The organism is Trinickia symbiotica (genome assembly GCF_003028655.1).
Lineage (GTDB): Bacteria > Pseudomonadota > Gammaproteobacteria > Burkholderiales > Burkholderiaceae > Trinickia > Trinickia symbiotica_A.
This window is the reverse complement of the sequence record NZ_PYUC01000004.1, coordinates 455,754-512,188: the sequence shown is the minus strand read 5'-3', so window position 1 is coordinate 512,188 and position 56,435 is coordinate 455,754. Positions and strand designations below refer to the sequence as shown.

General features: G+C 62.7%; 53 protein-coding genes and 2 pseudogenes (2 of these 55 cut by a window edge). 20 read left to right on the top strand and 35 right to left on the bottom strand.

What is annotated here, in order from left to right:
- From C9I57_RS10725 to C9I57_RS10660, 13 genes are all read right to left on the bottom strand, one after another.
- Positions 1-614, bottom strand: partial view of a glycosyltransferase gene (locus tag C9I57_RS10725; protein WP_107150581.1) — the 5' portion only. Its footprint begins 523 nt before the window's first position; the window shows 614 of its 1,137 coding nt (coding positions 1-614); its start codon is at positions 612-614; the stop codon falls past the left edge of the window.
- On the bottom strand, positions 611-1,867 hold the full coding sequence (locus C9I57_RS10720; protein WP_107150580.1) for a glycosyltransferase: 1,257 nt from the start codon (positions 1,865-1,867) through the stop codon (positions 611-613). The genes C9I57_RS10725 and C9I57_RS10720 overlap by 4 nt, the downstream gene beginning before the upstream one ends.
- 4 nt (positions 1,868-1,871) lie before the next feature.
- Positions 1,872-2,990, bottom strand: coding sequence for a non-hydrolyzing UDP-N-acetylglucosamine 2-epimerase (gene wecB, locus C9I57_RS10715; RefSeq protein WP_107150579.1), 1,119 nt, complete (start codon positions 2,988-2,990; stop codon positions 1,872-1,874).
- The gene (locus C9I57_RS10710; protein ID WP_107150578.1) at positions 2,987-4,558 is read right to left on the bottom strand and encodes a polysaccharide deacetylase family protein; all 1,572 of its coding nucleotides are present in this window, start codon (positions 4,556-4,558) and stop codon (positions 2,987-2,989) included. The genes wecB and C9I57_RS10710 overlap by 4 nt, the downstream gene beginning before the upstream one ends.
- Positions 4,555-5,937, bottom strand: coding sequence for a phenylacetate--CoA ligase family protein (locus C9I57_RS10705; protein WP_107150577.1), 1,383 nt, complete (start codon positions 5,935-5,937; stop codon positions 4,555-4,557). The genes C9I57_RS10710 and C9I57_RS10705 overlap by 4 nt, the downstream gene beginning before the upstream one ends.
- Positions 5,938-6,108: 171 nt before the next feature.
- Positions 6,109-6,894, bottom strand: coding sequence for an ABC transporter ATP-binding protein (locus C9I57_RS10695; protein WP_107150575.1), 786 nt, complete (start codon positions 6,892-6,894; stop codon positions 6,109-6,111).
- 6 nt (positions 6,895-6,900) lie between these two features.
- Positions 6,901-7,719, bottom strand: a complete 819-nt coding sequence (locus C9I57_RS10690; RefSeq protein WP_107150574.1) for an ABC transporter permease — start codon at positions 7,717-7,719, stop codon at positions 6,901-6,903.
- Positions 7,720-9,135, bottom strand: a complete 1,416-nt coding sequence (locus tag C9I57_RS10685; protein ID WP_107150573.1) for a mannose-1-phosphate guanylyltransferase/mannose-6-phosphate isomerase — start codon at positions 9,133-9,135, stop codon at positions 7,720-7,722.
- A 68-nt stretch (positions 9,136-9,203) separates the two neighbouring features.
- Complete coding sequence (gene rfbD, locus C9I57_RS10680; RefSeq protein WP_440130193.1) at positions 9,204-10,121, bottom strand: dTDP-4-dehydrorhamnose reductase; 918 nt, start codon at positions 10,119-10,121, stop codon at positions 9,204-9,206.
- A 9-nt stretch (positions 10,122-10,130) separates the two neighbouring features.
- Positions 10,131-10,682, bottom strand: a complete 552-nt coding sequence (rfbC, locus tag C9I57_RS10675) for a dTDP-4-dehydrorhamnose 3,5-epimerase (protein ID WP_107150571.1) — start codon at positions 10,680-10,682, stop codon at positions 10,131-10,133.
- Positions 10,667-11,560 (bottom strand): glucose-1-phosphate thymidylyltransferase RfbA, encoded by an 894-nt coding sequence (gene rfbA / locus C9I57_RS10670; protein WP_107150570.1) that lies wholly within the window; start codon positions 11,558-11,560, stop codon positions 10,667-10,669. Before rfbA ends, rfbC begins: the two co-directional genes overlap by 16 nt.
- Positions 11,561-11,571: 11 nt before the next feature.
- Positions 11,572-12,633, bottom strand: a complete 1,062-nt coding sequence (gene rfbB / locus C9I57_RS10665) for a dTDP-glucose 4,6-dehydratase (protein ID WP_107150569.1) — start codon at positions 12,631-12,633, stop codon at positions 11,572-11,574.
- A gap of 119 nt (positions 12,634-12,752) precedes the next feature.
- Complete coding sequence (locus C9I57_RS10660) at positions 12,753-13,727, bottom strand: GDP-mannose 4,6-dehydratase (protein WP_107150568.1); 975 nt, start codon at positions 13,725-13,727, stop codon at positions 12,753-12,755.
- Positions 13,728-13,939: 212 nt separating this feature from the next.
- Here C9I57_RS10660 and C9I57_RS10655 point away from each other — a divergent pair, with 212 nt between their 5' ends.
- Both C9I57_RS10655 and cysC read left to right on the top strand, forming a co-directional pair.
- A complete protein-coding gene (locus C9I57_RS10655; RefSeq protein ID WP_107150567.1) occupies positions 13,940-14,818 on the top strand; it encodes a symmetrical bis(5'-nucleosyl)-tetraphosphatase in 879 nt (292 codons plus the stop codon).
- Positions 14,819-14,952: 134 nt separating this feature from the next.
- A complete protein-coding gene (gene cysC / locus C9I57_RS10650; RefSeq protein WP_440130192.1) occupies positions 14,953-15,606 on the top strand; it encodes an adenylyl-sulfate kinase in 654 nt (217 codons plus the stop codon).
- 72 nt (positions 15,607-15,678) lie between these two features.
- Here the strand turns inward: cysC and C9I57_RS10645 are convergent, their stop codons facing one another.
- The 8 genes from C9I57_RS10645 to C9I57_RS10610 all read right to left on the bottom strand — a co-directional run bounded on the left by C9I57_RS10645 (position 15,679) and on the right by C9I57_RS10610 (position 22,397).
- On the bottom strand, positions 15,679-16,503 hold the full coding sequence (locus C9I57_RS10645; protein ID WP_107150566.1) for a lysophospholipid acyltransferase family protein: 825 nt from the start codon (positions 16,501-16,503) through the stop codon (positions 15,679-15,681).
- A gap of 57 nt (positions 16,504-16,560) precedes the next feature.
- Entirely contained in the window at positions 16,561-17,838 is a 1,278-nt protein-coding gene (locus tag C9I57_RS10640; RefSeq protein WP_107150565.1) for a dihydroorotase, read from the bottom strand.
- A gap of 47 nt (positions 17,839-17,885) precedes the next feature.
- Positions 17,886-18,926: an aspartate carbamoyltransferase catalytic subunit gene (locus tag C9I57_RS10635; RefSeq protein ID WP_018442372.1), complete on the bottom strand. Its 1,041-nt coding sequence runs from the start codon at positions 18,924-18,926 to the stop codon at positions 17,886-17,888.
- 121 nt (positions 18,927-19,047) lie between these two features.
- The gene (gene pyrR / locus C9I57_RS10630) at positions 19,048-19,563 is read right to left on the bottom strand and encodes a bifunctional pyr operon transcriptional regulator/uracil phosphoribosyltransferase PyrR (protein ID WP_107150564.1); all 516 of its coding nucleotides are present in this window, start codon (positions 19,561-19,563) and stop codon (positions 19,048-19,050) included.
- Positions 19,550-19,984 (bottom strand): Holliday junction resolvase RuvX, encoded by a 435-nt coding sequence (gene ruvX, locus C9I57_RS10625; RefSeq protein ID WP_107150563.1) that lies wholly within the window; start codon positions 19,982-19,984, stop codon positions 19,550-19,552. The genes pyrR and ruvX overlap by 14 nt, the downstream gene beginning before the upstream one ends.
- Positions 19,981-20,559, bottom strand: coding sequence for a YqgE/AlgH family protein (locus C9I57_RS10620; protein WP_107150562.1), 579 nt, complete (start codon positions 20,557-20,559; stop codon positions 19,981-19,983). The genes ruvX and C9I57_RS10620 overlap by 4 nt, the downstream gene beginning before the upstream one ends.
- Before the next feature lie 231 nt (positions 20,560-20,790).
- Complete coding sequence (locus tag C9I57_RS10615) at positions 20,791-22,164, bottom strand: hypothetical protein (protein ID WP_258187585.1); 1,374 nt, start codon at positions 22,162-22,164, stop codon at positions 20,791-20,793.
- 62 nt (positions 22,165-22,226) lie between these two features.
- On the bottom strand, positions 22,227-22,397 hold the full coding sequence (locus tag C9I57_RS10610) for a rubredoxin (protein ID WP_107150560.1): 171 nt from the start codon (positions 22,395-22,397) through the stop codon (positions 22,227-22,229).
- Between the two features lie 186 nt (positions 22,398-22,583).
- Here C9I57_RS10610 and C9I57_RS10605 point away from each other — a divergent pair, with 186 nt between their 5' ends.
- The gene (locus C9I57_RS10605) at positions 22,584-23,450 is read left to right on the top strand and encodes a hydroxymethylpyrimidine/phosphomethylpyrimidine kinase (protein ID WP_107150641.1); all 867 of its coding nucleotides are present in this window, start codon (positions 22,584-22,586) and stop codon (positions 23,448-23,450) included.
- 8 nt (positions 23,451-23,458) lie between these two features.
- Here C9I57_RS10605 and C9I57_RS10600 read toward each other — a convergent pair whose 3' ends face one another.
- From C9I57_RS10600 to C9I57_RS10585, 4 genes are all read right to left on the bottom strand, one after another.
- Positions 23,459-23,983, bottom strand: coding sequence for a helix-turn-helix transcriptional regulator (locus tag C9I57_RS10600; protein ID WP_107150559.1), 525 nt, complete (start codon positions 23,981-23,983; stop codon positions 23,459-23,461).
- Positions 23,984-24,187: 204 nt separating this feature from the next.
- On the bottom strand, positions 24,188-25,828 hold the full coding sequence (groL, locus tag C9I57_RS10595; RefSeq protein ID WP_107150558.1) for a chaperonin GroEL: 1,641 nt from the start codon (positions 25,826-25,828) through the stop codon (positions 24,188-24,190).
- A gap of 40 nt (positions 25,829-25,868) precedes the next feature.
- Positions 25,869-26,159 carry a co-chaperone GroES gene (gene groES / locus C9I57_RS10590; RefSeq protein WP_018442381.1) on the bottom strand — a complete coding sequence of 97 codons (291 nt, stop codon included), beginning with the start codon at positions 26,157-26,159 and terminating at the stop codon, positions 25,869-25,871.
- A gap of 1,153 nt (positions 26,160-27,312) precedes the next feature.
- Positions 27,313-27,738 (bottom strand): hypothetical protein, encoded by a 426-nt coding sequence (locus tag C9I57_RS10585; protein WP_107150557.1) that lies wholly within the window; start codon positions 27,736-27,738, stop codon positions 27,313-27,315.
- 161 nt (positions 27,739-27,899) lie between these two features.
- Between C9I57_RS10585 and C9I57_RS10580 the strand changes: the two genes are divergently transcribed.
- The 3 genes from C9I57_RS10580 to C9I57_RS10565 all read left to right on the top strand — a co-directional run bounded on the left by C9I57_RS10580 (position 27,900) and on the right by C9I57_RS10565 (position 29,906).
- Positions 27,900-28,379, top strand: coding sequence for a hypothetical protein (locus C9I57_RS10580; protein ID WP_107150556.1), 480 nt, complete (start codon positions 27,900-27,902; stop codon positions 28,377-28,379).
- 266 nt (positions 28,380-28,645) lie between these two features.
- Positions 28,646-28,798 carry a hypothetical protein gene (locus tag C9I57_RS32715; protein WP_181321792.1) on the top strand — a complete coding sequence of 51 codons (153 nt, stop codon included), beginning with the start codon at positions 28,646-28,648 and terminating at the stop codon, positions 28,796-28,798.
- A 781-nt stretch (positions 28,799-29,579) separates the two neighbouring features.
- The gene (locus C9I57_RS10565; protein WP_107150553.1) at positions 29,580-29,906 is read left to right on the top strand and encodes a hypothetical protein; all 327 of its coding nucleotides are present in this window, start codon (positions 29,580-29,582) and stop codon (positions 29,904-29,906) included.
- Between the two features lie 166 nt (positions 29,907-30,072).
- Here C9I57_RS10565 and C9I57_RS10560 read toward each other — a convergent pair whose 3' ends face one another.
- Complete coding sequence (locus C9I57_RS10560) at positions 30,073-30,354, bottom strand: DUF6566 family protein (protein WP_107150552.1); 282 nt, start codon at positions 30,352-30,354, stop codon at positions 30,073-30,075.
- 321 nt (positions 30,355-30,675) lie between these two features.
- Here C9I57_RS10560 and treA point away from each other — a divergent pair, with 321 nt between their 5' ends.
- Both treA and C9I57_RS10550 read left to right on the top strand, forming a co-directional pair.
- Entirely contained in the window at positions 30,676-32,421 is a 1,746-nt protein-coding gene (gene treA, locus C9I57_RS10555; RefSeq protein ID WP_258187584.1) for an alpha,alpha-trehalase TreA, read from the top strand.
- A 115-nt stretch (positions 32,422-32,536) separates the two neighbouring features.
- Positions 32,537-32,788 carry a hypothetical protein gene (locus C9I57_RS10550; protein WP_107150551.1) on the top strand — a complete coding sequence of 84 codons (252 nt, stop codon included), beginning with the start codon at positions 32,537-32,539 and terminating at the stop codon, positions 32,786-32,788.
- Between the two features lie 80 nt (positions 32,789-32,868).
- On the opposite strand, the gene C9I57_RS10545 is transcribed toward C9I57_RS10550, so the two are convergent.
- On the bottom strand, positions 32,869-34,002 hold the full coding sequence (locus C9I57_RS10545) for a phospholipase D-like domain-containing protein (RefSeq protein ID WP_181321791.1): 1,134 nt from the start codon (positions 34,000-34,002) through the stop codon (positions 32,869-32,871).
- Between the two features lie 312 nt (positions 34,003-34,314).
- Here C9I57_RS10545 and C9I57_RS10540 point away from each other — a divergent pair, with 312 nt between their 5' ends.
- The 3 genes from C9I57_RS10540 (at position 34,315) to C9I57_RS10530 (ending at position 36,528) form a co-directional block, all read left to right on the top strand.
- A complete protein-coding gene (locus tag C9I57_RS10540; RefSeq protein ID WP_107150549.1) occupies positions 34,315-34,686 on the top strand; it encodes a hypothetical protein in 372 nt (123 codons plus the stop codon).
- 190 nt (positions 34,687-34,876) lie between these two features.
- On the top strand, positions 34,877-35,002 hold the full coding sequence (locus C9I57_RS33180) for a hypothetical protein (protein WP_258187583.1): 126 nt from the start codon (positions 34,877-34,879) through the stop codon (positions 35,000-35,002).
- 857 nt (positions 35,003-35,859) lie between these two features.
- Entirely contained in the window at positions 35,860-36,528 is a 669-nt protein-coding gene (locus C9I57_RS10530) for a response regulator transcription factor (protein WP_107150547.1), read from the top strand.
- Between the two features lie 78 nt (positions 36,529-36,606).
- Here the strand turns inward: C9I57_RS10530 and C9I57_RS10525 are convergent, their stop codons facing one another.
- Entirely contained in the window at positions 36,607-37,002 is a 396-nt protein-coding gene (locus C9I57_RS10525; RefSeq protein WP_107150546.1) for a response regulator transcription factor, read from the bottom strand.
- 209 nt (positions 37,003-37,211) lie between these two features.
- Here C9I57_RS10525 and C9I57_RS10520 point away from each other — a divergent pair, with 209 nt between their 5' ends.
- Positions 37,212-38,753 carry a PAS domain-containing sensor histidine kinase gene (locus C9I57_RS10520; RefSeq protein ID WP_107150545.1) on the top strand — a complete coding sequence of 514 codons (1,542 nt, stop codon included), beginning with the start codon at positions 37,212-37,214 and terminating at the stop codon, positions 38,751-38,753.
- A 54-nt stretch (positions 38,754-38,807) separates the two neighbouring features.
- Here C9I57_RS10520 and C9I57_RS10515 read toward each other — a convergent pair whose 3' ends face one another.
- Together C9I57_RS10515 and C9I57_RS10510 are read right to left on the bottom strand one after the other, a co-directional pair.
- Complete coding sequence (locus tag C9I57_RS10515; RefSeq protein ID WP_107150544.1) at positions 38,808-40,142, bottom strand: type II toxin-antitoxin system HipA family toxin; 1,335 nt, start codon at positions 40,140-40,142, stop codon at positions 38,808-38,810.
- A 68-nt stretch (positions 40,143-40,210) separates the two neighbouring features.
- Positions 40,211-40,420 (bottom strand): annotated as a pseudogene (locus tag C9I57_RS10510) (helix-turn-helix transcriptional regulator); the annotation flags it as partial.
- Between the two features lie 319 nt (positions 40,421-40,739).
- Here C9I57_RS10510 and C9I57_RS10505 point away from each other — a divergent pair.
- On the top strand, positions 40,740-41,870 hold the full coding sequence (locus C9I57_RS10505) for a lactonase family protein (protein WP_258187582.1): 1,131 nt from the start codon (positions 40,740-40,742) through the stop codon (positions 41,868-41,870).
- 103 nt (positions 41,871-41,973) lie between these two features.
- A complete protein-coding gene (locus C9I57_RS10500; protein WP_107150542.1) occupies positions 41,974-42,714 on the top strand; it encodes a FadR/GntR family transcriptional regulator in 741 nt (246 codons plus the stop codon).
- Positions 42,715-42,859: 145 nt separating this feature from the next.
- Here the strand turns inward: C9I57_RS10500 and C9I57_RS10495 are convergent, their stop codons facing one another.
- Entirely contained in the window at positions 42,860-44,416 is a 1,557-nt protein-coding gene (locus tag C9I57_RS10495) for a methyl-accepting chemotaxis protein (RefSeq protein WP_107150541.1), read from the bottom strand.
- A gap of 314 nt (positions 44,417-44,730) precedes the next feature.
- Here C9I57_RS10495 and C9I57_RS10490 point away from each other — a divergent pair, with 314 nt between their 5' ends.
- Positions 44,731-45,984, top strand: coding sequence for a porin (locus C9I57_RS10490; protein WP_107150540.1), 1,254 nt, complete (start codon positions 44,731-44,733; stop codon positions 45,982-45,984).
- A 274-nt stretch (positions 45,985-46,258) separates the two neighbouring features.
- Here the strand turns inward: C9I57_RS10490 and exaC are convergent, their stop codons facing one another.
- The 4 genes and pseudogenes from exaC to C9I57_RS10470 form a co-directional block, all read right to left on the bottom strand.
- The gene (exaC, locus tag C9I57_RS10485) at positions 46,259-47,785 is read right to left on the bottom strand and encodes an acetaldehyde dehydrogenase ExaC (RefSeq protein WP_107150539.1); all 1,527 of its coding nucleotides are present in this window, start codon (positions 47,783-47,785) and stop codon (positions 46,259-46,261) included.
- Between the two features lie 81 nt (positions 47,786-47,866).
- A pseudogene (locus C9I57_RS10480) lies at positions 47,867-48,286 on the bottom strand (c-type cytochrome); the annotation flags it as partial.
- A gap of 59 nt (positions 48,287-48,345) precedes the next feature.
- Positions 48,346-50,073, bottom strand: coding sequence for a PQQ-dependent dehydrogenase, methanol/ethanol family (locus tag C9I57_RS10475; RefSeq protein WP_440130191.1), 1,728 nt, complete (start codon positions 50,071-50,073; stop codon positions 48,346-48,348).
- 405 nt (positions 50,074-50,478) lie between these two features.
- The gene (locus tag C9I57_RS10470) at positions 50,479-51,480 is read right to left on the bottom strand and encodes an alpha/beta fold hydrolase (RefSeq protein WP_107150536.1); all 1,002 of its coding nucleotides are present in this window, start codon (positions 51,478-51,480) and stop codon (positions 50,479-50,481) included.
- Between the two features lie 253 nt (positions 51,481-51,733).
- On the opposite strand from C9I57_RS10470, the gene C9I57_RS10465 reads away from it, so the two are divergent.
- From C9I57_RS10465 to C9I57_RS10445, 5 genes are all read left to right on the top strand, one after another.
- A complete protein-coding gene (locus tag C9I57_RS10465; RefSeq protein ID WP_107150535.1) occupies positions 51,734-53,773 on the top strand; it encodes a sigma-54-dependent Fis family transcriptional regulator in 2,040 nt (679 codons plus the stop codon).
- A gap of 293 nt (positions 53,774-54,066) precedes the next feature.
- On the top strand, positions 54,067-54,141 hold the full coding sequence (pqqA, locus tag C9I57_RS10460; protein ID WP_102607172.1) for a pyrroloquinoline quinone precursor peptide PqqA: 75 nt from the start codon (positions 54,067-54,069) through the stop codon (positions 54,139-54,141).
- Positions 54,142-54,398: 257 nt separating this feature from the next.
- Positions 54,399-55,349 carry a metallophosphoesterase family protein gene (locus C9I57_RS10455; protein ID WP_107150534.1) on the top strand — a complete coding sequence of 317 codons (951 nt, stop codon included), beginning with the start codon at positions 54,399-54,401 and terminating at the stop codon, positions 55,347-55,349.
- Entirely contained in the window at positions 55,346-55,741 is a 396-nt protein-coding gene (locus C9I57_RS10450; protein ID WP_107150533.1) for a cupredoxin domain-containing protein, read from the top strand. The genes C9I57_RS10455 and C9I57_RS10450 overlap by 4 nt, the downstream gene beginning before the upstream one ends.
- 6 nt (positions 55,742-55,747) lie before the next feature.
- A protein-coding gene (locus C9I57_RS10445; RefSeq protein ID WP_440130190.1) for an RNA polymerase sigma factor crosses the window boundary here: on the top strand, positions 55,748-56,435 show its 5' portion. Its footprint extends 59 nt past the window's final position; 688 of the gene's 747 nt are visible here — the first part of the coding sequence; the start codon lies at positions 55,748-55,750; the stop codon falls past the right edge of the window.

Sequence of the window (56,435 nt, the reverse complement as noted above, 5' to 3'; positions counted from 1 at the left end):
AACGCGAGAAAGTACGGCTCGTCGCCAAGTCCGAGCCGGCGCATAAGTGGCGCGTCATCACTTGCGGAGCGCGCGTCGGCCCGGTAGTCCATAATGCCCAGAGGAATCGTCTTCAAGCGTTCAGGCGCAACGAAGGCATTGAGGATGGGACTGGTGCGGGCGTAGGCCGGAGAAGTTGCGACTACTGCCGACATGCCGCCCAACGTCCGCTTCATCATCGGACTATACACGACGCCAAGAGACTTCTGCCTTACGATATCGGAGTGATACGTCATCACTGCCGGCTTCTTTGTCCTACCAAAGAAGTGGAGCAAATCAGCGAACGGCCACGGAAAATGAAAATGCACGATGTCCGCCCAGTCGGCGAGCTCCCTGTATCTTTTCAGCGCGCTTAGCCCGCCAAGGTCACATGATGCCGGTGCTGCCCACGATCTCGCGCGCACGACGCGTCCCTCGTCGAGTTCGAGTTCCGTCGGTACCGGATTGGGAGAAAGCGTCAGGATTCTCGGCTCTACGCCGCATGCGCGCGTCGACAGAGCGATTTGCCGTATAGCCTCCTGCAAGCCCCCAGGCGGATCGGGAAAGTAAGTGCGATAGACATGTACAACCTTCACGTCCGCACCTCCGCGCTACGCGCGACGCAGCCATGGCGCTCGGCATTGCCGTCAGTCCCGTCGCTGGTCCTGAAAGTAATTTCCAGCATCTTGTCGAGACGGCGCTCCCAAGTATTATCGCCAACAGCCACAAGCGTCTCGTCGGCGGTCAGGCGGCCCCGCCGAAGCTGCTTTTCGACAGCGGTAATGAACGCCTCGACATCGCCGGCCACTTCCAGCCCCGCGCGCGGCTCTTTCGCGAAGTCGAGCGGGGTCGACACCACCGGCAAACCCGCTGCCAGATATTCATAGAATTTCATTGGAAACATCGAGCGCGTATAGTCATTCAACAACGTTGGCAAAACACCGACATTCATGCCGCGCAAATACTCAGGCAACGACTGGTAACTACGATATCCAAGCAAATGCACGTTAGGCAACTGGGATAACTGCACCAGCAGCTCGCTGCGCTGCCCCTCTCGCTCTTCGCCGATGATGATCCAGTGCCAAGCCGGACGCGCCTGCGCTGTCTTCAGAATGAGCGGGAGATCGATCTTGAAATCGGACAGCACGCCGTGATAGACGAGTCGCGGCGCTGGAATCTCCGACAAATCAGCCGGCAGCGGCCCTGCGTCCATCGCTTGGCTGAAATGCTCGGCATCAACCACGTTGCCGAAATAATGGGTGTTCGGGTTATAAGGCAGGCATTGCTGCTTGAGTGAAATCGCAGTGGTGAACACGGCATCACAGCAAAGCAGCAGCGCGTTCTGGGCAGTGTTGAACGCACTTACGTCGATACCGGGAATCGCAGCGATGTCGTCCACACAGTGGTACACGAGAGGACCGCGATGTAAGTTCTCTATCGCGCTCAGCATGTACGGGTGGTAGGTCCATATCACCGGATCGGCGAATCGGTGCGCTTTGACAAACCGGGTCACGGACCAGCGCAGCAACGCTTGATTCAGCGACCGTACAAGCGGCCAATGATGCTTGGCCGGCACCATCAGCGGTGACAGCACCCAGATGTTCGCGGCACGACGCGGTGGCCCCACCAGGAGCGATCGAACACCGCGCCATAAGCGGCGCCATAAGCGTGACCAATCTCGCCCGCTTCCGACTTTCGGCGACCGAAAACCCACGCTCTCGACATATAAAATACGCCAACCACGAGCAGCGAGGACGCTAGCGGTATGTTGCTTGTTGGTCCAGTACGGCTCGTCCCAATCTGCGGTCGAAAACAGAACACAATCTCGCGCCTCGAGCACGGCATCCATCCACTCAACCACCGAACACCTCGACAGGACGGCCGAGCAGGCTGTCAAGAATTCGCTGCGAAGCCATACCATCCCCATAAGGGTTCGCGCGATTGTGAAGCTGCGTGCGGCGCGCCGGATCGTCGAGCCACCCCATTACGGCGCGTTCGATACTTTCGGCGGATTGACCAGCCAGTGTCGCAAATCCAGCGTCTACGCCCTCACGACGCTCAGTATGGTTGCGCATCACCACAACGGGAACGCCGAAACTGGGTGCCTCTTCCTGGATGCCGCCCGAATCGCTGACTACGAGCACGCTGCGGCTGATCAGGTAGAGACTCGTTGGGTAATCGACTGGCTCGATCAAAGCAAGGTTAGGAATGCCGGCGAGTTCTCGCATGACGGGCTCTCGCACGGCCGGATTCAGATGAACGGGAAAGATCCACCGGTGGGCACTATAGCGCTCGCACAAGTCACGCAGAACTTGGCAAATGCTCTCAAGTACGGAGAAGTTCTCCCGGCGGTGACACGTGATCAGGATTTGAGACTGCTCGTCGCCAATGAACTCAGGCAGCGAACCGCCAGGCGGCGACTGCTCCCAGCTTTTGCGAACCGCCGCAATCGAATCGACCACGGTGTTACCGGTGACGACGATGCGCTCGGAAGCAATTCCTTCGCTCAACAGTTGTTGACGGGCCAGTTCAGTCGGCGCGAAGTGTAGCGTCGCTATGCGACTGATCAGAGTGCGGTTCGCTTCCTCGGGGAACGGACTCGTCAGATTGCCAGTGCGCAGTCCCGCCTCGACGTGCCCCACTGCGATACCGCGGTGAAATGCGGCAAGGCTCGCACAAAAGGCGGTGGTGGTGTCGCCCTGAACAAGCACCCAGTCGGGATGCACCTGTTCCATGGCATTCTCGAGCGCTGATAGCAGCCTCGCTGACAGCGAGTTCAGCGATTGTCCGGGCACCATCGTATCAAGCGTAATGTCGGGCTCAACGCCGAAAAAGCGATAGGCCTGCTCGAACATTTCTTTATGTTGGCCGCTCGAGCAGATTACCGTCTCGCACTCCGCTCGAAGCGCGGAGACGACGGGCGCCAGCTTAATGGCTTCGGGCCGCGTGCCCATGACCACCATGACCTTCATTGCAGAACCTTCCCGGGCTGGGCTTCGAGATAAGCGCCGCGAAATTCAACGCCGACGGCAAACGGCGTCAGATCCGCTGGCGGTGCCTGAATACGGAACCCTTGCCGGTCTCCAACGACCTGAATCGTCGACTTGTGCCTGAGAAAGTCGAGTGCGACTTCCTCGTTTACGAACAGTGGTTTAGCAGCCTTGTTCTTCATGTAGAGAATGAACTGTTCATGCGCTTCGATGCGAACTGCTTCGTCGCGCCAACCATACTGATAACGCTCTGAAAACGGATGATCGAGATAGCCGAACATCGCGCGGGTCTCGTATGCGAGGTCGAATGCCCGCTTGAACACGGTCAACGCGTCTGCAGCGCTCAACATGCAATCGCCATGCAGCATGCATTGCTGGCTGTGTCCCACGAAGCCCGAGGGCAAGCCAGCCAATTCGCCGCCACGAGCGAGCACGAACTCGGGGTCGTTGCGAATGATGCCGCCAATGCATCCTTCATACCCGGCATCCGCCAGGGCCTGCAGCGCATAAGGAGGCGATTGATGGAACGGAGAAACGGCATAGCGCACTCGGCGCCCGGTCACGCCTTCCAACAAAGCTGCGGAGTGCCGGCCCTCCCCGAGGGCCGCGTCGTAACTCCCCCCCCAATTCGGCGCGTGTGTAGCCGTATGCGAGAGCACGGCACCGCCGTCCGCCAGCAGTTCACGCAGAATCGCGTGATGCTCGGGCTGGTTCAGGTTCTGGGTGTGCACCGCCAATGTGAAAGGAATGCCGAGGCGTCGATAGGCCTGCCATAGGGGACGGGCGGACTCGACGTCTTCATCGCAATCGAGGCGCGACGTAATAACCGCGTCGTAGCCCCACGGAACCTCGCTCAAAACCGGCTTGCACGGTAACTTGTCCGAGCGATAGCCGGACAGAAATTGCTCGACGATCCGCCACTCGAACGAATCGGAAGGCCCCACGGCACGATTGAACCAGAGCACGCTCGAAGCGTCATCATCCCACAGCGCTGCGTATGAGAAACGACGTTCGCCGGCTACCGTAACGGACGCCAGCTCCGCGTCGCTCTCCACGTGGCCCGCCTGTGCAACCGACCACATGGACCCATCACTGCGAATGGCGCCGTAACCAAGGTTGTTCCACTCATCGGTGAAATCGAAACGCTCGAATGATCGATGCCACTGTTGGCCGCCCAGCTTTCGCGCCAGTGCGGTATAGGAAACGGCCGCGCGGCTTTCACGAGCCGCGCCGCTCGGCGCCGACTCGCTTCGGCTATCAGCGTGCAACTCCGCCGGCAATGCACCCGATTCATAGTTGAGGTATCGGGCGACCTCTCGCGGGATACGGCCAAACAGGGCGAGTTTGCGCGTTCCCAACCGTAACCACTGCAAAAGCTCCGCGCCCCATTCGTCAGGGACATCGACGGCCACGACCATGCTCAAAGTGGGCGACTCTAGCGAGCTGCGCGCAATCCATTGAGCTTGCGGAGCGCTGACCGACCTGCGCATCGCTGCCAGCACGTAGTGACCCGCTTCTCGAGAAGCGTTTGGAAACAGGATACCGATCATGCTGCCACCACGTGACGAAATTTGGCCCGATGGCCGACACGGACCAGGTCGTTGTGCCCAACGTACGCAACGGTGAACGCGTCTTGCCAGTACTGACGCAACTTGCGCGTGGTTTCCTCTTCATTCGCCCAAGGTTCAAGGACGATGCACAATGTGGGGGGCGTAGTCCGAAGATCGATCTGGAACTCCTGAATCCCGCCAACGCGATGATCGAGCATGTCCTGGATGTGGTGCGTCGGGTGCGCGATGCCATTGATCGGCACGACATCATGGATGCGCCCGGTGACGTGGGTCAGGAAGAAGCCCTTCCCCGTCTCGACGACCTTCGCAAGATCGCCTGTCGCGTAGCGAATGAGGGGCATCAAACGATTACGGAAGCCCGTGAATACGAGCTCATGGGCACCATCGGGCACGGTATCCGACACCCGGCTCTCGGGCCAGCCTTCCGATTCGAAGACCTGAAGTCCGCCTTCATTCCCGTCGACTTCGTAAGCCATCACGCCAAGTTCGGCGAGCCCATATCGGTCGACGACGCGGCAACGCAATGCCGACGCGATGACTTCGCGAGCGTGCGGCTCGAGCAGTTCGCCGCTGGACTCGAAGACATCGAACGTCTTTCCGCCGCCATACTTGCGCTGCACATAACATGCGAGCGCATACATCGTCGACGGATGCGAATGGGCAAGATACGGCTTGCGGCGCTTGAGCGTCCGCCAGATTTCCTCGAGACCCTCGTCGTCGATGCGGTCGAAAAAGATGTTGCTTCGATTCATTGCGAAGCATTTGAAGTCTTCGCGAGAAGGCCATTCAGGTATCGTCTGATCGGGGAATCGGCAGGCAAAGTGGAGCTCCGAGCGATGACGAAGCTTTCCGATCCGCTCTCGCGCGTAGAAAGTGACTGCAGAGGAGTAGTCCGCACCTTCCTGATCGTAATAGATCGTGCAGGAAAGGCCCGTCGATCCACCGGTCTTGCACGCGTGATGCCGCATCTGCGCAAGAGGCGCCGACAACATGCGATCGCCCTGCTCCCGAATGATGTCCTTCGTCAGATACGGAAGCGCCTCCAGGTAGCGGGGATCGCGCTTTACCTTTTCCGGATCGAACTGCTTCGCCTGGAACAGATCGCGGTAATACGGCACCTGCGCGCCGGCAAAACTGAGGATCGCGGCAAGTCGTTCGACGGCTATATGCCGGCGCTCCTTCATAGGCAACGCATAGTGCCGTCGCAGTTCGGCGATCTTCGGTCGGACGGTGCGCTTCTCCCGGTTCTCCGCTATCGGATAGGCGACATAGCCCGCCGCCAGCCCCTTGAACGTGCGCAGCGGCTGAGTGAGAAAAAGCGTTTCGGAGAAGCGAAGAAACGGATGGTTAGCGCGCATAAAGTTCGAACCCAATAAGATTCACCGCGAGGCAAGCCAGCCGCCAAAGCCAGGCATCCTTCCGCGCCGCCGGCGTATGCGCCTGTGGCGGCGAGAGTCTTTGTTGCCTATTCAATCGCAAGCGCATTTTGCCCAACGTGTCGCACGCAGCCTGGTCAGTTCCGCCTTGCATCAGTGCGGCACGTTCGCCGTGTGACTGACGAGCGGCTGATGATCGTTCGGCTGCGGAGGCGGGGGCGTCACTGCCTCATCGGAAATCACCTTTCCGTGCTCCATTGCAACCTTGCGCGTGCATACACGAGAGACGAGATTCGGATCGTGCGTCGCCAACACTAGAATCGACGCCTGCCCGACCAAAGTCTCCAGTCGCTCGGCGGCCTTTACGCTGAACTCCGCGTCGCCCACACTGAGCCATTCATCCATGATCAGGATGTCCGCCTCGACGCTCGTCGAAATGGCGAACGCCAAGCGGAGCATCATGCCGCTCGAATAGGTTCGCACTGGCAGGTTCAGGTAGTCGCCAAGCTCGCTGAAGTCCGCTATCTCGTCGATCTTGCTCCTGATACGGGCCGGCTTCAGCCCGTCGAGGATTCCGCGAAGATAAATGTTCTCGAAACCGGTCGCATCCGGATCCAGACCCATCGACACGTCCAGCAGTGAAGCGATCTTTCCTCTCACGGTCAGTTCGCCGCGAACCGGTGCATAAACGCCCGACAACGTCCGCAGCAGCGTCGTCTTACCCGACCCGTTATGGCCGACCAGACCGACCCGATCGCCCTCCCCAAAGCTGAAGCTCAGATTGTCGAGCGCCTTGACGATCGCGTGGCGACCCGCATCCTGGCCGATACGGCCTCCGGTAGTGAGGTTGAGCACCGCCTTCTTCAGCGAACGGTGCGAATTCTCGTAAATCGGAAATTCAACCGAGATATTACGAGCAACAATCGATGAAGCAGTCACGATTCTTCAGAGCCAATAAGGAACGCGATTACGAAAACGCCGCAACAAAAACTGCGCGAACGCGAAGCCAACGATCAGAAGACCAACGGACCATGCCCACGATTCCCAATGTATGGGTCGCCCCGTAAGCGGCGCGCGCACTGTCTCGATCAGGTGATAGAGCGGGTTGTACTCGGCGACCCACGCTCGGTTTTTCAAGATCTCAGGCGACCACATCACGGGCGTGAAGAAAAACACGACCTGAATCAGGTTCGTGACGATTGGTGGAATATCGCGAAAGCGTGCGCAAAGGACACCGAGGGTGACACCCACCCACACGCCATGCAGAAGAAGCAACGCCAAGCCGAGCGGCACGAGTAGGAACTCGGGCTTCGGCCATCGACCGAAGGCGACCAGCAGCACCACGACCACCGGCAGGCTGTGTAGAAGAATCACGAAATTGCGCCACGCGATCCGGCAGACGTGAATCGTCAATGGCAGGCGGATCTGCTTGATCAGATAGGCCGCTGAGATAAAGGCCATGCAACCTTCGTTCGCCACCGCTGCCAGATAGCCCCACATCACGAGGCCAACTGCCAGATACGGCAGGTAGTCCGAAATCTCCTGGTGGAGCAACGTGGAATACAGGGCTCCCAGCACGACAACCATGATCGCGGTGCTCAGTGTGAACCAGAACGGACCAATCACCGAGCGGCGGTAGCGCTGGCGGATGTCGTGCCAGCCCAATGTGCCCCAGATCCGAGCAGACTTGATACCAACGATCAGATCATCGTCTTGCGTGTGACGAGTGACATCCGCGCCGTCGCTGACAAACGTTACATCCATTTAAGCACGCCCATAATTGTCTTCGAACCGGACGATGTCATCCTCGCCCAGATATTCGCCACTTTGCACCTCGATCATGACGAGGTCGATCATGCCCGGGTTTTCCAGCCGATGCTTGTGTCCCGCCGGAATGTAGGTCGATTCATCAATGGAAACCAGCAACTCGCGATCGCCATTGACGACCTTCGCCGTGCCGCTCACGACGACCCAATGCTCACTTCTGTGATGATGCATTTGCAGGCTGAGGCTCGCGCCCGGCTTCACCACAATACGCTTGATCTTGAACCGATCCCCCTCTTCGAGGACAGTGTAGCTACCCCACGGCCTGTGCACCGTGCGGTGCACTTTGTACGTCTCGTGACCAAGCGATTTCAGTTCGGCGTAGATCTGCTTTACATCCTGCGCACGTTGCTTCTCGGCCACAAGAAGCGCATCGGGCGTATCGATCACGATCAGATTCTGGATGCCGACCGCGCCAACCATCCGGTCCTCACTACGCACGTAGCAATCCTTGACATCAACGAGCAGCGCCTGGCCTTCGACACGATTACCGTTTTCGTCCGCGGGCGAAAGCTCACTCAGCGCCGTCCACGATCCGACGTCCGACCATCCTAGCTCACAGTGAACCACCGCGGCCGTCTTGCATTTCTCCATCACGGCATAGTCCAGCGAAATATCGGGCACTGTGCCGAAGCTGACGGGGTCGAGCCGTATTTGCGTCCCCTCGTCACCGCCAGCGGACGGTGACTTGGCGATACACTCAGTCACCGCGTCAAGAATGTCCGGACAGTGTTCGCGGATTTCGCGAATCATCGCGCCTGCAGTAAAGCAGAACATCCCCGAATTCCAGAGGAACCTGCCTGACCCGACATACTCGCGCGCTTTTTCGAGGGACGGCTTCTCGACAAAACGAACGACAGCCTCCCCGTCCGCCTCAATGTAGCCGTATGCCGTTTCAGGCGTCTGCGGGCGAATGCCGAACGTCACGATTTTGCCCGCCTGTGCAAGCGCGCTCGCTGCTGCCACGGCATCAGCAAAGGCTTGCTGATCCGCAATCAGGTGATCAGCCGGAAGCACGAGCATGACGGTGTCTTCCCCGTGCGCGCGCGCGGTATGCATTGCAGCGGAGGCGACGGCTGCAGCCGTGTTTCGCCCGAACGGCTCGAGAATGAACGAAGTCAGACATCCGCGGGTGTTGACTTCCCTGAAGTCATCGTCCGTCCTGAAGAAGAGCTCGCGGTTCGTCACCGTAAGCACCTCTTTCACGTCCGGCAACGATGCGGCCCGCAAAAATGCCATTTGCAGCAGGCTGCGCCCGCCCGCCATGCGAATGAACGGCTTCGGATGCAACTCTCGCGAAACGGGCCATAGTCTGGAACCGGCCCCACCGCACAGGATAATTGGCAATAAAGTCACACTGCCCCCCTCAGCAAAGCTGCTCGTTCGGGAACGAAGCCCTTCGGAATGACGCTTCCCGCACCGGTTCAAGATGCACGCGCAGCCCCCGCCAGCTCTGCCAGACACCATTGAAGCGCGTCGCGCCAATGCGGTGCCGTCAGGCCGAATACCCTTGCGAGCTTCTCATTCGACATGCGAGAGTTGGCGGGCCTTCTCGCGGGCGTAGGATAGTCCGACGTGGTGATGGGCAGTACATTCGGCGCCGGGTCGAACTTCGCGCATTCAAAAATCGCAGAGGCAAACCCATGCCATGACGTAGCATCGGCAGCCGTCAGTTGATAAATGCCGGAGCGCTGATTCCACCACTGCGGATCGTTCGCCGCGAATGCCTGCGCCACGACGTTCGCCGTCATGGCCGCAATCGTCTTGCTCCATGTGGGCGCTCCGATCTGGTCTGCGACGACTTTCAACTCTGGCCGCTCCGCGCCGAGGCGCAACATCGTCAGCAGAAAGTTCTTGCCGCGCGCACCGTAGACCCAGCTTGTGCGAAACGTCAGGTGATGCGCGCCAGATGCCGCAATCGCCCGCTCACCGGCAAGCTTGGTCTGCCCATAGACGTTCTGCGGATCCGTCGGATCGTCCTCGAGGTAAACACCGTCTTTGTCGCCGTTGAAAACGTAATCCGTGGAGTAATGAATCAGGGCCGCGCCGATCTTTGCTGCTTCCTCAGCCAGCACGCCAGGCGCCTCTCCATTGATCCGCGTCGCAAGCTCGGGCTCGCTTTCGGCCTTATCGACTGCCGTATAGGCGGCAGGATTCACGATCAGCGCAGGGCGGACCTGGCGCACCACCTCCCGTACTTTCGCGAGATCAGCCAAATCGAGCATCATGCGATCTGCGGCCACGATGTTCCCGAGCCCCTGCAGCGTCCGCACCAGCTCGAATCCGACCTGCCCGTTGGCACCGGTCACGAGGATCGTCCGGTTCATGTCACTCTCGCTCACGTCGGCCCCTTACTCAAAAACGTCGGCTTCGGAAAGTCGCTTCCCTGCCGCATCCTTCGCAGCGAGAACCGGCTCGAAATCGATCGGCCACTCGATACCGATCTCGGGATCGTTCCAGACGATACTCCTCTCGAACTCCGGGAACCAATAATCGGTCGTTTTGTAGAGAAACTGAGCCGACTCGGAGAGAACGACGAACCCATGTGCGAAGCCAGGCGGCACCCACAGCTGCTTGTGGTTCTCCACCGACAAGACAACGCCCACCCACTTTCCGAAATTCGGCGAGCTACGCCGAATATCAACCGCCACGTCGAAGACTTCACCTTCCACCACACGCACGAGCTTCCCTTGCGCATGTTGAATCTGATAGTGCAATCCGCGCAGCACGCCCTTCGCCGAGCGCGAATGATTGTCCTGCACGAACTCGACACCCGGCTCGACCTTGTCCTCGAACTCGCGCGCGTTGAAACTTTCGAAGAAAAACCCGCGCGCGTCACCGAACGCCTTCGGCTCGATGATCTTCACTTCGGGCAATGCAGTCGCTGTTACTTGGATGGCCATGCCACTTGATCCGTGAGAATGTTTTTCAGGTATTGTCCGTAGCCGTTCTTAGCGAGCGGCTCGGCGAGCTTGAGCAGCCTCTCCGCGTCGATCCATCCCCGGCGATATGCGATCTCTTCGGGGCACGCAACGACGAGCCCCTGCCGCTTTTGCAGAGTCGCAATGAAAGTAGCGGCCTCGATAAGCGAATCGTGCGTTCCGGTATCGAGCCAAGCGTAGCCGCGGCCCATGATCTCGACTTCGAGCGAACCCGCTTCGAGGTACCGCGAGTTGACATCCGTAATCTCGAGCTCGCCGCGAGCCGACGGCCTGATATCCGCCGCGACATCGCAAACGCGATTGTCGTAAAAATAGAGCCCCGTCACCGCATAGTTCGAGCGCGGCGCCTTCGGTTTCTCCTCGATCGACAACGCTCGGAACTGCCGGTCGAACTCCACCACGCCGTATCGCTCTGGGTCGTGCACGTGATAGGCGAACACAGTAGCACCCGAATCCTTGGCAGCGGCCCGCTCGAGCTGCTTCGCAAGATCGTGCCCGTAGAAAATGTTATCGCCGAGAATCAGCGTCGACGGATCGTTGCCGATAAAGTCCTTCCCGATGATGAACGCTTGCGCAAGACCATCGGGCGATGGCTGAACGGCGTACTGGATATTCATCCCCCACGCACTTCCATCGCCAAGCATCGCTTCGAAGCGAGGCGTATCCTGCGGCGTCGAAATGATCAATACATCCCGAATGCCGGCCACCATCAACGTCGACAGCGGGTAGTAAATCATCGGCTTGTCGTACACGGGCAGCAACTGCTTTGAAACCGCATGCGTAATCGGATAAAGCCGCGTACCAGAGCCACCCGCGAGAACGATTCCCTTGCGTGCCATGTCCCCCGCCTTTACGCGCGTTGCGCGTAGTTCGTCTCAACCCACTTCCGATATTCCCCGGAAGCGACTTCGTCGACCCACTCGGAATTATCCAAGTACCACTGCACGGTCTTCGCCAAGCCCGTCTCGAAAGTCTCGGCCGGCTTCCACCCGAGTTCATGCTCGAGCTTGCGCGCATCGATCGCATACCGGCGGTCGTGCCCAGGCCGATCCTTCACATACGTGATCTGCTCGCGGTACGAACCGGCGGCCTTCGGACGCGCCTTGTCGAGCAAATCGCAAAGCGTATGAACCACATCGAGGTTCTTCTTCTCGTTCCAGCCGCCGATGTTATACGTCTCGCCAAGCTTTCCACGTGCCAAAACTTCGCGAATCGCGGCGCAATGATCGCCGACGTAAAGCCAGTCACGCACGTTCTGGCCGTCGCCGTAGACCGGCAACGGTTTTCCTCCGAGCGCGTTCGCGATCATCAGCGGAATGAGCTTCTCGGGGAACTGATAGGGACCATAGTTGTTCGAGCAGTTCGTCGTCAAGGTCGGCAGACCGTAGGTATGGTGGTACGCACGCACAAGATGGTCGGAACCCGCTTTCGTCGCCGAATAAGGACTGTTCGGCGCATACGGCGTCGTTTCAGAGAACTGAGGATCGCTTGCGGACAGGGAGCCGAATACCTCGTCCGTCGACACGTGCAGAAATCGGAACGCCGCCTTTTCGGTATCGCCGAGGCTGTTCCAATAGCTCCGCGCGGCTTCGAGCAGCGTAAAAGTGCCCACCACGTTGGTACGAACGAAATCCGCCGGCCCATGAATCGATCGATCCACGTGGCTCTCGGCCGCGAAATGGACGACCGCCCGCGGCTTATGCTCGGCGAAGAGTGCCTCGAGGGCGGGTCCATCGCAAATATCGACCCTGGCGAATACGTGCTTCGGGTTGCCCAGCAGTGACTTCAGCGTGCCGAGATTGCCCGCATAGGTCAGCTTGTCGACGTTGAGCACAGCCTCATCGGACTGCCGCAGCCAATCAAGCACGAAATTGGCGCCGATGAAGCCGGCGCCACCCGTAACCAGGATCATGGAGTTTCCTTACGAAGGATGGGGACGAGACGTCAAATTTTGCAATTATAAAGGCCCCACGCCCAGAAACCCTCAGTTCTAACAACTCGATACAGCCAGCCGGCCAAAAAAGTGTCGCATCAAGGAGACGGTTCGAGGGTCAATGGACGCTCGACATCGATTCCGGCACCGCACATCCACCGAATCGTCTCCCCGAAATCGATCGGCGTGACAAAGGGCGCCAATCGGCGCAGCTTGGCCGCCGATCCCACGAGCACTTTTACTTCGTTGTCGCGCACGAATGCGCGATTGGTTCGAATCTCGGGGTCGTGCCCCGTTACCTCGCGGACGATATCGATGACCTCGCGCAAGGTGCGTGGCCGCTCACTGCAGACATTGACGGTCTCCCCGACGGCAAACGACTCGAGCAGCGCTCGATAGGCTTTAGCGACCATGCGCACATCGGAAAAGTCCCGCGCGACGTCGAGATTGCCGAGCTCGACGAACGGCCGGCGTTGCGTGAAATGCGACACGATCTTGGGCACGAGAAAGCGACCGGATTGACCGCGGCCCGTGTAGTTGAACGGCCTCGTAATGACGATCGGCAGCTTGTCGCTCCAGGTTCGCGCGAGATGCTCCATCGCGAGCTTACTCGCGGCATAGTGATTGACCGGCGCCGGCGGCGCGCTTTCGTCAATCACCCCCGCAGCGTTTCCATAAACGTTCGCGCTGCTCGCGATCAACACCTTCCCCGGATGGCACCCTACGTCGATACAGGCTTGGAGCACATTCAGTGCGCCAAGTACGTTGACGCGATACATGTCGAGTGCGATATCGTGCGCCACGAAGCTGATGGCGGCGAGGTGAACGATATGCGTCGGCTTAATGGTACCGATGACACGCCGGCACTCATGCACCGACGTGATGTCGAGCACGTGCTCGTGCTCGGCGGGTGGCTGTCGCTCGAGGTCGGCCCGAGTCAGTGTGCCGTGCACTTCGTAGCCGGCTTGCAACAGCTCGTCGCGCACGTATTCGCCCGTAAAGCCTCGAACGCCCGTGATCAACGCGCGCCGAATCGTTCGCCGCGTGGGAGGGTCCTGATTTTTAGTCGGCATTGGCTTTGCTCGGTCAGCTCGACGGTTCGCCAACAGGCAACCGCTCGTTCATGTCTTAGGCCGGCCCCATTCTATGCACTGAAATTAGCGAGCAAATCTGAAAAAAATTGTCTGCTGCGGTACAGTTCGATCGGAAAAAGTGTCAGGCTCGCTCGTTGCGGGTGCGCACGGACACATTACAAAGTACGCATAGCACTCTGCCGCCTCTCGCCATGAACAACCCTGTCTACGACGGAACCCCGTTCGCCTTCGGCGACCTCCAAGGCTGCCACGAGCCCTTCATGCGTCTGCTTGGGCAACTGCCCGCAGGCGCGGACACGCCACTCTGGTTCGCCGGCGACCTAATCAACCGCGGCCCCGACTCTCTGGCCACGCTGCGTGAGGTCGCAGGCCTGGGCGCACGCGCCACCGTCGTGCTCGGCAACCACGATCTCCACCTGCTGGCCGTCTCGGCCGGCGTGAGGCGCACCAAATCGGGCGACACGTTGAGCGATATCCTCGCCGCGCCCGATGCCCCCGACCTGCTCGACTGGTTACGTCACCGCCCTCTTGCTCACTTCGAGCGCGGAATGCTCCTCGTCCATGCGGGTGTGCTGCCGCAATGGAACGCCGCATTGACGCTCGAACTGGCCGAGGAACTGGAGCGCGCCTTGCGTGGCCCCGATTGGGCCGAGACGCTCGCGGACCTCTACGGCAATGAGCCGCGCGCTTGGAGCCCGGATCTGCGGCGAAAGGAGCGCATGCGCGTGGCATTCAACGCGCTGACGCGCATTCGTTTCTGCTCCACCGACGGCAAGATGGATTTCGCCGCGAACGGCGGCCCTGCTTCCGCGCCCCTGGGGTACATGCCTTGGTTCGACGCGCCGGGCCGCCGCACGGCCGATATCACCGTCGTCTTCGGCCACTGGGCGGCGCTCGGCCTCATGATGCGCGACAACGTCATCGGTCTCGATTCGGGATGCGTCTGGGGCAATCGCCTGTCTGCGGTACGGCTCGCAGCGAACCCGGCGGAACGAACGCTCGTGCAGGTGGACTGCGGCGGGTGCGGCGGTGCCGCCGACGAACGCGCACGGGCGCAATCGAATGCGTGATGGGCACGCTCATCGACAGCAAGCCCAACAAATCTCGAAACATTACAAGTGAAAAATTCCGTAACCATTCCCGGGTTCTTGAGAATCGTCATCTTTTCTAGAATTGCTATTTGAATACGAACTTCGGAGCAATCTTGCGAACCCTCGACGGCTTGGGCCCGGAAAGCGGCTCGATACAAGGCGGACGCGACGCATCGCGAGCGCGAGCGTGGCAGTTGCCGTCCCGCCGCATGGAGCTTGCCGCCGAAAGCTACGGCGGCGTGCTCTGGATGACGGGACTTTCCGGCGCGGGCAAATCGACGCTGGCCAACGCGCTCAAGGAGCAACTCGAAGCGGACCGCTACCTCGTGACGGTGCTTGACGGCGACATACTCAGGACGGGACTCAACGCAGGATTGGGCTTTAGCGACAGCGATCGCCGCGAAAATATCCGGCGCACCGCGGAAGTCGCGGCAATGTTCAAGCGCGCGGGCTTCATCGTCATCGCCGCGCTGATTTCGCCGATAGCGGCAAATCGGGCGCTCGCCAGAACGATCGTAGGCGAGCGGTTCTTCGAAGTCCACGTTGACAGCAGCCTCGAGGTTTGCGAATCGCGCGATCCGAAGGGGCTTTACGCGAAAGCGCGCAACGGAGAACTGCGCGAATTCACGGGCATTACATCGCCCTATGAGGCGCCCACTTCGCCGGATCTGGTAATCGATACGTCGCGCGCGAGGATCGCCGATTCAGTCGCGAAGCTGGCGGGCTTTATCGACGCACATATCGAAGGTCGGCGCTTCGAACGCTAGCAAACGTTGGCGTGCTTAGAAGCGCCGGTCCAATGAAGCAAGCCAATCGCAGCCTTCCCGAACAGCGCTTTCTCATGCACCGCCTGCCCCGCCGGCTTCGGCAGGCCGTCCCTCATCGGGCATCTGCTCATACCGCACTTCGGCGCCAACGGGCGGCGGCCACTTCGCCTGCATCCACGTGAGGGCGGAGGCCACGGCATCTCTCGCCTGCGCCGCGAGGAGGCGCCGGTCGTTCGTGGGCATGATCGGTTCGCCCACGAAAACATGCGCCGTGATCGGCCCGCCAGACAACGTCGCATCGAGCGATTCACCAAGCGACATCTCTCCGATATAAGCGGGCGCCGTGGTCTGCCGTCCCTGCGCATCCTCATAAAGCAAGCAAATCGGCTGCACCGGACATCCGGCCGAAACGGCCGCTTGAAACAGATTCGCGTGAAACGGCAGCAGCGACACGCCGTCCGATGTCGTGCCCTCGGGAAACACGCACATCACTTCCCCACTCTGAAGGCGCGCGGCCATCTCGTGCATCGTCCTCAGCGCGTCCTTGCGCTTCTCGCGTTGAAGAAACACGGTGCCGAGCCGGTACGCAAGCCAGCCGACGATCGGCCAATCGCGCACCTCGGCCTTCGATACGAACGGCGTCGGCCGCCACGCATTGATCACGTAGATGTCGATCCACGAAATGTGATTGCCGACGACGAGCACGCCCTGATCGAGCCTGCGCTCGTCACCGTGCACGACGAGCCGCATGCCCGACAAGCGCAGCAGCTTCAGCGACCAGGCACGGATCCGCGCGTTCTTGTACGCCTCCGACGCGCGGGAAAAGCGCGTGGCGACGACCCACATGCCATGCAGCAGATGCACCACGAGCCGAATCTTGGCGAGCCCTACCTTCATCGCGTCCACCCTTAGTTCTCTTATTCGTCTCGTCCCGTCGCCATCAATGCGACGAGCTCAATTCCGCTCGAATGCGACACGTCCCGCAACGATCGTCGCGCGCACACGCGCGGGCAGTTCGTAGCCGAGGAACGGCGTGTTGTGCCCCTGGCTCTTCAGCGAGCGAGGCTCAACTCGCCAGTGCGCGCCCGCATCAAAAACGCAAATGTCGGCCGTCGCGCCGACGTCGATACGCCCCGCCGGCAGCTTCAGAACGTCGGCTGGCGCCGCCGTGACGCGGTTCAACGCCTTGGCGAGCGGCACGCGCGCATCCTCGGCCCATTTCACCGTCAACGATAGTAGCAACTCGAGCCCCGTCGCACCCGGTGTCGCTTCGGCGAACGGCAGCAGTTTCTCGTCGTCGTCGACGGGCGTGTGGTCGGAGCAAATCGCGTCGATCGTGCCGTCGGCAAGCCCAGCGCGGATCGCCTCGCGGTCGCGCTGCGAACGCAACGGGGGATCGAAGCGGAACTGTGCATCGAAGTAGCCGATATCGACATCGATCAGATGAATGTGGTTTGCCGACACATCACACGTCACGGGCAAGCCCTCAGCCTTGGCTTCGCGCACGAGTGCGATTCCGGCGGCCGATGAGAGATGCGGTAGGTGAACGCGCGCACCGGTGACGCGCATCAACTCGAAAATCGTATGCAGCGCGATCGTCTCCGCCGCAACGGGCACCCCAGACAAGCCGAGGCGCGACGCGACCGCGCCGCTCGCGGCAACGCCACCCTTCGCTAGATACGCATCGAGCGGGCGCAGCCAGGCTGTATAGCCGTACGTGCTCGCATACTGAAGCGCGCGCAGGAGCACCTGCGTATCGACGATCGGCAGATCCGCTTGAGAAAACCCCACACAGCCGGCCTCAGTCAGCGCAACCATCTCGGTGATGACCTGCCCCTTGAGCCCGACGGTGAGCGCGCCGAGCGGGTACACGTGCGCGCGATCGAGGTTGCGCGCGCGAAACTTGAGCATCTCCACGAGGCCCGGCTCGTCGAGGATCGGATCGGTATCGGGCGGGCAAACGAGGCTCGTCACGCCGCCCGCGAGGGCCGCGGCCGTTTCGGATTCGAGCGTCGCCTTGTGTTCGTAGCCAGGCTCGCGAAGCCGTGCGGAAAGGTCGACGAGACCGGGTGCCACGTAAAGTCCGTTCGCATCGATCGTCTTCGTCGCTTCGAAATCGGCCGGCGCCAGACCGTTCCCGACGATCTTGCCGTCCGCGATGAACACATCCGCTCGTCGCTCGGTGCCGGCCGCCGGATCGATCACGGTGCCGCCTTGGATATGAATCTTCATGCGCTGCTCTGCTCTCTTCTATCTCTCTCGATCTGCCGATCTTCGCGTCAATCGTTGTTGCCGGCCACGATGCTCATCACGGCCATGCGCACGGCGATGCCGAACGTCACCTGATTGAGAATCACCGATTGCGGGCCGTCGGCCACCTGCGAATCGATTTCGACGCCGCGATTCATCGGCCCAGGGTGCATCACGATCGCATCGGGCTTCGCGCGCGCAAGGCGCTCGGGCGTCAACCCCCAGCTCTTGAAGTACTCCTGCGCCGAAGGCAACAACGCGCCGCTCATCCGTTCGTTCTGCAGTCGAAGCATGATGATGACGTCGACATCCGCCAGCCCTTCGTCGAGATTGTGGAACACGCGCACGCCCATCTGCTCGAGGCCGCCCGGCAGCAGCGTGCGCGGCCCCACCGCCCGCACCTCGGGCACGCCGAGCGTGGTCAAGCCGTGGATATCGGAGCGCGCCACGCGCGAATGCAGAATATCGCCGACGATCGCCACGCGCAGGTTCGTGAAGTCGCGCTTGTAGTGGCGAATCGTGTACATGTCGAGCAGGCCCTGCGTCGGGTGCGCATGGCGGCCGTCGCCCGCGTTGATGACGTGCACGTGCGGCGCGCAATGCTCGGCGATCAGATAGGGCGCGCCGCTCGACGCATGCCGCACGACGAACATGTCCGCATGCATCGCGGACAGATTGTTGATCGTATCGAGCAGCGACTCACCCTTGCTCGTCGACGAGGCGTTGATGTTGAGGTTCAACACGTCCGCCGACAAGCGCTTCGCGGCGATCTCGAACGTTGTTCGCGTGCGCGTCGAATTCTCGAAGAAGAGGTTGAAGACCGATTTGCCACGCAGCAGCGGTACCTTCTTTACTTCGCGATCAGTGACGCTGACGAACTGCTCGGCCGTATCGAGAATGTGATTGACGATCGCACGTGGCAGGCCCTCGATCGTCAAAAGGTGCTTCAATTCGCCGTTCTTCGTGAGCTGCGGGTTGCCCTTGAGGAAACCGTAGCGGAAACGGTCTGGCGATGGGCTCGTACCGGCTCGGTCGCCGTTGTCGGCTTGGCCCGCGTTGACGATGTTCATCTTTCTGTCTGTTGCCTGTTTCGAACTTGAGTTGACTGTTTGCCGGTCGTTTCGCTAGCCGCTATCGGACGATGCGATCGATCAGCACGCCCACGAATCAAGGAATGGAAGCGACAAAGCCTCAGTCGCTGCGCGGCTCCGTGCGGAACGAAAAGCGCGTGTCGGCTTCGCGTACTAGCACGAGCGTCGTATCGCCGGCGAGATCGACGCGGCCGCCGACGAAGCGCGCCGCAATCGGCAATTCGCGGCCATCGCGCTCGGCCAGCACCGCGAGCTCGACCGCGGCGGGGCGGCCGTAGTCGTAAAGCTCGTTGATCGCCGCTCGCACGGTACGGCCCGTGTAGAGCACATCGTCGACGAGCACGATCCTGCGGCCGTCGACGTCGAACGGCAACGACGTCGGACTCGCCTGGCTGTGCAGGCCTTTCTTCGCGTAATCGTCGCGATGGAGCGCGACGTTCACGACGCCGAAGCCCTCGACTCCCAGATCGTGCGCGAGCCGCTCGGCCAACCATGCGCCGCCGCTATGAATGCCGGCGAGCGCGGGGCCGTCGGGCTGCCCGAACGCGTTGCCGTAGGCGTCGCGAACCTGCGCGAGCAACGCGCGATAGAACGCTTCGGCGTCAATGCCATTCATGCTTCAGACCGTCCAGATATTGTTGAAGGATGATGCGCGCCGCTTCAGCATCGAGCATATCGGCCCGCCCACCGCTCGCGCGCAGACCCGCTTCGGCTTCGACCGATGAATATCGTTCGTCGACCCAGTCCACCGGAAGATTGAAACGGCCGTTCAACTGATTGCCAAAACGTTTCGCGAGCCGCGTCATCTCGTGCGGCGTGCCGTCGGGATGGCTCGGCAAGCCAACAACGAGCGCGTCGGGCTTCCATTCGCCGATCAGCTTGCCGACGGCTGCAAAGCGAGCTTCACGATTGGGGTTGGGAACGACGGCGAGCGCGCGAGCCTGTTTCGTCAACGCGTTGCCGATTGCAACGCCGATGCGCTTTTCGCCGTAATCGAACGCAAGCAGCGTCGCCTCACGCCCGACGGGCTTGCTCATGCGTGTCCCGCGTCGCCCGACAGCATCGACGGCGATACGCCGAGCAGCGCCAGCGCCGCTTCGAATCGCTCTTCGGCGGGAACCTCGAACACGATGCGCGGATCGGCTTCGACCGTGAGCCAGCCGTTCTTCGAGATTTCTTCTTCGAGCTGACCCGCGCCCCAACCGGCATGGCCGAGCGTGAGCAGGAAGCGTTGCGGACCCTTGCCGCTCGCCACGGCCTCGAGCACGTCTTTCGACGTCGTCATCTCGAGGCCGCCCGTGACCGCCATGGACGACGTGTACGAACTGCCCTCGACCGGTTCGTGCAGCACGAAGCCGCGTTCGGTCTGAACGGGGCCGCCGAAATAGACGGGAACATGGAGCAGCGGCTCGATTTCGAGCTTGAGATCGATGCGGCTGAAGAGCGACTCGAGGTCGATGTCGGTCGGCCGGTTGATGACGAGGCCGAGCGCTCCGCGATCGCTGTGATCGCAAAGGTAGACCACCGTTCCTGAAAACGTCGGGTCGGCCATGTTCGGCATGGCAATCAGGAACTGGTTCGTCAGGTTGATGCGATCGTTACTCTTAGGCATGGTACGAATTTTAGCAAAGACAGTGCGGAATCGCCCCCTGACTTCGGGGGGCCAGCGCGAAAACGCACGAAGCGCGCCAATGCACCAAATATGCGAAATACGCCGCGCGGCGGCCGGACGGCATGCCGTTCATCGGAGACACTGAAGACACTCTATCACGGTCGTTGTCCGCCCCCGCCGAAGCGCGGCGATATCAGACTGGCCAAGCGAAGACAGGGAAGACGGCGATGCTCAGGAGGCGCGCCCGGCCGGCGTCGGCTGGGCGCGCTCGATTGCCTGGGCGATCGTCTTGAAAGCAGCGTTGGCGTCCGGCGGCGCCACACCGGCCGCCACGCGCAGCAGCATCGCGCGCAACGCCTCCGTGGCTCCGTCGATTGCGGCGGGCTCGGGCGCCCTCGCCGGTGCGGCAATTTCGCGCGCGTGCGCCGTCAGCCGCCAAGCGAGCCCCAATGCCTCGGCAAGCGCCGCAACGTGGCCGAGCCCCAATGCGCAGGCGGCGGCGCCCAGCCGGTACGCCGCTTCGGCCGACTCGGTCGCCTCGGTCGCCGAACCGGGCAACACGGTGCCATCCGGCCTACCCGCGCGATTCGCGAGCTTGGCCATTGCACCGTCGGCAGTCTGCAGAAAATCCTCGTACGCGCTTGCGTTGATCGACAACACCCCGATCTCACGCACGGCCGCATCGTCCTGGACTGCTCTTTGCTCCGCCTCGGCCGCGCTGGCTTCCCAGGCCACCTCGGACGCCAACGAGCCGGCGACATGCCAATCGACCGTGAGACCGTAGTCGCTCAACAGCGCGACGTCGTCGGCGTCTTCGGCCGCCGCCCCATAGAGCGCGTAGTCGCGCCAAAGCAACGCAACGGCCGCGCGCACGAATGAGCGCGGCGCCACCGTGAGACCGCGCGCCTCGTCGGCGAGCAGCAGATTGCAGCGCGCATAAAAACGCTTCGCCTCATCGCCGCCGGACGTCGCCCGGCCTGCGAGGCGCAACGCACGTGCGCAACGTGCGGCAAGGCGCCATACGTCGTAGGGATCATTGCCGGCGAGCTCAGTCAGGCATCGATCGAGCTCGTCGAGCGCGGAAGCCGTCGATTCGCGCGACCGCAGCAAGGCGAGCAATGCATCCTCGTAGACCGCCCGCAAGCGGGCAAGCGGTTGCGCCGGCAGCGAACGCATCACCGCGGGAGCGATCGGCCGGCCCGCTAGCGCGAGGTCCTCATAGGCAACTTCGGAAGCATTCGCCTGGTGGCTGACGATATGCGCATTGAGCGCGCGATAGTGGCCGAAAAGCGTCGGCGAGCAGGCGAGCTCGCGCAGATTGCGGCGTGTCAGCGCAGCGTGGAAATCGCCGAGCGCCAAACCGAACCGCTGCGCGACCTCACCGTCCGCAAACGGTGACGCGAGAACCAGCGTATCCGCAAAGCGCTGTGCCGGCAGCCATCCTGCCTGCTTCAGCGCACTCGCGGCCCGCAGAAGCGGTGCACCGACCGCCGCATGCGATTCGAACGCCGTTCGCGCTTCCGCAAGCGCGGTTTCGGCCGCGCGAACGGCTGCTCCGCGAGGATTCGGCAAGGCTTCGAGGGCGGGCGAGGCGGAAGGTGTCATGGGAATCGCGTCGCGGCAGGAAAACGGCATGCTTGCCGCTTGCCGTCGCTATGCTCGTGCGGTCAGATCTGGACCATTTCGAAGTCTTCCTTGCGTGCCCCGCATTCCGGACAAGTCCAGTTCACCGGCACGTCTTCCCATTTCGTACCGGGAGCGATCCCCTCCTCCGGCAATCCCGCTTCCTCATCGTAAATCCAGCCGCAAATGAGGCACATCCAGCTTTTGAATTCCATTCTTTTGCCGCGTCGACACGTTCATTGATCGAAAGAGCCATGATGGTACCGTCTTTGCCGCCGCGCTGGATAGCCTCTTTGCGCACTGCAGCAAGCCACCGAGGCGGATTCGGCCGCATAATTGAGCCGATTGCGGCGCAAGCGCCGCCCGTTCTCAAAGCTTCCGACTTCGCCCACGTTCGTTCCATGCCCAGCACCGCCCCACCCATCGTTCTCACCTTCGGTCTGTCCGACCCAACCGGCGGTTTCGGCCTGCAAGCCGATTTGCTGACGCTCGCCAGCATGGGCTGCCATGGCGTGTCGGTGCTGACGGGCTACACCGTGCGCGATTCGGCCAATTGCGACGAAGTGACCGGTCTCGACCCCGATGTCGTTGCCACGCAGGCCCGCATGCTGCTCGAAGACATGCCGATCGCGGCCTTCAAGGTCGGCGCCGCGACGAAGGCCGAGGTGGTGAGCGCGATCGCGGAAGTCGTCTCCGACTACGACGACGTGCCGCTGATCCTGGCGCCCGACTTCACCCTGGACGATGAGCATGTGCTCGCGGCCGACGAGCTGCGGGAATCGATCGCCGAGTTGCTTGCACCGCAAACTACCCTCCTCGTCGCGGACCAGGCGACGCTAGCCGCGCTCGCTCAACCTGACGGCGATGCCGAATCTCCGAGCCTCGACGCGGCCATCGCGCATTTGCTCTCACAGGGCACGGAGTACATTTTGTCGATGCAAGCCGGCACGCACCGGCTCGTCAATACGCTCTTCAGCGAAGACGGTCAGTTGCGGCAGGACTTGTGGGACCGCCCGTCCTATCGGGTGATGGGGATGACGGACACGCTCGGCACCGCGATTGCCGCCCTGCTTGCAAACGGCCAGGAACCGGCCGAAGCGGCACGCGAGGCGCAGGAATACCTCTTTCAGACCGCGCTGCACGCATTTCGCCCAGGTATGGGCGCCTATCTGCCCGATCGGTTCTTTTGGGCACGCGACGACGAGGGCGACGAGCCTCGCCCGCCAGCGCCAGGCGGCGCCTCTCATCCGAAGCCGCCACCCGCCTGAGCACGCCTTCACGCGACGAGTTCGCCCACCTGCCGCTGCACACCGGGAATAGCCTGACGGACCGCCTTCGCGAGATTGATCTGCATGGCGGTCGCCGAGACCTCGAAAAGCCCCGCCTTCAGCTCGTAAGTGCCACGAGTTTGCAGCCAGCTCAGGATGTCCGCGAGATGCCATATTGCCGTCGTGCCGCAGTGCACCGGCGCCGGAAAATTCTTGGCGTGGGAAATCATGAGCTTGCGCATGTTCTGCCGCGTCACACCAATCACCTCGGCAGCGTCGGTCAAGCCGACGAAGTCGGGCATAGCCTCGATGAGGCGGGCGCCCGGAAGCGCGCGCCTGACATCGGCGAGCGCGCTGACGAAAGCGGCCTCGGCCGACGTGGCCTCACGCGCGAACTCGAGCGCAACACGCCCCGATTGCCCCATACCAACGAGCGCATCCTCGCATCCAGCCGCTCCGAGACGCTCCATCAAATCGTCGGGGTCGCCGTGCCCGTCGTGCAACTGATACTTCAGGGTAAAGGTGTATTCCATCTTTAATTCCTGCCTTGCATTGGCCGAACGTGATGCCAATTGATCTCCGCCAACTGCGGCGGGTGAATTCGCAAGAGGATAAAGGCGAACCCATAGGTTGTCAAACGACAACCTATGGGGCAAGAAAAACCCCGCATCGCTGCGGGGCTTCTTCGAAGGATGCGCCTTGCGGCGCACCCCGGCATGGGTAGTCGGCTACGCCGATTACATGTCCATGCCCATGCCGCCCATGCCGCCGGGCATACCGGCAGGACCAGCGGCTTCCTTCTTCGGCAGCTCGGCGACAGCGGCGTCGGTCGTGAGCAGCAGACCCGCCACCGAAGCCGCGTTTTGCAGCGCCGTGCGCGTAACCTTCGTCGGGTCGACCACGCCGGCCTCGACGAGGTCGCCGTACTCTTCCGTCGCGGCATTGAAGCCGTAGTTGCCCTTGCCATTGGCAACGGCTGCCACGACGACGCCCGCTTCGAGGCCACCGTTCGTCACGATCTGACGCAGCGGCTCTTCCATCGCGCGCAGCACGATCTTGATGCCGGCATCTTGGTCTGCGTTCACGCCCTTCAGGCCGTCGATCGCTGTGCGAGCGCGGATCAGCGCAACGCCGCCGCCAGGAACGATGCCTTCTTCAACCGCGGCACGCGTAGCGTGCAGCGCGTCTTCGACACGTGCCTTCTTTTCCTTCATTTCGACTTCGGTTGCCGCACCGACCTTGATGACGGCCACGCCGCCAGCCAGCTTCGCGACACGCTCTTGGAGCTTTTCGCGGTCGTAGTCCGACGTCGCTTCTTCGATTTGCGTGCGAATTTGCTTCACGCGCGCTTCGATGTTCTTCGCGTCGCCCGCACCGTCGATGATCGTGGTGTTTTCCTTCGCCACCTCGATGCGCTTCGCTTGACCGAGCTCTTGCAGCGTCGCCTTTTCGAGCGTCAGGCCCGTTTCTTCGGCGATCACTTGGCCGCCCGTCAGGATCGCGATGTCTTCGAGCATCGCCTTGCGACGATCGCCGAAGCCAGGCGCCTTGACCGCAACGGTCTTCAGGATGCCGCGGATGTTGTTGACGACGAGCGTTGCGAGCGCTTCGCCTTCGACGTCCTCAGCGATGATGAGGAGCGGACGGCCGGCCTTCGCGACTTGCTCGAGCACCGGCAGCAGATCGCGGATGTTCGAGACCTTCTTGTCGTGCAGCAGCACGAACGGGTTCTCGAGAACGGCGACTTGCTTGTCCGGGTTGTTGATGAAGTACGGCGAGAGGTAGCCGCGATCGAACTGCATGCCTTCGACGACTTCGAGCTCGTCGGCGAGCGACTTGCCGTCTTCGACCGTGATCACGCCTTCCTTGCCGACCTTGTCCATCGCTTCAGCAATGCGCGAACCAATCGATTCGTCGCTGTTCGCCGAGATCGCGCCGACTTGCGCGATTTCCTTGCTCGTCGTGCAGGGCTTGCTGATCTTGCGGAGCTCTTCCACGGCGGCTTGCACGGCCTTGTCGATGCCGCGCTTCAGATCCATCGGGTTCATGCCCGACGCGACGTATTTCATGCCTTCGCGGACGATCGACTGAGCGAGCACCGTCGCCGTCGTCGTGCCGTCACCGGCGTTGTCGCTCGTCTTGGACGCGACTTCCTTCACCATCTGCGCGCCCATGTTCTGGAGCTTGTCTTCGAGTTCGATTTCCTTCGCGACCGACACGCCATCCTTCGTGACGGTCGGGCCGCCGAAGCTGCGCTCGAGGACGACATTGCGGCCCTTCGGGCCCAGCGTGACCTTCACTGCGTTGGCAAGAATGTTCACGCCTTCGACCATCTTGGCACGAGCGCTGTCGCCGAATACGACGTCTTTAGCTGCCATCTTCTAACTCCTTGAAATCTTTGTGGAATACGAACCTGAATTACTTCTGGACGACCGCCATGATGTCTTCTTCGCGCATCACGAGCAGCTCCTGGCCCTCGACCTTCACGGTCTGGCCAGCGTACTTGCCAAAGAGCACGCGATCGCCAACCTTGACGTCGAGCGCGATTTGGTCGCCTTTGTCGTTGCGCTTGCCCGGCCCGATCGCGAGCACTTCGCCTTGATCCGGCTTCTCGGCCGCGGCGTCAGGAATCACGATGCCCGAGGCGGTCTTGGTTTCCTGATCCAAACGCTTCACGATGACGCGATCGTGCAAAGGACGAAGGTTCATACATACTCCTCTCTGATTGAGACTGAAGGACGCTGAGGTAGACCCGCCCGGAGAGCCGGGCGGAACTTGTTAGCACTCACGTGCAGCGAGTGCTAATTATATGGACGGGTTTCGGGGAATTCAAGAAGGGTCTGATTAGAAGTTTTTCAGCGTCGGGCTTCGTTCCACTTTCATTCTGTCCGCTCGAACATTCGCTTCCACCGGCCCGGCAGGCATAGCGAATGCGTCATCTGGATCGTGTCGTCGCCAACTGTGGAGCTTCGCGGAAAAGCACGCGGGACGGCGACTCCGGCCACCCGTCCGGATCGGCCACGAAGATGGCGAGCGTTTTCATAGCCCAGGCTTACGATAGCCGCTAGACCGCTCCCATTGCCGTGAGCGGAACCAGGGGGTCGAGCTCGCAGGACGGTCCCGCGGCTCATTTCGATGAGCACTCCGCAAGGAGACGGCAGATGAATGTAGCAAATGAAAGGATCAGACGAGACGGTACAAAGCATTTCGTACCGTTCAGACAGACGGACTTTGCGCATTACGACTACGGTGCGGATAGCTCGGATGACGACCTCAAGGCTGGGCCGCCTGTGCGGCGCAAACGTCTTGCGCTTCGGGTTGCGGCGGCAAGCGCATTGGCTGTCGGAGTCATAGGCGTCATCGCTTATGGCGATTGGTTCGGCAGCGATCAGGCACTCGGGATCGTCGGACTGACGCGGCCAGGGCAACATACGTCTTGGTCCGGTCAGATCGCGCAACCACCCGCGCCTCCCGCTCACGGAACCGCGGTGGATAGTGCACAGGTCGCGCAACCACCAGCGCCTCCCGCGCAAGGAACTGCGGTTGAGAGTGCCGAAGTCGCCCCGCCGCCTCTGTCGTCCGCTTCGCCCGATCATCGCGCTGAACCTGCTCCGGATTCGGCTGCGCCGCAGTCGGTGACGCGAGAGCCTGAGCGAGCACGCCCTGCCGTCACACAGAATCACCGCCATCCGGCGCCGCACGGGAAAACAATCGTTCGGCACGCGCCCGCCATCACCCGACCCACGCTGCCAACGCAGCAAGCGCCTTCGTCCAATGATCTGGCGAAATCACCGCCGCCTCCTGCCCGGGGGACTGAAATTGGCACAGCTGACCGAGCCCCGTCCGTTCCCGCTTTAGTTGATCATTCCAGCGCACCATCTCGGAGTCCTGTTTCACCGCAGGTGAATGAAGGACGGCCTTCGGGCAGTTTTAGCGGAGCTGGTTTAGGCGCGGGCGGTTCGAGCGCGGCTGGTCCGAGCGCGGCTGGTCCGAGCGCGGCCGGTCCGAGCGCGGCCGGTCCGAGCGCAGCCGGTCCGAGCGCAGCCGGTCCGAGCGCGGCCGGTCCGAGTGCGGCCGGTCCGAGCGCGGCTGGTCCGAGCGCGGCCGGTCCGAGCGCAGCCGGTCCGAGCGCAGCCGGTCCGAGCGCGGCCGGTCCGAGCGCCGCTGGTCCGAGCGCCGCTGGTCCGAGTGCCGGCGGTCCGAGTGCCGGCGGTCCGAGTGCCGGCGGTCCGAGTGCCGGCGGTCCGAGTGCCGGCGGTCCGAGCGCGGGTGGTCCGAGCGCGGGCACAGGCGGTCACGGCGCTGGCAGTTCTGGCGCTGGCAGTTCTGGCGCTGGCAGTTCCGGCGCTGGCGGTTCTAGCTCAGGCGGTTCTAGCTCAGGCGGTTCCAGCTCAGGCGGTTCCAGCTCAGGCGGTTCTAGCTCGGGCGGTTCGAGCGCTGGCGGTTCGAGTGCAGGTAGCTCCGGAGCAGGCAGTTCTGGAGCAGGCGGTTCGGGCGCGGGTGCAGGCGGCCACGGCTCAAGCGGCGGTGCGGGTGCTGGCGGTGCGGGTGCTGGCGGTGCGGGTGCTGGCGGTGCGGGCGCTGGTGGTGCCGCTGGTGCCGCTGGTGGTGCCGCTGGTGGTGCCGCTGGTGGTGCCGCTGGTGGTGCCGCTGGTGCCGCTGGTGGTGCCGCTGGTGGTGCCGCTGGTGGTGCCGCTGGCGCCGCTGGTGGTGCCGCTGGTGGTGCCGCTGGTGGTGCCGCTGGTGGTGCCGCTGGCGGTGCTGGCGGTGCTGGAGCTGGCGGTGCTGGAGCTGGCGGTCACGGCGGAGGCAGTTCCGGCGGCGCAGGCGGTCACGGCGGCGGTGCGGGCGGCGGAGGCGGAGGCGGAGGCGGTCACGGCGGCGGGTCGCGGTAATCGGCCGCCTTGTCCTCGTGCGTCCTTTGGATAAGAGACGAAGAGACGCCGCACGTTAGGTGCCTGTCAACGCTGACAGGCAGACAGGTCGGATTATTGCCGGCGGAGCGGCCCAGGTGCCACCATTGCGGGTCGCTCCTTCCAAGCCCCAGCAATGCATCTGGCCCGCACGTCCAAATGAAGCTCGTCCGCTAGAGCGCCAACGTGCTGGCAACAGCTGTGATCGGCGTCGTCCTTTCGCGGTACGTCAGCGGCCTACCCTACGAATTTCCACCGCTACCGGCGTCCATTGCGTTCGTCATGCGCAAGCTGGGCATCGATACCGTAGAGAACGCCGATGACATAGAGACGATCGGGCTTCTCGTCATCATCGTTGCATCCTTCATCGTCGCTGCTGTGCTGGTGTGGGCGCTGAATCGATTGCTCCGACGCTGGCAAGTTGCGCACGGCTAGTAACAGTCTAGGGCGCGCCGTCGGATCAATGATTGCTGCCACGTTCCCCGGGCGGTTCCCGTGGCGCAGCCCGAGGGCTCGGCGCAGGCGCGATTGGCGCGGGGCGCGGCGGCATGTGCCCGCCGGGCGCCGCGGCAGGCGGCGGCGCGGCTGGCGGGCCGGCAGTCACCGGGCCGCGGCCTCCCTGTACGCCGGGGCGGGGCCCATCCCTATCCCTGTCGCGCCAATGGTCGTGGTCGTGCCAGCGATGCCATTCTTCGCCACGGTCCCAATCGCCGCCACCACCAAAGCCGCCGAAACCAAAATACGTGTAGGGCTCGTAATAGGTCGGAGGCGGCGGGCCGTAGCCGTAGCCATAGCCGTACCCGTAGCCAGGTTGCTCGTAGCCTGCGTAGTCACCGGAATACGACGCACACGCGCTGACCAGCCCGGCGACTGAAGCAGCGGCCAGAACACGCAAAGGGAATCGACGGATAAAGACTCTCACGCTCATAACACTACGACAATCTTTCGAGCGTCGGGTGGCAGGCAATTTGTAAAGTTTCGTGTCGGTTCGCCGCTACGCGAACGTCGACATCGAAGGAAGCAACCATCCCGCAGACGTTTTCGCACCCACGGATACCAACGGAAACAAATACGCCCAGCCCTGCCAATCGGCGTCATCTAGACTAAAAGAGACCATCCGTTGACGGCCGTTTCGACGCGGGTCCAAGGCCGGTGCCGGCTCACGTCTGATGTCAGCGGATGACGTCGACTGAATAGGTTCAAGGAGGCGTTCATCATGTTGCAGACCAATGAAATCCAAAAGCGCTTCAGCCATTTGCAGCAAACGATCAGCGAGGCGTCGCGGACCCTTCATTCAAATCAGTCGGTTCCACAGGACCTGATGGATTGTATGGACGAACTGGACAGGGAATGCCAGTCGGCCCAGGGAGCGATGAGCTCTCAGGATGAGGATCGCATTCGCCAATGCGTAGATGACATGGAATTGCTAGGCGATCGCGCGGAGCAAGCGTGCCAGCAGGCCGGTAGTCTGGACGGCAAGGTCAGGCAAGCAGTGACCTCGATGCACGACGAGCTTTCGGACTTCAAGAGGCAGATCCATTAATCCTTCGTCGTAGTGCACGTACGTAACGAGCGGTCTCGGCACGGCGCCGGGATCGCCCGATCCCGAAGCCGGACTCAATCGCCGCACTGCCTACGAATCCTGAACGACGAACGGCTCAACCGCTCGACCCATCGCAGCTTCTTGGCCGTATTCGTCGGCTCCGCGCTCAAGGCCCTCTGGCCGGGTTGCGCGCGTCGAGCGGCATGCGATCGCGAAGGTCGAGCAAATGCCGCGCACGTTCGAGCCCATCTCGAATCGCTTCTTCGCGAGTAGCCCAAAAAGGTTCGACGGTCTCCGGCGCCTCGAGCGGCACCGGCTCGCCATCGCGCGTCACGCTAATGCGCGGGAGCCACTGCCCGCGCTCGACTTGCGTTGCCTCAGCAACGATCGAGTAACCATTGTGCTCGTAGCGTTCGGCGGATCCCTCAGGCGGGAATAACTTCTCCATCGTGGCCCTCCAGTTTGTGCAGCGCCGGCGCGCAGTGCGCGGCCAGCGCCGCGGGTAGGCAGCCGGTACGCGATTTAATTCGCGTTTCGACCGCGGGCAAACTCTGCTAAGCAACCTTCGCGCAAGCTGCCCCGCCGCCGTTATCAGACGGCATCCTTTCCTCTTCCCATCGTAACAATGCATACTCTCGTCTCGTAAGGAGACGAAAGTTTTCCGCACGCGGATAGTTCCCCACTAAATGCCGTCTCCCAGCGAGACCGCAGCCCTATGACACGGCGCGAACGAGACCTGTGAAGTGTTCAGTCTTCCAACGGAGGAAACATGAGCATGCCGTCACAATCTCGTCCCGATGCGGTATCGGCAATCGAATCCCACGAACCCCAGCCGGTCAGCCGCGCAGCGCCCTTCCCCATCGTTCGCTTCTCGTCGTTTTCGCCCTTTTCGTCGGCACGTCACCGCTATCCCTCGTCGCGCCGCACGTTAGCCACGGCCGGCGTCGCCTGCGTCACGGCGCTCGCCTTCGCGTCCGCGACCTGCTTCGCCGACACGCAGGTCGGCGGCACATTGCCGCCGCCGCCGGATGTTCTCTATGGCGATCTCTTCGTCGCCGTGCAGACCGCGCAGATCTTTCCCGATCAGAAGACGTTCGTCGATTCGACGCCGAACACCGACCCCGCGACGATCGTCGAGCTTTACGAGTCGCAAAAGGACCAGCCCGGCTTCTCGCTGCAGGCGTTCGTGAACCAATACTTCACGCCGCCGCCCGATCAGAGCATCACGCCTCCTGCGGGCCAGACGCTGCGCGAGCATATCGATTGGCTATGGACCGGCCTCACGCGCACGACGACGACCGCGCCCGATTACAGTTCGCTCATCCCGTTGCCGAAGCCCTATGTCGTGCCGGGAGGGCGGTTCCGCGAAGGCTACTACTGGGACACCTACTTCACGATGCTCGGCCTGCAGGAGTCAGGGCACGAGGATCTCGTCGACGACATGCTCGACAACTTCGCCTACCTGATCAACACGTTCGGCCACATTCCGAACGGCAATCGCACCTACTACCTGAGCCGCTCGCAGCCTCCGTTCTTTTCGTACATGGTCGAGCTCGCCGCCCAGAAGGAAGGCGACAGCGTCTACCAGAAGTATCTTCCGGCGCTGCGTAATGAGTACGCGTACTGGATGCAGGGCGAGAGCAGCACGCCGCGCGGCAGCGCGACGCGCAACGTCGTCGTCCTGAAGGACGGAACGGTCCTCAACCGATACTGGGACGAGCTCGACACGCCGCGCGACGAGTCGTATCTCGAAGACGTCCAGACAGCGCAGCAGGTAACGGACCGGCCGGCCAACGAGGTCTACCGCGATCTGCGCGCGACGGCCGAGAGCGGCTGGGATTTCAGCTCGCGGTGGTTCGGCGACAACCAGCATCTGTACACGGTGCGCACGACGTCGATCATCCCGGTCGATCTGAACAGCTTGATGTTCCACCTCGAAACGACGATCGCGCATGGCTGCACGGTCGCGCGCGACTTTGGGTGCGTGGCGCGGTTCATCGAGCACGCGGCGAAGCGCGCAGTCGGCATCAACCGGTATCTCTGGAACAGCAAGGGGTATTACGGGGACTACGATTGGCGGCTCGGTACCTCGCGCGACAACCAGACGCCAGCCATGCTGTACCCGCTCATGGCGGGCGTGGCTTACCCGGAGCGTGCGGAGAAAACCGCGCAAACCGTGCAGAACGTGCTGCTGCGGCCAGGTGGTCTCGTCACGTCGCTCTATAACACGGGACAGCAATGGGATGCCCCGAACGGCTGGGCACCGCTGCACTGGATCGCGATCAAGGGCCTGACGAAATACGGACGCAGCGACCTTGCACGGCTCATCGGCACGCGCTTCCTCGCCGACGTGGAAAACGTCTACTCGACGCAGCAAAAGCTCGTCGAGAAATACGTGGTGGAAGGCGCCGGTGAAGGCGGTGGTGGCGGAGGCGAATATCCGCTGCAGGACGGCTTCGGGTGGACGAACGGCGTCACGCTGATGCTGCTCGATATGTACGGCGGCGGCCAGTGACGTAAGCACCGCGTGCGCCGGCGTCGTGAAGCCCGGCGCGCGGGTTGCTTGCTCTTGATCGAGTCATCTCGCATGCGAATGCAATGGCGGGGTTGCCGCCGAGGAGCACCACGCGATGAAATCGATCAGCCTTAAGTACATCGGACCCGCCGCGGTGCTTGCCGGCATTTGCGCGGCGGCCGTCGTGACCGCCGTGGCCGAACAGGCGCCCGGGGACGATAGCGCATCGATGGTCAAGCCGCCGCAGCCGCCGGCAAGCGGTGCGAACGCGCATAATCCCGACAATATGCCGATCCACCGGCCGAAACAGCCGACGAACGATCCTATCGCCCGCCCACCGCCTGCTAGCGCAGCCAATGCGAAATAGCGAACGGTCGAGTTACCGGGGGTGGGCCCGCCACCCAGAGGAACACCAAGGCCTACAGCGACGGCGGGCCCGATGCGCCATCAATGCGGACTATATTGCTTGACGAGTCCCGCGATGTATTTATCGAAGTCGGCACCGAGCGTCTCATCGGTCAGATTGACGACGTTTTCCGCATTGCGGCGCGCGTTGCTCGAAAAGTTGAAGCTACCCGTGTGAATCACTTTCTTGTCGACCACCAATGTTTTGTTGTGCATGAAGTTGTAAAAGGCGTTGGCGGCGCTCGGATTGAACTTGCGTGAGTTCTTCGCGACGAGTTTTGCTTTCACCTGCTGCCACAATTGGGCCTTTTGCGACGAGCCATTGCCGCGCGCCCACGCTTTCTCGACGCCTGCCATCTGCGGCCCGTCATAGACGCCGCTGACGGCGATGCCCTTGCCGATCGCATTGACGAGCGCCTGCAGGATCAGGGCCGACGAGATGTCCATCGAGGCAACCGAAACGCTTTGTTTCGCAGTACCGATCAATTCGGCAATGCGCTCGTCGATCGAAGGGCCGTCCCCCGGCGAGAAATCGACCTCCAGGCTATCGCCCGATATCGTCAACTGCCCGTGATCGTTCTTGCCCGTGCCGGCGATGCGGCCGTATTGCCAAAGCTCGTCGAAATCGGTCGTGTAGTAGCGCGCCAGTTCGCTCGCGCCGGTAAAGATCAAGACATTGTTGTCTTGCAAGCCCCAACCGTCCTCGGTGAAGTTGGCCGTGCCCATCCAGACGTCCTTGTTGTCGCGAATCATGTACTTGCTGTGCATGAGCGCGCCATCGCCTTCGATCGGCGCCGGCTCGACGCCTTCCGGTAGATCGTGGATGTCGATCGACTGAATGGCTTTCAATTGCACGTGCGTGCGTTCGTAGCCCTCGAAGACGGACTGACCGCTCTGGTCGCCGCCATAGAGTTGACGATGAGCGGAGTTGGCGCGCTTCGGCTCGTCGAAGTACGCGATCTTGACCTCGGCGTGTCCGGCGACCTCGGTCAGCGCTTCTCGAATCTGCTGTGCGACGTCGCCGAAGAACTTGAAGTGATACGCCGCGATATGCAGGCTGCTCTTCGTTGCCTTGACGAACTCGCAGAACTTGTCCGCGGTGTCTTTCAAGTTCTTTTGACCTTCGGGCTTCGCGTTGTTGTCGGCGCCGACCAGAAACAAAGGCTCGATGGGCATCGTTAGTTCCTCCTTCTCCAAGTATGTGGAAGCCGCGCAAGCCGCGCGGCGCTCAACTCCTTGCACGACGAGAGTTCGAGAACCTTTATAGGCTCGCAGTATTACCGTTTCACTACCGCCAGGCTCTCGCCTTCCGCTCGCCTTCGATCGCCTTCCCTTGGCTTCGTTCGATCGGTCGCGAGATTCGGCCAACGCGTCCCTGCGGCGCGAAGAGCAGGCCGCTCGATTCTGCATCGCCTGACGCGACGGAGAACATACAATCGCTTCTTATCCGACATGCTGCCGGGCAACGAAGCAGGAGGGACCTGTCCGATGACCGACGCGCACAACGAGGGCGAGCCAACGCCCGTCACGCCGAAGACACGCCCTGCGCCCAGGATCGTGCCGCCCGGATACCGCCAGGGGATCATCACCGCGATCACGGTTTTGCTTGGCTTTTCGCTGGCGTTCTGGCGATTCTGGGGCTTCGAAAGCAGCGGCCGCTGGACACCGCGCTCGATATTGGCAGCGCTGCCATTGGTCATCGCCGTCTGCTTGCAGATCTTCGCGTTGTTCCGCTCGCTGCGAGTCGAGGACGACGAGGTTTCCGAGTACCGGAAGACGGTGCGATGGTTCCTTGCATCCGCCGCCGCGTTGCTGATCGGATTGCTGATCGCAATCGTCGATGCAGCCATAGGCGATTGAGCCTTTGATCAGCAGCCGAACGAACGATCTGCGATCGCACGGCCCACCATACGGTCGTATGACTCCCTCATGCCTATGAACCTTCTGCGCGTCCACATGTACGATAGTGCCGGCGCCGCTCAGCCACTACGCTTGTATCCATGTCGAAGGCGATTACGACCTACACGACGACACATTGGAGAGAGACGAGATGTTCAAGCTGAGCAATTGGATTTTCATCGGCAGCAACGCCTACGACGAATACACATACGTGCCGTGGCTCGGTAAGAACGTCTATCGTCGTACCGTGGATTTGAGGGCGATCACGTTGCTGTGATCGATCGAAGCGAACGAATGCGAGGGAGTACACCCGACAGCGCTTGAACGCGTATTCCCCGCGTCACTCACCTGTTATTCCCCTTTTGGCTGCGCTTTCTCCAGTTGAGCGCGGCCTTTCTTTTTTGGGCAACTCGCTAATCAAGCGTCATCGTCGGCACACGTTCAGTGAACAGACGCGCAAGGGGGAGCCTGCCTGGTGGCAAGAAACGGAATGCAACGTACGGTCGCCGACGCGCGCGGCCGCGCGAGCGCGAGCCCGCGCGAGCGGCGGAGTGGGAGGTGTGGAGGCGCCGAAGACGAACGAGCGTGCTTACCTCAACCGCCCTGCTCGCTCGAAAGTTTGAACACGCGAGCCGCGTCGCGTCCGGTGCGCAGCATGCAGTGACCGGGCCATGAGGCCAAACGCATGGCGTGCTGCCTCGAAGGCCGCCGCCAGGGGAGCGATGCGCGCAAGGACGGCCGTCCGATCAGCCGGTGCCGCGCACGAGATCGATCTGGCCTGAGTGACATAGTGGATCACCGGGAATGCGTTGAGGGAACCTTACCTACCGCGCGCGTCCGAATCGAAACCTCGTTCGTTTGCAGTTGGCTTCGAAGCGCCGTCGCGCCATAGACTGAAAAGTACGCTCGCTCGCGCGCCGCGACAAACATGCAAGAAGACGCCGCTTACCCACACTGGTTTGAGCGGGTCATACACAAGTATGATTGCCAGTCCGTCACCCACAGCGTGTGCGCCCACCTCTCTTCGGCCGGCGCCTGGGGCTTCGCCCAATTCTTGCGGCGCCGCAGCAGGCCTATAATGGGTTTCCCGCGCGGCGAAGCGCTACACGCCTTGCGGGTTTACGAGGAGCCGGCATGGTTTCCGCTCAGTCCCCTTCTTCGATGAAGACCGGTACCGAAACACCCGTCGTCTATATCGTGGACGACGAGGAATCGATGCGGCTGGCGTTGAGCAATCTGCTGCGCTCCGTGGGCCTTTCGGTGGAAGCGTTCGGATCGGTGCGCGAGTTCCTCTCTTTTCCGAAAGCGAACGTGCCGAGCTGTCTCATCCTCGACGTGAGGCTGCGCGGCGAGAGCGGGCTTGCGTTTCAGCAGGACATGGCCCGCGCCGGACTGCACATTCCCGTTTTGTTCATGACGGGCTACGGCGACATCGAAATGTCCGTCAAGGCAATGCGCGCTGGCGCCCTCAATTTTTTCCCGAAGCCGTTTCGCGATCAGGACATGCTTGACGCCGTCACTGAAGCGCTCGCGCGTGATGGCGAACGGATAGCGGCCGAGCGGTCTGTCGCATCGCTGCGCACTGCCTACGAGTCGTTGACGCCCCGGGAACGCGAAGTCATGGTGTTCGTCATCGCCGGCCTGATGAACAAGCAAATCGCCGCGCAGATGAACCTCAGCGAGATCACCGTCAAGATTCACCGCGGACAGGTCATGAAAAAGATGGCGGCGCGCTCCGTGCCCGATCTCGTCCGGAAGGCGGAAGCACTCGGCGTCGAGCCCCATCGGACGCGGACGTCGTAACTTGCGAGCGAAACGGTGACATAGGCTGCCGCTCTAGGCTGTTCAGGCCGCTGCGCGCGGCTGCATCGGCGGCAACGCTCAGCGATCCCCCGTGGCGGCCCCCGTGGCGAGCGTCAGATAGTGCGCGAGCGCTTCGGCGTCGACGGGTTTTTCGAGCAGCGCCAATGCGCCGCGTGCCGCGATCTGCTCGCGCAGCGAATCGGTGGCGAATGCGGTCACGAAGATCGTCGGCGGCGTCTGTCCGATAGCCGATAAACGGTCGTGCATCTCGATCCCCGACATCCCCGGCATCTTGATGTCCGATATGAGACATGTCGACTCGGCGGCGTCAGCTTGTTGGGACACCGATCCCAGGTACTGCTCGGCGGATTCGAAGACCGTCGCCGACCAGCCGAGCGAGCGCACGAGGCTCGCGATCGCGTACCGCGAGGCCTCGTCGTCGTCGACAATCGAGATAGTTCGGACGGAGTGCATAAACGAGTTCGGTTGACGGACGGCGGGGGTCGCCTCGTCCGTCGGAAGTCTTTGAAGCCTAAGCGTAATCCCCGAGCGGCCAGACGCACATCATACTGACGTATGGCGTTACGATGCCTCGTATAGGGCTTTGAAAAGAGCGAGGCCTGCCGCGGCGCGTCGCGCTGGCGCTGGCCTTGCCTCGGGCGCCGGTGGGGGAGGGACGAAAAGTGGACGATCGCAAGCGCGCCGAAGATGCGTTGCGCGAGAGCGAAGCCCATTGGCGGGAGGTGTTCGAGCACAACCCGGTCATGTATTTCATGGTCGACGACAAGGGCGTCGTCATTTCCGTCAATGCGTTCGGCGCCGCGCAGCTCGGCTATGAAGTGAACGAACTCGTCGGCAAGCCCGTCCTCGGCGTCTTCCTCGATGAAGATCGCCCCTTCGTGCTGCGGAACATGGCTTTCTGCCTCGAGAATCCGGGGCGGCCGCACAGTTGGGAAGTCCGCAAGATTCGAAAGAACGGCACCGTGCTCTGGGTGCGTGAAAACGCCAAGGCCGTGAAGCGCGCGAACGGCTTTCTCGTGCTCGTCGCTTGTGAAGACATCACCGAGCGAAGACGGACGGAAGACGCGCTGCGGCAAAGCGAGATGTATCTGGCCGAAGCACAACGGCTGAGCCGCACCGGGAGCTTTGGCTGGAGAGCGCCAAAAGGGGAGCTCGTCTGGTCCGCGGAAACCTTCAGGATTTTCGAATGCGATCCGACGACGATGAAGCCCAGCGTCGAGCTCGCCCTCGCGCGCACGCATCCCGACGATCGAAACTTTCTGCGGCAGTTTCTCCAGGGCGTCGCGCGTGAAGGCAAGGATTGGGAAGTCGACCATCGGCTGCTCATGCCGGACGGCCGCGTAAAGGACGTTCGGGCCGTGGCGCATGCGGTGCAAGACGACGCGGGGGGCCTCGAATTCATCGGCGCCGTGATGGACGTCACCGATTTGCGCAGAGCGGCCCAGGAACTGCACAACGCTCGCGCCGAGCTCGCGCACGTCACGCGCGTGACGGCGCTCGGCGAGCTGAGCGCCGCAATCGCGCATGAGGTCAATCAGCCGATCGCGGCGATCGTCACCGATGCGCGGGCGGCGCTCAATTGGCTGGCTCACCAGCCGCCCGATCTGGAGGAAGTCCGGCAAGCGCTCTACAGGATCGGTAAGCAAGGCAGCCGGGCAGCCGACGTCATCGGCCGGATCCGCGATCTCGTCAAGAAAGCGCCGATGAGCAAGGATGCGGTGGACATCAACGAAGCGGTCCGGGAGGTGCTGGCATTGACGCGCGGCGAGATTTCGAGCTCCGGCGCCACCTTGCGGATGTCGCTCGCCGAGGACTTGCCGCTCGTCCAAGCCGATCGCGTGCAACTCCAGCAGGTGCTGCTGAACCTGATCGTCAATGCGCTGCAGGCGATGGCCGGCGAGGTGCTAGGGCCGGACGAGCCGCCGGAGCCGCGAGAGGTGCGGATCACGACCGCTCACGCGGAGCCGAGCGGGGTGCGGGTCTCGGTGCAGGACTCGGGGCCCGGCCTGCCTCCCTCACTGATGGACCGCATCTTCGCGCCGTTCTACTCGACGAAGCCGGGCGGGCTCGGGATGGGGCTTTCGATCTGCCGTTCGATCATCGAGGCCCACGACGGGCGTTTGTGGGCGACGGCCGGCGAGCACCGCGGGGCGGTGTTCCACTTCGTCGTGCGGGCGGCTCCGTCGCAGCCTGAATCGCGGTGAGCGAAACGTCGGCCGATGCTAGGACGCTACGCGACGTTCGAGCGAGCCGCGAATTTATGCGGCGACAAGCTTTTGGCTGTTTCGACGCATGCCAGCGAATATCGAATCGGCGACATCCATCGGAAAGTCGCGCGGCAAAAGAGCGGCGACCTCTTCGATGACGGCCTCGGTTTTACCGTGCAGCATGGCCATCATTTCCATCACTTCCGAGGCACGGAAACCTACGCGCTCGCCGTGGGCGAGCCAGTGACGGCGCTGGATCTGTTCGATCGCATAGTGGCTATTCTTGCCGCGCACGGCCATCGCCAGTCTGGCTCTTTGCGGGGGCAACTGGTTCCTGCCCCTGCCGATGATCGGATGGGCCGACAGCACGTCATAGAGTGGAGTGGCCCGGTAGTAGCGATCGCCGGCGAGCAGCGCGATGCTGAAGTTCTTCGCGTGCCCGTCGATGGCGGCAAGCAACCAGAAAACCAGCTGTGCGAGAAAGAAATTTCGTGTGTCATCGGCGGCACGATCGGAGCCGGAAAGCACGGCCATGATCTTGTCGATGCCGGGCCCGCCCTCCGATTCGTACTTGCGATTTGCGGATGTGCCCGTCGCCTGACACATATCTTCTTGCGGCAGCCGCAGGATCCAGGTTTTGTCACTCGAGAGTCTGCGATCGAACCGCTCGACGACGAGCACCTTTTGATCGTCGAATCGTTGAATCTCGCATCGAGCAGTGCGCAAGCCATACGCTGCGACAAGCTTTGAACAAAGCCATTCGTTCTCGACGGACGTTCGCATGTCGGCCTGCATATTGCCGACCAAACCGAGCGGGAGCTTCAATATGTGCGTCGTCGGCGTGCTGCCGACAGGAAGGAGCCAACGACCTTCATGCCAAAGCAATGCTGTTTTCTCCTGCGCGCCGGCAATCGACAAGCGGAGATCGTCGACGAGCTCGTGCTCGCCCGGAACAGGAGCGGCGGTCGTATCGCGCAACAGACGCGCGATGTCGCTCTCGGTGAGTGCGCGCCCCCTTATCGTCTGCAGATCTTCCGGTTTTTCGCCCGGCTGCAGCATCTGGATAGCGCCGACGCAATCGCGGCCCAGTTCGATCAGCAGTTGAAAAGCCGACGTTCCATCAGCCCTGTATCGCGTGGCGATACGGCGGCGAATCTGCTCACTGTCAGGGAGCAGATTGTCGAAGTAGTTCTGTACGATCGCCCCGTGATGAGGCTGGTTGCCAGGCGTGAACGGCAGCGACAAGGAAAGGGGACGCCCTTGCGGATTCTCGATCCAGTCGGGCCGGTATAGGAGGCGCTCGCCGCTATACGTGCTTTCCCAGTAGCCAATCGGCAGGCCGTTCATCCATAAGTCGAGCCGATTCGCGCGTGTGCGACGTGCCATTACTACCAATTCTCCCGGTCATTTCCGCCCGGCTGTTGGGTGCCCGGCTCGTCCGGCCGAGCGACTCGCGGGCTCAAAACCAGATCGACATTCAGCACGCGCAACACACGAAACAAGCGCTCGACACTGGCCGAGGCGGGATTCGCTTCCAGTTGTGCGTAGGTCTGCTGGGTCACGCCGAGGCGGCTGGCCATCTTAGCCTGCGTCAAACCCGCGGACTTGCGGAACCCCACGAGAATCGGACGTAGCTGACCGAGAGTGCTAATGGGAAAGTCCATGGCGGCTTCCTTCAGCAGCCGAATATTACAGGCTGTCATCTGTTAATCTAGATAACAGTTTATCCCTTGTAACTTGTGAATACAAGTTGCGGCCTGTATCCGGGCTCACGACACTCGGAGAGCAAGCATTACAGCGTTCTGCCTGTTTTTTGAAAATACAGGCTATCAATTGTTTCTTCACTGACATGCAGACCAGGGAACCAACCTGATGTCCAGCTGAATGTCATACGATGTATTATCACAATGCCAGACTCGGCCTCCGCCTCGACGTCGGACAACTTAGGTAGTCGAGGGGCCAACCAACCAAGAAGGAGACCTCGTGAACCGCCATCCGCTCGGCCGACGCCCGGCCCGCCGCTCCGCGGCGACCCGCATCCTCCGCACCGCCCTCGTCGGCCTCGCCGCATCGACGTTGTTCTCGGCCGCGCACGCCTCGCGCACCTACGTCTATGTGTCGAACGCCGATAGTCAGGACATTTCGGCGTACAGCCTCGACGACGCAAGCGGCGCGCTTTCGCCGATCCAGACGCTGAACGTCGGCGGCACCGCCATGCCGCTCGCGCTTTCGCCGAACCATCATCGCCTCTACGTCGGCCTGCGCTCCAAGCCGTATCGCGCCGCCACGCTCGCCATCAATCCGCTCGACGGCCACTTGCTGCCGCTCGGCGACGCTTCGCTGCCCGAAAGCATGGCCTACATCTCGACGGACGCGACGGGCCGCTACCTGCTCGCCGCCTCTTACGGTGGGAACATGCTTTCGTTGAGCCGCATCGACGCCAACGGCATCGCGCAAGCCGCCCAGCAGACCGTGCCAACCGGGCCGATGGCCCACTCGATTCGCACGGCGCCCGACAACCAGTATGCGTTCGCCTCCGTGCTCGGCGCCGACGCATGGCTTCGGCTCAAGCTCGACACTGCGCGAGGCATGCTCGTCGAAGACGTGGCGCCCGCCTACTCGCTGCCGCCGAAATCGGGCCCGCGCCACTTCGTGTTCTCGAACAACGGCCGCTTCGTCTATTTGATCGACGAACTCGACGGCAAGCTGCACGTGCTCGCCTTCAATCCGTCGATGGACAAGGCGAAGCCCGTTCAGACGATCTCGATTCTGCCGCCCGACTTCGACAAGCAGGCGAAGCCGTGGGGCGCGGACGTTCACCAGACGCCGGACGGCAAATTCGTCTACATCTCGGAGCGCACGTCGAGCACGCTCGGCGGATATCGCGTCGATGCCTCGACCGGCAAGCTCACGCGTTTCGGCACTTGGCCGACCGAGAAGCAACCGCGCGGGTTCGGTATCGATCCGTCGGGGCGCTATCTGTTCGCCGTCGGGCAGTTGTCAGACCACCTCACGGTCTACCGCATCGACGCGAAGACGGGCGCGCTGACGGCCGTTACCCGCGTGGCGACTGGGAAAAACCCTAACTGGGTCGAGTCGGTGAATTTCGAATAGCAAAAAAACCGTAGACGCGGGGGGCGGTTGTCAGACGACGTTCGTCCCCCCTCGTTATAATGAACGACGTTTTCCCTATAAGCTGTTCCGAAGAGGTCCACCGATGTCTGCGCCGTCTTCCGCCGCCGCACCCCGCCGCGCCCGCAATCTTGCCGAGTTCGTCGTCAATCGACTGACCGAGCAGATCGAATCGAGCGCGCTGAAGCCAGGCGACAAGCTGCCGACCGAATCGCAGCTGATGGAAACGATGAACGTCAGCCGTACCGTCATCCGCGAAGCGATCTCGAGGCTGCAAGCCGCCAAGATGATCGAAACGCGGCATGGCATCGGCAGCTTCGTACTCGAAACAACGGGCAAAGGGCTCGGCCTCGACGTCGCGCCGGGCACGACGCTGCGCGACGTACTGGCGATCCTGGAACTGCGCATCAGCCTCGAGACCGAATGCGCGGGGCTCGCCGCGCAGCGCGCGCAGCCCGACGACATCGGGCGCATTCGCGCGGCGCTCGACGCGCTGACAGCCTCGCGCAAAGGGGGCCCGGAAAGCGTCGAGCCTGACTTGCAGTTTCACATCTCCATCGCACGCGCCACGGGCAACCGTTATTTCGTCGATATCCTCACGCAGCTCGGGACGGCGTTGATCCCGCGCGAGCGCGTCGACTCGGCGAGCATCGCGCACGAAGATCCTGAAGTTTATCTATCGATCGTGAACCGTGAGCACGAGGCGATCCTCGATGCGATCGCCCGGCACGATGCGGAGAGCGCCCGCGCGGCAATGCGCATGCACCTGTCCAACAGCCGTGAGAGACTTCGTCACGCGAGCAGGCGGACCGACGGCTCGGAGTGAGTGATCGGGCGCGGCCCGTCGCTAGATACAGACATTCGTTAGCTTGAAGTCTGTGCCAGGCAGCGGCCTGTGCTCGACAGCGCCCTGCACTCGACATGCCGCGCCTTGAGTGATCTTCGCGGCGCGGCTATCCAATCCCCTTTCTTCAGGAAGCGCTCAGGCGGAACGCGGCAACTGCTTGCGCCGTGGCGCTCGCCTGCTGCTCCAGCGCGCTCGCCGCGGCCGCCGATTGTTCGACGAGCGCGGCGTTCTGCTGCGTGACCTGATCCATCTGGCTCACGGCCTGGCCGACCTGCTCGATGCCGATGCTTTGCTCGGCGGTTGCCGATGTGATCTCGGCCATGATCGTCGCGACCTCGCCGACCGCCGCGACGATTTCGCCCATCGTGCGCCCGGCTTCGGCGACGAGCGCGTTGCCGTTCTTCACGTCTTCGACCGATGCGCCAATCAAAGTCTTGATCTCTTGGGCGGCTGCGGCGCTGCGCTGCGCGAGCGATCGCACTTCGCCCGCGACGACGGCAAAACCGCGCCCGAGCTCGCCCGCACGCGCCGATTCGACGGCCGCATTGAGCGCGAGAATGTTGGTCTGGAATGCAATGCTGTCGATGATGCCGGTGATGTCCGCGATCTTTTGCGAGCTGGCCGATACCGCGTTCATCGTCTTCACGGCTCGCTCGACGACGTCGCCGCCGCGCGCCGCGACTTCGGCTGCGCTCGATGCGAGGCCGCTCGCCTCGCGCGCGTTGTCGGCATTGCGCTTGACGGTCGATGTGAGCTCTTCCATGCTCGCCGCCGTTTCCTCGAGCGATGCCGATTGCTGCTCCGTCCGGCTCGACAGATCGAGGTTGCCCGCGGCGATTTCGCGGGCGGCGGTATGGATCGCGTCGCAATTCTCCCGCACGCCCGAGACCGCCTGCCAGAGGCCTTGCCGCATGCGCCGCATCGCCGAGAAAAGCTGCCCGATCTCGTTCGCGCCGGCTTGCGGCACATCGACGGTCAGGTCGTTCGCGGCGATCCGGTCGAGCACGGCCGCCGCCTGCCGCAGCGGCGCGATGACGATACGCCGCAGCGCAAAGTGCGTCGCAACGATCACAGCGAGCGCGAGCGAAACGCCCGCCACCACCATCGCGAAGACCCAGCGATATTCTCGCTCCGAGCGAGCGGCCAAATCGTCGGCGAGCGCATGGGAAAGCTTCTGAAACTTTTCGACGGCTTGGGAATAAGCGATCCCATCGTTCCGGATGTCGCGATCGTTGATCACGACGTAGGCGGCGGTGTCGTCGTTTTGCAACGCTTGGAAGGCGGCTTTCAGATGGACGGCGAGCCGATCCGATGCTTCGAGCAACTGTTGTTTCAGCGCATCATCGAGCCCCTCGAAGCTGGCCGCGCGGCGAAAGGCCTCGGTCTCCTCGGCGGCGCGATCGATGGTGACCTGCGCGCTCTTCAGCGCCTCATCGCGCGTGATCTTGTCGCCGTTCTCCTTGAGCGCCGCATAAGCCCTCGTCAGCGCCGAGCGCGTCCGCGTCGTGTCTTTGTAGCCGTCATTGACTAGGATGACCTGCCGCGCCATGTCACGCTCGTGCGTGGCGCTGGCGTTGGCGCGTTCGAGCGCGCCCACACTGACGAAGCCGCCGATCACCATCATTGCCGCAAACAACACCAGGGCCGCCAGCAGGCTGCCTCGCACGGTCCAATTGCGCATTTCTTCTCCTGTCTTTCTGTTTTAGGTCCAGAGCCGCTCACACCCTGACATCCGCCTGACGCCGGCTTGCATCGGCCGCTGAACGCAGTGGCACGCCCCCCGGTGGCGTGCGATCAGCGGCCGGGCGCCCATCATATGTTGTCCGACTACTATCAGCCAACAAATGATTACATAGAGATTTTCCCTAATGCCTCCAAACGATCCGACCCGCCGAAAATGCTGTCGGTTCGCTGTTGTACGATGACTTATAAGCGTCACAAAAGTCGCTGTAGGTCGCAAATCAAAACGTAAAGTCTCGAAAGCTTGGAGATCTGATGAAGAAGCGTGTACTTACCACGATGGTCGCGATGGCCGTTACCGGGCTCGCCGCTGGCGCCGCTCATGCTCAAAGCAGCGTGACGCTGTACGGTATCGTCGATGCTGGCCTCGGCTATATCAACAACTCGGCATCGACCGGCAAGACGAGCGGTGGCGCCCACATTTTCAAGATGATCAACGGCGTCTGGGCCGGCAACCGGTTCGGCCTGAAGGGCAGCGAAGATCTCGGCGGCGGCACGAAGGCGATCTTCACGTTGGAGCAAGGCTTCAACATCATGAACGGCACGAACTCCACGCCGAACCTGATGTTCCATCGCCAAGCCTGGGTGGGTGTGACGAACGACTCGTTCGGTACGTTGACCCTCGGCCGTCAGTACACGCCTTACTACACGCTTCTGTCGCCGTGGAGCCCGACGACGTGGCTGACGGGCGCATTCGGCGCGCACCCGGGTGATATCGACTCGCTCGATACGAACTACCGCGCGAACAACTCCGTCGTCTATACGTCGCCGACGTTCGCCGGCCTGACGGTGAGCGGCTCGTACTCGCTCGGCGGCGTGGCCGGCAGCGAAGCGACCGATTCGGCATGGAGCCTGGCTGCGCAATATAAGGCGGGTCCGTTCGGCCTCGGCGTCGGTTACCAGCACATCAACAACACGCGCACGAGCACTCAGGCTTGGAATTCCGCGGTCGCAAACGGCAGCTCCACGGCTACCAACCCGACCATCGGAACCGACAACGAACCGGCCGTGTCGGGCATCAACAACGGCTACAAGTTCGCACGCGCGCAGCAACGTATCGGTGTGACGGGCGGCTGGCAGTTCACGTCGAACTTCGACATTTCGTTCTCGTACACGAACGTCCAGTACCTCCCGGGTGCGGGTTCGGGCTTTACGAACGAAGCCGTCTTCAACACGGCTGGCGCCGTGGTGCACTGGAAGGCCATCCCGACGCTCGACCTGGCCGCTGGCTACAGCTACACGCGTAAGGCCGCGGCTGACGGCGCGGGTAGCGCGACGTACAACCAGTTCAACCTGTCGCAGTTCTACTCGCTGTCGAAGCGCACCGGCTTCTACCTGCTCGAAGCGTACCAGCACGCTTCGGGTCAGACGCTGAACGCGACCAGCACGAGCGCCACCGCCACCTCGATCTCTGTCGTGAACGCGACGGCGAACATCGGCGACGGCATCGGTGCGTCGACATCGCGCAATCAAGTCGCGATCGGCGCCGGCATCATCCACAAGTTCTAAGCAACACCAACGCGCGCGGTCGCCTTCGGGCGTCGCGTTGCACTTGCGCGCCTCAGGGAGCACCGTTTCGGCGCTGCCTGAGGAAGTCCCCTCGGGGACCTGTGGGTCCGCGGAGCGTCAACCGCTCCGCTCTGTACGTGCAATTCACGCCGGGTTCCGAGACACCCGGCGTTTTCTTTTTGGTCGGCGCCGTTCGGCGATCGGCAGCCCCCATCGGCTGCCATCCGCATGACGACCGCCGCCCCTCCCGCTCGTCGCTATACCCCGCTTCGGATCAGAAGAAGCCGAGCGGCTTCGCGTCGTAGCTGACGAGCAGACACTTCGTCTGCTGGTAGTTCGACAGCGCCATCTTGTGCGTCTCGCGTCCGATGCCCGACTGCTTGTACCCGCCGAACGCCGCATGCGCCGGATAAAGGTGGTAGCAGTTGGTCCACACGCGACCGGCTTCGATTTCCCGGCCCATGCGATACGCGCGCGTGCCGTCACGCGTCCACACGCCGGCCCCGAGTCCGTAGTAGGTGTCGTTCGCGAGTTCGATCGCTTCGGCTTCGTCCTTGAACGTCATCACCGATGCCACAGGGCCGAAGATCTCCTCCTGGAACACGCGCATCTTGTTGTTTCCAAGCAGCATCGTCGGCATGACGTAATAGCCGTTTGCGAGACCCTCGGCCGGACTCCTGCGCTCGCCGCCCGTCAGGCACGTCGCGCCCTCGCCCCGGCCGATATCGATGTACGAGAGAATCTTGTCGAGCTGCTGCTGCGACGCCTGTGCGCCGATCATCGTGCCGGGATCGAGCGGATGGCCCGCTTTGATCGCCTGCACGCGCGCGATGGCCTTCTCGATGAATCGCTCGTAGATCGACTCCTGAATCATCACGCGCGACGGACAGGTGCAGACCTCGCCCTGATTCAATGCGAACATCGCGAGCCCTTCGAGCGCCTTGTCGAGGAACGCATCGTCGCGATCGAGCACGTCGGCGAAAAAGATGTTCGGGCTCTTGCCGCCGAGCTCGACCGTCGACGGAATCAGATTCTCGGCCGCGGCACGCAGAATATGCTTGCCGACCGGGGTCGAGCCGGTAAACGCGATCTTCGCGACACGCTTGCTCGTCGCGAGCGCTTCACCGGCCTCTTTGCCGAAGCCGTTGACGATGTTGATCACGCCCGGCGGGAACAGATCGCCGATGAGCTGCATCAGCACGAGCACCGAGGCCGGCGTCTGCTCGGCGGGCTTCATGACGATGCAGCAGCCGGCCGCGAGCGCCGGCGCAAGCTTCCAGGCCGCCATGAGCAGCGGAAAATTCCACGGAATGATCTGGCCGACCACGCCGATCGGCTCATGGAAATGGTAGGCGACCGTGTTGTCGTCGAGCTCGGAGATCCCGCCCTCCTGCGCCCGAACGCAACCCGCGAAGTAACGGAAATGATCGACGGCGAGCGGCAGGTCGGCGGCCATCGTCTCGCGCAGCGGCTTGCCGTTGTCGATCGTCTCCGCCACCGCCAGCAGCTTCAGGTTCTTCTCCATGCGTTCGGCCGCGGCGAGCAGAAGATTGGAGCGCTCGGTCGCCGACGTCTTGCCCCACTTTCGTCGAGCCTTGTGCGCGGCGTCGAGCGCGAGATCGATATCGGCCGCACCGGAGCGCGGCACGCGGCAAAACGGCTTGCCGTTGATCGGCGAGAGGTTGTCGAAGTATTCGCCGCCAACGGGCGGCACCCACTTGCCATCGATGTAGTTCTCGTATTGCTTCGCGTACGGATACTCGATATCGAGGCCAAGCTTCTTCAGGTCGAACATGTCCATCGCGTGTCTCCTTTGAGTCACAGATTGTTGGCGCTTACGCGCTTGCAGCGTTCATTCGCTCGACGGCAACGGCCGGCCGCTTCATTGCCCCGGACCGGCGACGAGCGGCGTCGACGACGTGCGCGCCATATCGGCGGTGAGCTTCGTCGCTTTCGGGCGGTATCCGTTCGAATAGAGCAGGAAGGCCATGATGTCGGCGTACTCCTGATCTTTCATCTGGCCGGGGCGATCGGCCGGCATGTTCGACGACATGTACTTGTAGATGCCGCCGATCGTCAGGTGCGAGTGGCCGGCGGGCGCGAATGCCGGGCCGCTCAGGGCCGGCCCCGCCATCCCCTGCAAGCTCGCGCCGTGGCACTTCGCGCAGGCGCTCGAATACAGGCTCTTGCCGTGGGCGACCTGAGCATTGTCGAAGGACGGCACGTTCATGGATGCCGTCGTCGGCGCATCGGCCGGTGCGCCGGACGCCGCCCCGATCGTGCCGGCGAGCAGCACGCCTGCAAGGGCGAACGAGTTCAATCGAATCTTCATGGTGTTGCGCTCCAGCTAGAAAAAAACAATCAGCGTTTGCCGAGCGCGAACACGTAGAGCGTGCCGCCGCGCGGAACCTTGTCTGCGACTTTCGCCATCGGGCCGCCCCAGATCGGATTCGCGCCGCCGTAGCCGGCGAGGACCGCGACGTATTCCTTGCCGCCGGCTTCGAACACGGACGGCTGAGCGACGATGCCGCTTGCGAGTTGGGGGCTCTTCCAGAGCACCTTGCCGGTCTTCTCATCGAAGGCGTAAAGGTGGCCGTCGAGCGCGCCGGAGAAGAGCAGGCCACCCGCCGTCGTCACGATGCCGCCGTTCCAGGGCATCTTGCTCCAGTGACTCCAGACCTTCTTGCCGGTGTTGGCATCGAACGCCACGAGCTCGCCAAAGCCTTTGCTCCCCGGTTCCGGATGGATCGTGAAACCCTCGCCGAGGTAAGGCAGCCCTTCCATGTAGTCGATGTCCTTGCCCGATAGCTGCATGCAGCCATGCAGCGCGGGAACGAACGCGAGGTGCGTGGCGGGATCGTAGGACTTCGACCACCAGTTGGTGCCGCCGAGGAAGCTCGGGCACGTGTCGATCGTCGTGCCGACTTTGGGGTACATCGCCGAATCCTGAATCGGCGTGCCGTCGGCCTTGTAGCCCGTGACGGACGTGACTTTCACGAACGGCTTGGCATAGATGAGCTTGCCCGTCTGGCGATCGATCGCATCGAAGAACCCATTGCGATCGAAGTGCAGCAACGCGTCGTAATCCTTGCCCTCATACTGGATCTTCGCGAACATGCCCGGATTGACGCCGTCGTAATCCCAGGTGTCGTTGCGCGTGTACTGGAAGTGCCATTTGATGTCCCCCGTCTTCGCATCCATCGCGAGCATCGAATCCGAATAGAGGTTGTCGCCGGGGCGCGTCGAGGCCAGCCACGGCCCCGGATTGCCGACGCCCCAGTAGAGCGTCTTCGATTCGGGATCGAAAGTGCCCGTCATCCAGGCCGCGCCTCCGCCGTGCTCGTACATCCCCTTCGGCCAGGTATCGCCGCCCTTCTCTTGCGGCGCGGGAATCGTGTTGCGCTTCCAGAGAACGGAGCCGTCATCGGCGCTGATGGCAACGATGAAGCCGCGCGCACCGTATTCCCCGCCCGAATTGCCCACGACGATGGCGCCGTCGAGGGCGAGCGGCGCAAGCGAAAACGCGTAGCCGGTGCCAGGGTCGAACATCTGCTTCTTCCATTTCACTTCTCCGGTCTGCGCATCGAGCGCGACGATGTCGCCGCTCAGCATCGCGACGTAGACGTTCTTGCCGTAGAGCGCGACGCCACGATTGACGACGTCGCAGCACGCGTTCTTGAAGGCCTCGGGACCGAGCTTCGGATCGTAGTGCCAGAGGGACTTGCCGGTGATCGCATCGAACGCGTAGACGTTGTCCTTCGGCCCCGTCACGAACAGGTAGCGGCCGTTCACGATCGGCGTCGCCTCGAAGCCCTGCTGGAGCTCCGCCGGGAACTTGTAGCTCCAGACTTGCTTGAGCCCGGCGACGTTCGAGGTATCGATTTGCTTGGCCGGCGAATGCGAGCGGCCGTCGTAGGCGCGGTAATACGTGAGCCAGCCCGGATCGTCCTGAGCGTGTGCGAGACGCTCGTACGTCACTGGCGGATATTCGTCGGCTGCCCCTGCGCGCTGTGCGCCGAGACCCAGAACGCCGGCGAGTGCGCTCGCAAGTGCCATCGCCGTAATGGCTGAGGCCGGACCTCTACTCATGTCTGTCTCCTGATGGATGTATCGATTCGTGTTGCCGTATCTGGCGTCATCGACAACGACGTCATCGGCAATGCACTGTCGCTCCGCGGTTGCTGTGCGTTGGTTGGATCGCGGTGCGGCGCTCGACGCAAGTCATATGCCATTGGCCCGCAACGCTTGATGCGCGTTGGCCTCACGGCACATGGGCTCACTTTTTCATGCGTCGATCGACAGCGTCGTTGCGACGCATCGCTGTCTCAAAGTGGGACACGTGAAGCGGGCCTGTTCATCGGCGAGACAGCGATGCGGCCGTCGTCGCCCCGGTCGAATGACGAAGCGCGCGGGGGACTCGAACGAGGCAGGGCTCAGGGACGGGTGAAGGCACGCCGCAAGCAGACGCGCGATAAGGCGGGAGGGGAAGCGGGCTTACGCTGCCCGATGCGGCGATCGCGAGCCCGATGATGAGCCGAACATCGTTTCGATCGCCTGCGCGACGCCGCGAGCGAGCGCGGGCTCGCTGCCGAGATGGCCCGCGCGCACACGCGTCGTTTGCAGTTGCGGAACCACGCCCGCGAGGCGGCGCAGATTGTCGATCGGGCAAATGGGATCGCGCGAGCCGTGTATCGCCGCGATCGGTACGCCGGCCTGCGCGGCCCGACGAGCGAGCGACAGCAGGCGGTGTTCGCCGAGCCAGCATTCATGCATCAGATAGTGGGCTTGAATTCGATACTTGCCGATCGAGCGACGCTCGCCCATTCGCATGCGGGGTGTCCGACGGAGCACGCGGCGCGAATTCGCCGATGCGAGGACGGCTTCTTCATAGGCTTGCCATGCCAGCGCCACGGCCCGCTGTCGCGATGGGTCGCCACGCGTTTGCAGCGCTTGTCCGCAGCGGCGCAGCAACGACCCTGGACGATCCGACGAAGCGGCCTTGGACAAGCGCGCCCATTCACGCGGCGCGCGCTCGCGCGACGTGACGAAAAGCTTGCGCACCTCGGCGCGCGAGGCGAGGAAGAGCCCGCGCACGACGACGCCCGTCACATGCCGCGAATGCATTCCGGCATAGACGAGCGCGAGCGACGCGCCCCACGAGCCTCCCAGCACGCCCCATCGCTCGATGCCCAGCTCGCGACGGATCGCCTCCATGTCGCCGATCAGCCTATCCGTACGATTGTGGCGCACGCTCCCGTGCGGCCGCGACGCGCCCGCTCCGCGCTGGTCGATCTGAACGACTCTGAAGCGAGCGAGGTCGAAAAGCCGCCGCACACTCGGCTGGCTTCCGCTGCCCGGCCCGCCGTGAAGGACGGCGACCGTGATGCCATCGGCCGGGCCCGCAACGGTAAACCCGATGCGGTGCCGGTCGCGGACCAAATGACGCTTGACGAGGGTGGCCTTCGAGGATTCGTCGTTTGAATGAGGAGTACGCATAAAAGGGCTTGGGTTTTGATCGTCGTCAACGCGCGGCTCGGGTGAGACCGGAAACTGCGGATAATCCGGATATCGTCGTCCGGGGATCGGCCCCATCGTAAACCGATGTGGGCGATGCCGCCGCTATCGCACTCGCTCCCATGCGCGGACGCGGTAATCGCCTCGGTCGGGAAGCTCATTCTGGCGCGGAACTTGCTCCACGGGGCGTCACGAAGTGCGTCGGCCACGTGCCGCCGCCCGAAAGGAGGAGACAATGCGCAACGACCCGGGCCAGGCCGCGAATCCACTGTCGGCCGCCGAGGGCTGGCTGACCCCTTGTATTCAGAAAGCGCATGAGCGCTCGGAAAGCTTCGGCCTCAAATCGTCGACCCGGCCCGACTATGACGTGCTGCCGGCCCCCGATCTCACGGTCAAGCGCGAGCAGAATCGCGTGCTGACGGCGCATGCGCTGCCTGTCATGGAGACGCTGCGCGAGCAGATCGTCAACACGCAAAGCATGATCGTGCTGACGGATGCACAGGGCCTCATCCTCCATTCGATCGGCGACGACGATTTTCTGCGGCGCGCCGAGAAAGTCGCGCTGCGGCCCGGCGCGAACTGGGCCGAGGACCGTCAAGGCACGAATGCAATCGGCACCGCGCTCGCCGAGCGTAGCGCGACTGTCGTGCATGGCGACCAGCATTACCTCGCGGCCAATCGGTTTCTCACCTGCTCGAGCGTGCCGATCCTCGATCCATACGGCGATCTCACGGGCGTGCTCGACGTGACGGGAGACTACCGCAGCTATCATCAGCACACGATGGCGCTCGCGAAGATGTCGGTGCAAATGATCGAGAATCATCTCTTCGCAAGCAAGTTCCGCGATGCCCTGCAGATCTCGTTTCATAGTCGCCCCGAGTTCCTCGGCACGCTGATGGAAGGGATCGCGGCTTTCACGTTCGACGGGCGCTTCCTGTCGGCCAATCGCAGCGCACAGTTCCAGCTCGGGCTGTCGCTCCCGGCGCTACGCGCGCATACGCTGGCGTCGCTCTTCGGCGTGACGAGCGGCGAGCTCATCGACAAGTCGCGCACGAGCCGCGATTCGATCGTCGCGCTGAACCTGCACAACGGCGCCGTCGTCTGCGCGCATGTCGATTACCGGCGCGCCACGATGACGGACAGCGGCTGGCCGCGCGAGGCCGATCGGACGCAGCGCGGCGCCGAGTCGCGTCCGGTACAAGCCGGTGCCGCGACGAACGCGGTGCGGCTCGCACACCTCGATACGGGCGATCCTCAGGTCGCGTCGGTCATCGCCAAGGTGCGCAAGGTCATCGGCAAGGACATCCCCGTTCTCATCACCGGTGAAACCGGCACCGGCAAGGAGCTGTTGGCACAGGCCATCCATAACGATTCGCCGCGCCGGGAAGGACCGTTCGTGGCTGTCAACTGCGCGTCGATTCCCGAAACGCTGATCGAATCGGAGCTTTTCGGGTACGAGGAAGGCGCCTTCACCGGCGCGCGGCGCAAAGGCGCGCTCGGCAAGGTGCTGCAGGCGAACGGAGGAACGCTCTTTCTCGACGAGATCGGCGACATGCCGTACCCGCTGCAAGTGCGGCTCTTGCGCGTGCTGCAGGAGCGTGTCGTCAACCCGCTTGGATCGACGAAGTCGATCCCCGTCGACATCGCCGTCGTCTGCGCGACGCACCGCAGCTTGCGCGAGATGATCGCGCAGAACCGCTTTCGGGAAGACCTCTACTATCGGCTCAACGGGCTCGTCGTCAAGCTGCCGCCATTGCGCGAGCGGACGGATCTCGCCGTCGTCATCGAGAAAATGCTCGACGACGAGACGGCTTGCGCGACGCACGGCCGGCGACTCGCCATCGCGCCGGAGGTCATGGCGCTCTTCGAGCAATGCGCATGGCCCGGAAACTTCCGACAGCTCGGCAATCTGCTGCGCACGGCCGCCGCGATGGTCGACGACGACGGCGAGATACGGCGCGAACACCTTCCGGATGATTTCTTCGAGGATCTGGAGAGGCGCGCGGCCAATGGCTCGCCGAACGTGAACGTGAGCGCCAACACCGACATGAGCGCACGCACCGCGCCGGACGCCGCCGCCCCGGCTCGCGAGCCGCTCGCGAGCACCGAAGGCACGCGACTTCACGATCTCACGCTGTCCGCAATCGCAGCGGCTATCGCGCGCCACGGCGGCAACGTGTCCGCGGCCGCCCGCGCGCTCGGCGTCTCGCGCGCCACCATCTACCGCAAAATGCCGGTGGCATCCGGTGCGAAAAACGCGAACGGCGACGACTAAGCGCCGTCGCGCATAGACAGTACACTGTGTCCACCGCTGTCTCAGAATGAGACAGTCCTGTGCCGAGACGCAACACAAGTGTGGCAACGAATCGTCGCCATCGTCGGCCTTCTCAGGGGTTCGCTCAGGCCCTCCCCCACCGACACCCGGCAATCCATCAGGACTCCGAACGATTGCGAGGTCGCGGGGGTCCCCATCGCTTCGGATCGATATTCGGCATAACGCTTGCTTCGACTGTCACGCCGCGCAGCTCGCCCGGCGCAACCGTATCGAATTTCTTCGAGGAGACAATCATGCAGTGGACCCCACCCGCCTACACCGATTTGCGTTTCGGCTTCGAAGTGACGATGTACATCGCCACTCGCTGAAGCGATAAGCGATAACCGATCGCGGCAGCCGCGCGCCTCTTCGAGATGCGGCGCGCGGCGCCGACAGGATCGATGACGATGACACCCCCCCTTTAGTCCCCCATACTCAGCTCGATCTCAAAGCGGGAATATTCCCGCCCCATCCCCGGTAATACGTGGCAAGGACGCCTCGATTTGCGTCGACGTCCGAAACGTCATGCGATGGGCCTGCCAGGCCCGCCACGTATCTCGACATTCGATTACCGGGAGAGAAGGACATGGATGACAACGATAAAGGCCGTATTGAAAGCGGCCGGCGCGACTTCCTCAAATGCATGGCATGGGCGGGCGCGGGGACGCTATGGCTCATGCAAGGCGGCGTGCTGCAGGCGCGCACGCTCGGCGATGCGGACACGGCCGACGCAAGCCGCAGTGCGACGTTCAGCTTCATGCAGATCAGCGATTCGCATATCGGCTTCACCAAAGCGCCGAATCCGGACGTCACCTCGACACTGAAAGCCGCGCTCGAGCGCATCGACGCGCAACCCGCACGCCCCGATTTCATCGTGCACACGGGAGACCTCACGCATCTGTCGAAGCCCGACGAGTTCGATACGGTCGCGCAGCTGATGCGCGCCTCGCGCACGCAACAGCAGTTCTATGTGCCGGGCGAGCATGACGTCATCGGCGACAACGGCGCCGAGTTCTTTCGCCGCTTCGGCCACGAGGACGCGAGCCCCGGCGGATGGTACAGCTTCGATCATCGCGGGGTGCACTTCATCGCGCTCATCAACGTGCTGAACCTCAAGGCAGGCGGCCTCGGCTGGCTCGGCCCCGATCAGCTCGCGTGGCTCAAGAACGATCTGGCGGGTCGCTCGGCCGAGACGCCGATCGTCGTCTTCGCACACATGCCGCTCTGGGCGCTTTACCCGTCGTGGGGATGGGGCACCGACGACTCGGGCGAAGCGCTTGCGCTGCTGAACCGCTTCGGCTCGGTCACGGTCTTGAACGGGCACATTCACCAGATCCAGCAAAAGGTGGAAGGTCATGTCACGTTCTATACGGCGCGCTCGACGGCCTACCCCCAGCCGGCGCCCGGCGTCGGCCCGGGGCCGGGCCCCCTCAAGGACCTGCCGGCCGGCAAGCTGGCTGACTATATCGGCGTGCGCTCGGTGCGCCGCGTACACACCGGCGGGACGCTCGCATTGACCGAGGAGACGCTGGCATGACTCACACGAACCTGCAACTTGCGCGGCGTCGCGTCGTAAGCGTCTGCCTGGCGGCCGGGGCACTGGTCCCGTTCCTCTTTCTCACGCCCGCCGCGCGCGCCGGCGACACCGCTGCGCCAGCGCCTTCGGGCGGCACGGCGACCACTTACAACGTCGAAATCCGCAACTTCGCGTTCGAGCCGAAGGAGATCACCGTGCCGGCCGGCGCGCGCATCGTCTGGGTCAATCGCGACGAGGAACCGCATCTCGTCGTCAGCGTCGGCGGCGCGTTCAAGCCCTCGCAGGCGCTCGACACCAACGATTCGTTCGCGACCGTGCTCGCAAAGCCCGGCACCTATCAGTACTACTGCGGGATTCATCCGATGATGGTCGGGCGGATCGTCGTCCGTTGAGCGCTCATGCGATCGACTACCGCGAGCGGTGACACGGGAATAAACTGGGCGCGCGGCCGGTATGGAGCCGTAAAACCCGGAGGGGTCACGGTGGCCGAGATCGACAGCAAGGGTCAGCGCTCGCTTGACGACGCCGAGCGCAGCCGACGCTTTCAGCAGATGGCGCTGCCGCATCTCGATGCGGCCTACAACCTTGCGCGCTGGCTTTCCGGCAACGCGAGCGACGCGGAAGACATCGTCCAGGAGGCGTTCATGCGCGCGTTCCGCTTCTTCGATTCGTTCCACGGCGAGAGCGCGCGGCCGTGGCTGCTCGCAATCGTGCGCCGCACCTGGTACACCGAATGGCAACGGCGCAGTTCCTCGCACGAGGTGGCCGCGTTCGACGACGAGATCGACCAGGCCGACGATACGGCGATCGACGGCTGGAGCACGGCGCCGAGCGATCCGCAGGCGCTGCTGATTCGCGAGGAGGATACGCGGCTCGTGCACGAGGCGCTCGCGCAACTGCCGGTCGAGTTCCGCGAAGTCCTCATCCTGCGGGAGCTCGAGGACATGAGCTATCGCGACATCGCGGCCGTCGCGGATCTTCCGATCGGAACCGTCATGTCGCGCCTGACGCGCGCGCGGCGCAAGCTCGCGACATTGTTGAAAGCGCGGCTCGCGGCGGGCAGCGCCGGCGGCTCGCAAGCGGCGG

What these genes read in the sequence shown, in the direction of transcription:
- C9I57_RS10710 (WP_107150578.1), bottom strand. Translation starts at nt 4,558, where the DNA reads ATGATCGGTATCCTGTTTCCAAACGCTTCTCGAGAAGCGGGTCACTAC.
- exaC (WP_107150539.1), bottom strand. Translation starts at nt 47,785, where the DNA reads ATGGACATGTTCGACCTGAAGAAGCTTGGCCTCGATATCGAGTATCCG.
- C9I57_RS10645 (WP_107150566.1), bottom strand. Translation starts at nt 16,503, where the DNA reads ATGAAGGTAGGGCTCGCCAAGATTCGGCTCGTGGTGCATCTGCTGCAT.
- C9I57_RS10525 (WP_107150546.1), bottom strand. Translation starts at nt 37,002, where the DNA reads ATGCACTCCGTCCGAACTATCTCGATTGTCGACGACGACGAGGCCTCG.
- C9I57_RS10465 (WP_107150535.1), top strand. Translation starts at nt 51,734, where the DNA reads ATGCGCAACGACCCGGGCCAGGCCGCGAATCCACTGTCGGCCGCCGAG.
- C9I57_RS10610 (WP_107150560.1), bottom strand. Translation starts at nt 22,397, where the DNA reads ATGGAATTCAAAAGCTGGATGTGCCTCATTTGCGGCTGGATTTACGAT.
- C9I57_RS10620 (WP_107150562.1), bottom strand. Translation starts at nt 20,559, where the DNA reads ATGCCTAAGAGTAACGATCGCATCAACCTGACGAACCAGTTCCTGATT.
- C9I57_RS10455 (WP_107150534.1), top strand. Translation starts at nt 54,399, where the DNA reads ATGGATGACAACGATAAAGGCCGTATTGAAAGCGGCCGGCGCGACTTC.
- C9I57_RS10540 (WP_107150549.1), top strand. Translation starts at nt 34,315, where the DNA reads ATGACCGACGCGCACAACGAGGGCGAGCCAACGCCCGTCACGCCGAAG.
- C9I57_RS10450 (WP_107150533.1), top strand. Translation starts at nt 55,346, where the DNA reads ATGACTCACACGAACCTGCAACTTGCGCGGCGTCGCGTCGTAAGCGTC.
- C9I57_RS32715 (WP_181321792.1), top strand. Translation starts at nt 28,646, where the DNA reads ATGCGCAAGCTGGGCATCGATACCGTAGAGAACGCCGATGACATAGAG.
- rfbA (WP_107150570.1), bottom strand. Translation starts at nt 11,560, where the DNA reads ATGGCACGCAAGGGAATCGTTCTCGCGGGTGGCTCTGGTACGCGGCTT.
- C9I57_RS10545 (WP_181321791.1), bottom strand. Translation starts at nt 34,002, where the DNA reads ATGCCCATCGAGCCTTTGTTTCTGGTCGGCGCCGACAACAACGCGAAG.
- C9I57_RS10470 (WP_107150536.1), bottom strand. Translation starts at nt 51,480, where the DNA reads ATGCGTACTCCTCATTCAAACGACGAATCCTCGAAGGCCACCCTCGTC.
- C9I57_RS10560 (WP_107150552.1), bottom strand. Translation starts at nt 30,354, where the DNA reads ATGGAGAAGTTATTCCCGCCTGAGGGATCCGCCGAACGCTACGAGCAC.
- C9I57_RS10515 (WP_107150544.1), bottom strand. Translation starts at nt 40,142, where the DNA reads ATGGCACGTCGCACACGCGCGAATCGGCTCGACTTATGGATGAACGGC.
- C9I57_RS10690 (WP_107150574.1), bottom strand. Translation starts at nt 7,719, where the DNA reads ATGGATGTAACGTTTGTCAGCGACGGCGCGGATGTCACTCGTCACACG.
- C9I57_RS10615 (WP_258187585.1), bottom strand. Translation starts at nt 22,164, where the DNA reads ATGACACCTTCCGCCTCGCCCGCCCTCGAAGCCTTGCCGAATCCTCGC.
- C9I57_RS10550 (WP_107150551.1), top strand. Translation starts at nt 32,537, where the DNA reads ATGAAATCGATCAGCCTTAAGTACATCGGACCCGCCGCGGTGCTTGCC.
- treA (WP_258187584.1), top strand. Translation starts at nt 30,676, where the DNA reads ATGAGCATGCCGTCACAATCTCGTCCCGATGCGGTATCGGCAATCGAA.
- rfbC (WP_107150571.1), bottom strand. Translation starts at nt 10,682, where the DNA reads ATGGCCATCCAAGTAACAGCGACTGCATTGCCCGAAGTGAAGATCATC.
- C9I57_RS10475 (WP_440130191.1), bottom strand. Translation starts at nt 50,073, where the DNA reads ATGAGTAGAGGTCCGGCCTCAGCCATTACGGCGATGGCACTTGCGAGC.
- C9I57_RS10605 (WP_107150641.1), top strand. Translation starts at nt 22,584, where the DNA reads ATGCCCAGCACCGCCCCACCCATCGTTCTCACCTTCGGTCTGTCCGAC.
- C9I57_RS10635 (WP_018442372.1), bottom strand. Translation starts at nt 18,926, where the DNA reads ATGAACATCGTCAACGCGGGCCAAGCCGACAACGGCGACCGAGCCGGT.
- C9I57_RS10600 (WP_107150559.1), bottom strand. Translation starts at nt 23,983, where the DNA reads ATGGAATACACCTTTACCCTGAAGTATCAGTTGCACGACGGGCACGGC.
- ruvX (WP_107150563.1), bottom strand. Translation starts at nt 19,984, where the DNA reads ATGAGCAAGCCCGTCGGGCGTGAGGCGACGCTGCTTGCGTTCGATTAC.
- C9I57_RS10705 (WP_107150577.1), bottom strand. Translation starts at nt 5,937, where the DNA reads ATGCGCGCTAACCATCCGTTTCTTCGCTTCTCCGAAACGCTTTTTCTC.
- C9I57_RS10530 (WP_107150547.1), top strand. Translation starts at nt 35,860, where the DNA reads ATGGTTTCCGCTCAGTCCCCTTCTTCGATGAAGACCGGTACCGAAACA.
- C9I57_RS10495 (WP_107150541.1), bottom strand. Translation starts at nt 44,416, where the DNA reads ATGCGCAATTGGACCGTGCGAGGCAGCCTGCTGGCGGCCCTGGTGTTG.
- pyrR (WP_107150564.1), bottom strand. Translation starts at nt 19,563, where the DNA reads ATGAATGGCATTGACGCCGAAGCGTTCTATCGCGCGTTGCTCGCGCAG.
- C9I57_RS10565 (WP_107150553.1), top strand. Translation starts at nt 29,580, where the DNA reads ATGTTGCAGACCAATGAAATCCAAAAGCGCTTCAGCCATTTGCAGCAA.
- C9I57_RS10660 (WP_107150568.1), bottom strand. Translation starts at nt 13,727, where the DNA reads ATGCCGACTAAAAATCAGGACCCTCCCACGCGGCGAACGATTCGGCGC.
- C9I57_RS10640 (WP_107150565.1), bottom strand. Translation starts at nt 17,838, where the DNA reads ATGAAGATTCATATCCAAGGCGGCACCGTGATCGATCCGGCGGCCGGC.
- C9I57_RS33180 (WP_258187583.1), top strand. Translation starts at nt 34,877, where the DNA reads ATGTTCAAGCTGAGCAATTGGATTTTCATCGGCAGCAACGCCTACGAC.
- C9I57_RS10500 (WP_107150542.1), top strand. Translation starts at nt 41,974, where the DNA reads ATGTCTGCGCCGTCTTCCGCCGCCGCACCCCGCCGCGCCCGCAATCTT.
- rfbB (WP_107150569.1), bottom strand. Translation starts at nt 12,633, where the DNA reads ATGATCCTGGTTACGGGTGGCGCCGGCTTCATCGGCGCCAATTTCGTG.
- groL (WP_107150558.1), bottom strand. Translation starts at nt 25,828, where the DNA reads ATGGCAGCTAAAGACGTCGTATTCGGCGACAGCGCTCGTGCCAAGATG.
- wecB (WP_107150579.1), bottom strand. Translation starts at nt 2,990, where the DNA reads ATGAAGGTCATGGTGGTCATGGGCACGCGGCCCGAAGCCATTAAGCTG.
- C9I57_RS10490 (WP_107150540.1), top strand. Translation starts at nt 44,731, where the DNA reads ATGAAGAAGCGTGTACTTACCACGATGGTCGCGATGGCCGTTACCGGG.
- C9I57_RS10655 (WP_107150567.1), top strand. Translation starts at nt 13,940, where the DNA reads ATGAACAACCCTGTCTACGACGGAACCCCGTTCGCCTTCGGCGACCTC.
- C9I57_RS10720 (WP_107150580.1), bottom strand. Translation starts at nt 1,867, where the DNA reads ATGGATGCCGTGCTCGAGGCGCGAGATTGTGTTCTGTTTTCGACCGCA.
- groES (WP_018442381.1), bottom strand. Translation starts at nt 26,159, where the DNA reads ATGAACCTTCGTCCTTTGCACGATCGCGTCATCGTGAAGCGTTTGGAT.